This window comes from Polyangium fumosum, assembly GCF_005144585.1.
Lineage (GTDB): Bacteria > Myxococcota_A > Polyangia > Polyangiales > Polyangiaceae > Polyangium > Polyangium fumosum.
Genome location: NZ_SSMQ01000020.1, coordinates 1 through 57,309, shown reverse-complemented (window position 1 = coordinate 57,309; position 57,309 = coordinate 1). Strand labels below are relative to the sequence as shown.

At 68.8% G+C, this 57,309-nt stretch carries 48 protein-coding genes and 2 tRNA genes (1 of these 50 only partly in view); 26 read left to right on the top strand and 24 right to left on the bottom strand.

Annotated elements, in window-relative coordinates:
- Positions 1-1,743 carry the 3' portion of an NAD-dependent DNA ligase LigA gene (gene ligA / locus E8A74_RS20275; protein WP_136930684.1) on the top strand. It extends 222 nt beyond the left edge of the window, so the window shows 1,743 of its 1,965 coding nt (coding positions 223-1,965); its start codon lies off the left edge, out of view; it ends in the stop codon at positions 1,741-1,743.
- Positions 1,744-1,776: 33 nt separating this feature from the next.
- Here ligA and E8A74_RS20270 read toward each other — a convergent pair whose 3' ends face one another.
- On the bottom strand, positions 1,777-2,781 hold the full coding sequence (locus E8A74_RS20270; protein ID WP_136930683.1) for a DUF2804 domain-containing protein: 1,005 nt from the start codon (positions 2,779-2,781) through the stop codon (positions 1,777-1,779).
- Positions 2,782-2,873: 92 nt separating this feature from the next.
- Between E8A74_RS20270 and pruA the strand changes: the two genes are divergently transcribed.
- The gene (pruA, locus tag E8A74_RS20265; RefSeq protein ID WP_136930682.1) at positions 2,874-4,505 is read left to right on the top strand and encodes an L-glutamate gamma-semialdehyde dehydrogenase; all 1,632 of its coding nucleotides are present in this window, start codon (positions 2,874-2,876) and stop codon (positions 4,503-4,505) included.
- Positions 4,506-4,521: 16 nt separating this feature from the next.
- Here the strand turns inward: pruA and E8A74_RS20260 are convergent, their stop codons facing one another.
- A complete protein-coding gene (locus tag E8A74_RS20260) occupies positions 4,522-4,818 on the bottom strand; it encodes a hypothetical protein (protein ID WP_136930681.1) in 297 nt (98 codons plus the stop codon).
- A gap of 61 nt (positions 4,819-4,879) precedes the next feature.
- Here E8A74_RS20260 and E8A74_RS20255 point away from each other — a divergent pair, with 61 nt between their 5' ends.
- Positions 4,880-7,015, top strand: coding sequence for a M3 family metallopeptidase (locus E8A74_RS20255; protein ID WP_136930680.1), 2,136 nt, complete (start codon positions 4,880-4,882; stop codon positions 7,013-7,015).
- Between the two features lie 36 nt (positions 7,016-7,051).
- On the opposite strand, the gene E8A74_RS20250 is transcribed toward E8A74_RS20255, so the two are convergent.
- The 3 genes from E8A74_RS20250 to E8A74_RS20240 form a co-directional block, all read right to left on the bottom strand.
- A complete protein-coding gene (locus E8A74_RS20250; protein WP_136930679.1) occupies positions 7,052-10,414 on the bottom strand; it encodes a tetratricopeptide repeat protein in 3,363 nt (1,120 codons plus the stop codon).
- A gap of 133 nt (positions 10,415-10,547) precedes the next feature.
- Positions 10,548-11,849 (bottom strand): protein kinase domain-containing protein, encoded by a 1,302-nt coding sequence (locus E8A74_RS20245; RefSeq protein WP_136930678.1) that lies wholly within the window; start codon positions 11,847-11,849, stop codon positions 10,548-10,550.
- Positions 11,846-13,069, bottom strand: coding sequence for an FHA domain-containing protein (locus tag E8A74_RS20240; RefSeq protein ID WP_211365406.1), 1,224 nt, complete (start codon positions 13,067-13,069; stop codon positions 11,846-11,848). The genes E8A74_RS20245 and E8A74_RS20240 overlap by 4 nt, the downstream gene beginning before the upstream one ends.
- A gap of 108 nt (positions 13,070-13,177) precedes the next feature.
- Between E8A74_RS20240 and pilB the strand changes: the two genes are divergently transcribed.
- The 7 genes from pilB (at position 13,178) to E8A74_RS20205 (ending at position 21,014) form a co-directional block, all read left to right on the top strand.
- Positions 13,178-14,890 carry a type IV-A pilus assembly ATPase PilB gene (gene pilB, locus E8A74_RS20235; RefSeq protein WP_136930677.1) on the top strand — a complete coding sequence of 571 codons (1,713 nt, stop codon included), beginning with the start codon at positions 13,178-13,180 and terminating at the stop codon, positions 14,888-14,890.
- A 2-nt stretch (positions 14,891-14,892) separates the two neighbouring features.
- Positions 14,893-16,011 (top strand): type IV pilus twitching motility protein PilT, encoded by a 1,119-nt coding sequence (locus tag E8A74_RS20230; RefSeq protein WP_136930676.1) that lies wholly within the window; start codon positions 14,893-14,895, stop codon positions 16,009-16,011.
- Between the two features lie 107 nt (positions 16,012-16,118).
- A complete protein-coding gene (gene lexA, locus E8A74_RS20225; protein ID WP_136930675.1) occupies positions 16,119-16,781 on the top strand; it encodes a transcriptional repressor LexA in 663 nt (220 codons plus the stop codon).
- A 216-nt stretch (positions 16,782-16,997) separates the two neighbouring features.
- Positions 16,998-17,279 (top strand): DUF4398 domain-containing protein, encoded by a 282-nt coding sequence (locus E8A74_RS20220; protein WP_136930674.1) that lies wholly within the window; start codon positions 16,998-17,000, stop codon positions 17,277-17,279.
- A complete protein-coding gene (locus E8A74_RS20215) occupies positions 17,276-18,487 on the top strand; it encodes an OmpA family protein (RefSeq protein ID WP_232379667.1) in 1,212 nt (403 codons plus the stop codon). Before E8A74_RS20220 ends, E8A74_RS20215 begins: the two co-directional genes overlap by 4 nt.
- Before the next feature lie 108 nt (positions 18,488-18,595).
- The gene (locus E8A74_RS20210; protein ID WP_136930673.1) at positions 18,596-20,296 is read left to right on the top strand and encodes an early set domain-containing protein; all 1,701 of its coding nucleotides are present in this window, start codon (positions 18,596-18,598) and stop codon (positions 20,294-20,296) included.
- Positions 20,297-20,462: 166 nt separating this feature from the next.
- Complete coding sequence (locus E8A74_RS20205) at positions 20,463-21,014, top strand: hypothetical protein (RefSeq protein WP_136930672.1); 552 nt, start codon at positions 20,463-20,465, stop codon at positions 21,012-21,014.
- 46 nt (positions 21,015-21,060) lie between these two features.
- Here E8A74_RS20205 and E8A74_RS20200 read toward each other — a convergent pair whose 3' ends face one another.
- Positions 21,061-21,417, bottom strand: coding sequence for a PilZ domain-containing protein (locus E8A74_RS20200; protein WP_136930671.1), 357 nt, complete (start codon positions 21,415-21,417; stop codon positions 21,061-21,063).
- A gap of 243 nt (positions 21,418-21,660) precedes the next feature.
- Between E8A74_RS20200 and E8A74_RS20195 the strand changes: the two genes are divergently transcribed.
- On the top strand, positions 21,661-23,265 hold the full coding sequence (locus tag E8A74_RS20195; RefSeq protein ID WP_136930670.1) for a TIGR02266 family protein: 1,605 nt from the start codon (positions 21,661-21,663) through the stop codon (positions 23,263-23,265).
- A gap of 190 nt (positions 23,266-23,455) precedes the next feature.
- Positions 23,456-24,460 carry a hypothetical protein gene (locus E8A74_RS20190; RefSeq protein WP_136930669.1) on the top strand — a complete coding sequence of 335 codons (1,005 nt, stop codon included), beginning with the start codon at positions 23,456-23,458 and terminating at the stop codon, positions 24,458-24,460.
- 196 nt (positions 24,461-24,656) lie between these two features.
- On the opposite strand, the gene E8A74_RS20185 is transcribed toward E8A74_RS20190, so the two are convergent.
- The 3 genes from E8A74_RS20185 to E8A74_RS20175 form a co-directional block, all read right to left on the bottom strand.
- Positions 24,657-24,728: transfer RNA gene (locus E8A74_RS20185), tRNA-Val, on the bottom strand.
- Positions 24,729-24,846: 118 nt separating this feature from the next.
- On the bottom strand, positions 24,847-26,055 hold the full coding sequence (locus E8A74_RS20180) for a pyridoxal phosphate-dependent aminotransferase (RefSeq protein WP_136930668.1): 1,209 nt from the start codon (positions 26,053-26,055) through the stop codon (positions 24,847-24,849).
- Positions 26,056-26,079: 24 nt separating this feature from the next.
- Positions 26,080-27,186, bottom strand: coding sequence for a GNAT family N-acetyltransferase (locus E8A74_RS20175; RefSeq protein WP_136930667.1), 1,107 nt, complete (start codon positions 27,184-27,186; stop codon positions 26,080-26,082).
- 69 nt (positions 27,187-27,255) lie between these two features.
- On the opposite strand from E8A74_RS20175, the gene pdxR reads away from it, so the two are divergent.
- Positions 27,256-28,746, top strand: a complete 1,491-nt coding sequence (gene pdxR / locus E8A74_RS20170) for a MocR-like pyridoxine biosynthesis transcription factor PdxR (protein WP_136930666.1) — start codon at positions 27,256-27,258, stop codon at positions 28,744-28,746.
- A gap of 9 nt (positions 28,747-28,755) precedes the next feature.
- On the opposite strand, the gene E8A74_RS20165 is transcribed toward pdxR, so the two are convergent.
- The 6 genes from E8A74_RS20165 to yajC all read right to left on the bottom strand — a co-directional run bounded on the left by E8A74_RS20165 (position 28,756) and on the right by yajC (position 36,582).
- Positions 28,756-29,880, bottom strand: coding sequence for an MlaD family protein (locus E8A74_RS20165; RefSeq protein WP_136930665.1), 1,125 nt, complete (start codon positions 29,878-29,880; stop codon positions 28,756-28,758).
- Between the two features lie 90 nt (positions 29,881-29,970).
- Positions 29,971-30,750, bottom strand: coding sequence for an ABC transporter ATP-binding protein (locus E8A74_RS20160; protein ID WP_136930664.1), 780 nt, complete (start codon positions 30,748-30,750; stop codon positions 29,971-29,973).
- A gap of 11 nt (positions 30,751-30,761) precedes the next feature.
- Entirely contained in the window at positions 30,762-32,576 is a 1,815-nt protein-coding gene (gene recJ, locus E8A74_RS20155) for a single-stranded-DNA-specific exonuclease RecJ (protein ID WP_232379665.1), read from the bottom strand.
- A gap of 107 nt (positions 32,577-32,683) precedes the next feature.
- Positions 32,684-33,940 (bottom strand): protein translocase subunit SecF, encoded by a 1,257-nt coding sequence (secF, locus tag E8A74_RS20150; RefSeq protein ID WP_136930663.1) that lies wholly within the window; start codon positions 33,938-33,940, stop codon positions 32,684-32,686.
- 10 nt (positions 33,941-33,950) lie between these two features.
- Positions 33,951-36,098 (bottom strand): protein translocase subunit SecD, encoded by a 2,148-nt coding sequence (gene secD / locus E8A74_RS20145; RefSeq protein ID WP_136930662.1) that lies wholly within the window; start codon positions 36,096-36,098, stop codon positions 33,951-33,953.
- Between the two features lie 55 nt (positions 36,099-36,153).
- Entirely contained in the window at positions 36,154-36,582 is a 429-nt protein-coding gene (gene yajC, locus E8A74_RS20140; protein WP_232379664.1) for a preprotein translocase subunit YajC, read from the bottom strand.
- A gap of 285 nt (positions 36,583-36,867) precedes the next feature.
- Between yajC and E8A74_RS20135 the strand changes: the two genes are divergently transcribed.
- The 3 genes from E8A74_RS20135 to E8A74_RS20125 all read left to right on the top strand — a co-directional run bounded on the left by E8A74_RS20135 (position 36,868) and on the right by E8A74_RS20125 (position 38,935).
- A tRNA-Val gene (locus E8A74_RS20135) sits at positions 36,868-36,939 on the top strand.
- 525 nt (positions 36,940-37,464) lie between these two features.
- On the top strand, positions 37,465-38,187 hold the full coding sequence (gene infC / locus E8A74_RS20130) for a translation initiation factor IF-3 (protein WP_136930661.1): 723 nt from the start codon (positions 37,465-37,467) through the stop codon (positions 38,185-38,187).
- Positions 38,165-38,935 (top strand): hypothetical protein, encoded by a 771-nt coding sequence (locus E8A74_RS20125; RefSeq protein ID WP_136930660.1) that lies wholly within the window; start codon positions 38,165-38,167, stop codon positions 38,933-38,935. Before infC ends, E8A74_RS20125 begins: the two co-directional genes overlap by 23 nt.
- On the opposite strand, the gene E8A74_RS20120 is transcribed toward E8A74_RS20125, so the two are convergent.
- Entirely contained in the window at positions 38,911-40,701 is a 1,791-nt protein-coding gene (locus E8A74_RS20120; RefSeq protein WP_136930659.1) for a serine/threonine protein kinase, read from the bottom strand. The genes E8A74_RS20125 and E8A74_RS20120 overlap by 25 nt on opposite strands.
- Before the next feature lie 157 nt (positions 40,702-40,858).
- Between E8A74_RS20120 and E8A74_RS20115 the strand changes: the two genes are divergently transcribed.
- Entirely contained in the window at positions 40,859-41,485 is a 627-nt protein-coding gene (locus tag E8A74_RS20115; RefSeq protein WP_136930658.1) for a hypothetical protein, read from the top strand.
- 243 nt (positions 41,486-41,728) lie between these two features.
- Positions 41,729-44,137 carry a TolB family protein gene (locus tag E8A74_RS54025; protein WP_211365405.1) on the top strand — a complete coding sequence of 803 codons (2,409 nt, stop codon included), beginning with the start codon at positions 41,729-41,731 and terminating at the stop codon, positions 44,135-44,137.
- Positions 44,138-44,185: 48 nt separating this feature from the next.
- Here the strand turns inward: E8A74_RS54025 and E8A74_RS20105 are convergent, their stop codons facing one another.
- The gene (locus E8A74_RS20105) at positions 44,186-44,497 is read right to left on the bottom strand and encodes a BPTI/Kunitz domain-containing protein (protein ID WP_170229246.1); all 312 of its coding nucleotides are present in this window, start codon (positions 44,495-44,497) and stop codon (positions 44,186-44,188) included.
- Between the two features lie 166 nt (positions 44,498-44,663).
- Positions 44,664-45,539, bottom strand: coding sequence for a hypothetical protein (locus tag E8A74_RS20100; RefSeq protein ID WP_136930656.1), 876 nt, complete (start codon positions 45,537-45,539; stop codon positions 44,664-44,666).
- 780 nt (positions 45,540-46,319) lie between these two features.
- Here E8A74_RS20100 and E8A74_RS54020 point away from each other — a divergent pair.
- From E8A74_RS54020 to E8A74_RS20080, 5 genes are all read left to right on the top strand, one after another.
- Positions 46,320-46,535 carry a hypothetical protein gene (locus tag E8A74_RS54020; RefSeq protein WP_211365404.1) on the top strand — a complete coding sequence of 72 codons (216 nt, stop codon included), beginning with the start codon at positions 46,320-46,322 and terminating at the stop codon, positions 46,533-46,535.
- A 127-nt stretch (positions 46,536-46,662) separates the two neighbouring features.
- Positions 46,663-47,262, top strand: coding sequence for an RNA polymerase sigma factor (locus E8A74_RS54015; RefSeq protein ID WP_269749881.1), 600 nt, complete (start codon positions 46,663-46,665; stop codon positions 47,260-47,262).
- Between the two features lie 32 nt (positions 47,263-47,294).
- Positions 47,295-48,533, top strand: coding sequence for a peptidase associated/transthyretin-like domain-containing protein (locus E8A74_RS20090; protein WP_136930655.1), 1,239 nt, complete (start codon positions 47,295-47,297; stop codon positions 48,531-48,533).
- A 2-nt stretch (positions 48,534-48,535) separates the two neighbouring features.
- The gene (locus tag E8A74_RS20085; RefSeq protein ID WP_136930654.1) at positions 48,536-49,171 is read left to right on the top strand and encodes a hypothetical protein; all 636 of its coding nucleotides are present in this window, start codon (positions 48,536-48,538) and stop codon (positions 49,169-49,171) included.
- The gene (locus E8A74_RS20080; RefSeq protein WP_170229245.1) at positions 49,137-49,724 is read left to right on the top strand and encodes a hypothetical protein; all 588 of its coding nucleotides are present in this window, start codon (positions 49,137-49,139) and stop codon (positions 49,722-49,724) included. Before E8A74_RS20085 ends, E8A74_RS20080 begins: the two co-directional genes overlap by 35 nt.
- A gap of 275 nt (positions 49,725-49,999) precedes the next feature.
- Here E8A74_RS20080 and E8A74_RS20075 read toward each other — a convergent pair whose 3' ends face one another.
- From E8A74_RS20075 to E8A74_RS20055, 5 genes are all read right to left on the bottom strand, one after another.
- A complete protein-coding gene (locus tag E8A74_RS20075; protein ID WP_136930652.1) occupies positions 50,000-50,308 on the bottom strand; it encodes a helix-turn-helix domain-containing protein in 309 nt (102 codons plus the stop codon).
- Positions 50,309-50,539: 231 nt separating this feature from the next.
- Positions 50,540-51,637: a redox-regulated ATPase YchF gene (ychF, locus tag E8A74_RS20070; protein ID WP_136930651.1), complete on the bottom strand. Its 1,098-nt coding sequence runs from the start codon at positions 51,635-51,637 to the stop codon at positions 50,540-50,542.
- Positions 51,638-51,725: 88 nt separating this feature from the next.
- Positions 51,726-52,250 (bottom strand): hypothetical protein, encoded by a 525-nt coding sequence (locus tag E8A74_RS20065; RefSeq protein ID WP_136930650.1) that lies wholly within the window; start codon positions 52,248-52,250, stop codon positions 51,726-51,728.
- A 71-nt stretch (positions 52,251-52,321) separates the two neighbouring features.
- Entirely contained in the window at positions 52,322-53,143 is an 822-nt protein-coding gene (locus tag E8A74_RS20060; protein ID WP_136930649.1) for an ATP-grasp domain-containing protein, read from the bottom strand.
- A 2-nt stretch (positions 53,144-53,145) separates the two neighbouring features.
- The gene (locus E8A74_RS20055) at positions 53,146-54,048 is read right to left on the bottom strand and encodes a hypothetical protein (RefSeq protein ID WP_136930648.1); all 903 of its coding nucleotides are present in this window, start codon (positions 54,046-54,048) and stop codon (positions 53,146-53,148) included.
- 64 nt (positions 54,049-54,112) lie between these two features.
- Between E8A74_RS20055 and E8A74_RS20050 the strand changes: the two genes are divergently transcribed.
- From E8A74_RS20050 to E8A74_RS20040, 3 genes are read left to right on the top strand one after another with little or no spacing between them, the layout of a single operon-like run.
- Entirely contained in the window at positions 54,113-54,811 is a 699-nt protein-coding gene (locus E8A74_RS20050) for a hypothetical protein (protein WP_136930647.1), read from the top strand.
- Positions 54,808-55,353 (top strand): hypothetical protein, encoded by a 546-nt coding sequence (locus E8A74_RS20045; RefSeq protein WP_136930646.1) that lies wholly within the window; start codon positions 54,808-54,810, stop codon positions 55,351-55,353. The genes E8A74_RS20050 and E8A74_RS20045 overlap by 4 nt, the downstream gene beginning before the upstream one ends.
- Positions 55,353-56,231 (top strand): SGNH/GDSL hydrolase family protein, encoded by an 879-nt coding sequence (locus E8A74_RS20040; RefSeq protein WP_136930645.1) that lies wholly within the window; start codon positions 55,353-55,355, stop codon positions 56,229-56,231. The genes E8A74_RS20045 and E8A74_RS20040 overlap by 1 nt, the downstream gene beginning before the upstream one ends.
- Before the next feature lie 366 nt (positions 56,232-56,597).
- On the opposite strand, the gene E8A74_RS20035 is transcribed toward E8A74_RS20040, so the two are convergent.
- Positions 56,598-57,309, bottom strand: a 712-nt coding sequence (locus E8A74_RS20035; protein WP_136930644.1) for a formylglycine-generating enzyme family protein, incomplete at its 5' end; no start/stop codon positions are given.

Genomic DNA, 57,309 nt, shown 5'->3' with positions numbered 1-57,309 from the left:
TGGGAAAAAGCTCGGCACGAGATCCCCATGGGCTCGCTGAACAAGGTCGTGAACGAGGCCGAACTCGAAGCCTGGGCCGCGCGCTGCGACGAGCTCGTCGTGAAGGAAGGCGGCAAGGCGATCTCGGACGATCTCTTCGTCGCGGAGAAGCTCGACGGGATCTCGATCGAGGTGATCTACCGCGACGGCAAGTACGCCGACGCGATCACGCGCGGCGATGGGATCATGGGCGAGCGTATCTCGCCGAACGTGGCCCGCATGCGCGGCGTGCCGCAGAAGCTGAAGGAAAAACTCACGCTCAGCGTGCGCGGCGAGATCATCCTCAAGCTGTCGGACATGAAGAAGTCGTTCCCGGGCGTGGCGAACCCGCGCAACGCCGCCGCCGGGACGTCGAAGCGCTTCGACGGCCAGGGCTGCGAGCACCTGACGGTGCTGTTCTACGACCTCGCCGATCACCTCGACGTCACGACCGAGGAGCAGAAGATCACGTTCCTGCGCAAGCAGGGCTTCGGCACGCCCTGGACCGCGAAGGGCACGCTGAAGGACGTGCTCGGGATCTACCGGAAGTACGCGTCGGAGATCCGCGCGGGGCTCGACTACGAGATCGACGGGCTCGTGGTGCGCGCGAACTCGACGGCCGCGCAGACCTTGCTCGGCGAGGTGAACCGGAGGCCCCGCGGCGCGACCGCGTTCAAGTTCGCGTCGCAAGCGAAGGTGTCGAAGGTGGTGGAGATCCTCTGGGACACGGGCCCGAGCGGGCGCGTGACGCCGGTGGCGATCGTGGAGCCGGTGGAGCTCGCGGGCGCGACGGTGCAGCGCGCGAGCCTGCACAACGTAGGCAACGTGCGCGCGCTCGGGATCGGCGTGGGCGACGAGGTCCTGGTCTCGCGCCGGAACGACGTGATCCCGTACGTCGAAGAGGTGGTCGAGAAGGGCGGCAAGACGGAGCAGCCGCCGACGCGCTGCCGCCGCTGTTCGGCCGAGCTCGTGACGAGCGGCGAGTACCTGCTCTGCCGCAACCAGGCGTGCCCGGCGCTCGTCGAGGGCCGGATCCACAACTGGATCGACGCGATCGGCGCGCTCGAGTGGGGCGACAAGCTGATCGAGCAGCTCGTCGAGGCGAAGCTCGTGAAGGAGCCGGGCGATCTCTACAAGCTGAAGCCGAAGCAGATCGCCGACCTCGAACGGCGCGGCGACAAGATCGCGAAGAAGGTGCTCGACGAGCTCACGAGCCGGCTGCCGCTGACGCTTCCCGTGTTCCTGGCGGCGCTCGGCATCGAGGGATTTGCGATCCAAACCGCGCGGCTGCTCGTGGCGTCGGGCTACACGACGATCGAAAAATTGCTCGCGGCGACGGAGCAGGAGCTCGCGGGGATCTCGGGGCTCGGCCCGATCAAGGCCGGCATGATCGTGCGCGGGCTGCAGGGCCGCAAAGCCGAGATCGAGCGGCTGATCGCGCAGGGCATCGTGCCCGTGACGCAGGAGCAGGAAGGGCCGCTCGCGGGGATGTCGTTCTGCTTCACGGGCGCGCTGAGCCGTCCGCGCGGCGAGATGACGAACCTCGTGGAGGCGAACGGCGGGCGCGTGCTCTCGGGCGTGACGAAGGAGCTCAACTACCTCGTGAGCGCCGAGGCGGACTCGACGTCGAGCAAGGCGCAGAAGGCGAAGAAGTACGGGACCGTGCTCCTCGACGAGGCCGGCTTCTTCAAGCTCATCCAAGACAAGGGCGTGACGGTCTCCTGACCTCGATCACGCCCACGCCCCGCTCCCCTCCCCTCACCAGTACGTGTCCTGATCCTCAGTGACCCCGGCGAGCCGATCGAGGGTGATCGGCTCGCGCCCCGGCACGAGGATCCGCCCCGAAAACTCGCCCGCGAGCTGAAGGAAACGCGAGCGGACGATCCCGAGGTCGTGGCGCTCGGTGTGGAGGCCGCTCGGCGTGAAGGTGAGATCGACGCGCTCGTCGGGCGCGCGGACCTGCCAGCTCGACAGAGGTCGTTCGCGGTCAAACGAAAAACGAACACCCGAGAGGGGCACGACCTCGCCGTCGATCCACGCGACGCACTCGCGATCCCCGACGAACCCCTCGGTGAGGTTCAACGCGATGGGTTTGCCCTCGGCGGTGCGACCGAGACCAAAACCCCATCGCCACGCGGTGTGCCGTTCGAGCAGGCCCGCCGTGAAGTCGTACCCGGCGAGCGCTCCGTCGAGCGAGAACTTGCGGCCCGCCGCGACGAGCGAGCCGTTCACCGAGAGGAGCGCGCGTTTCTCCGTCGTCGAGAAGAGGCCCTCCCGGAGCGCTGCGACCACCCCCAGCGCAGGCGGCGCCTTCGAGGTGCCGAGCCGCGCCTGAAGTTCGAGGCCCTGCATGCGTACGTCAATGGCGTAATCGCTCTGTCCGACCGGTCGCGAGACGGAGAGGTGATTGGCGCCGAGGTGGTAGGAGGCGAGGCAGCCTTCGCCGCCGCTGTCGCCGATGAAGGCGCTGAAAGGCGGGCCCTTCGTGGTCTCGTCGACCAGGGCGCGGCCCTCGCGTCGATCGACGACGAAGGCAAAGGCGTTGGCGGCGTAGCCGAGGCGGATGATCGCGACGGCGCAGATGAGCTCGTCGGAGGCGATCGCCACGTAAAACCAGCGCTTTTCGCGGCGCACGCGGGTGAGCGGGTTCTTCGCCGCGGCCCCGAAGGCGACGGGCGGCAGACCCCCTTCGTACGTGCCGAACCGGGGCCGCTGGGTGGTCGGGTCGAGGATCGCTTCGGGCGGAGTCCGGTGGATCTGCATCCACGGGAGAATAGCGAGCCCTGGGAAGACGGCACGGCCCTGTGCACGGCGCGGGAGCGCCCCCGCGGATCGCGGTGGTAGACTCGCGCGCCATGCAGGCCGCGATCGTGAACACGCCCCATCCCGTCAACGAACCGGTGCGTTCCTACGCGCCCGGGACGACCGAACGCGCGGAGCTCAAGGCCGCACTCGCGCGCATGTCCGGCGAGACGATCGAGATCCCGATGGTGATCGGCGCAAACAACGTGTTCTCGGGCCGCCTCACCGAGGTGCGCGCGCCGCACAAGCGGAGCCTGCTCCTCGCGCGTGCGCACGACGGAAATCGCACGGACATGGCCGACGCGATCGACGCCGCGCTCGCCGCGTCGAAGATGTGGGGCGAGATGCCGTGGACGGCGCGCGCAGCGGTGTTCCTGCGCGCGGCGGAGCTGCTCGCGACGCGGTACCGGCCGTTGCTCAACGCGGCGACGATGCTCGGGCAGAGCAAGACGGCGCATCAGGCCGAGATCGACGCGGCCTGCGAGCTCATCGATTTCTTGCGCTTCAACGTGGCCTACGCGCGGCAGATCGCGACGGAGCAGCCGCAGAGCTCGCCCGGGACGTGGAACGTGATGGAGCCGCGTCCGCTCGAAGGGTTCGTCTTCGCGGCGACGCCGTTCAACTTCACGGCCATCGCGGCGAACCTGCCTGCGGCGCCCGCGATCATGGGCAACACGGTCGTGTGGAAGCCGTCGGCGAACGCGCTGCTCTCCGCGCACTGGATCATGACGCTCTTGCGCGAGGCGGGGCTGCCCGACGGCGTGATCAACCTCGTGATGGGCGATCCGGCGGAGATGGCGACGGCGGCCCTGGAGCACCCGAGCCTCGCAGGTGTGCACTTCACGGGCTCGACGCCGGTGTTCCGCTGGATGTGGCGCAAGGTCGGCGAGAACATCGATCGGTACCGGACGTACCCGCGGCTCGTGGGCGAGACGGGCGGGAAAGATTTTGTCTTCGCCCACGCGAGCGCGGATCCGACGGCGCTCGCGGTCGCGCTCGTGCGCGGCGCGTTCGAGTACCAGGGACAAAAGTGCTCGGCTGCGTCCCGCGCGTACGTGCCGAAGTCGATGTGGCCGGCGCTGAAGGAACGGATCGTGGAGCTCACGCGGATGATCCGCGTCGGCGACGTGGCGGACTTCCGCAACTTCATGGGCGCGGTGATCGACGGTCGCGCCTACGCGCGGATCACGAGCGCCGTGGAAGAGGCGCGTCGCGGCGGGCACGCGCGGCTCATCTGCGGCGGCGAGTGGAGCGACACGGAGGGCTTCTTCATCGAGCCGACGGTGATGGAGACCGACGATCCGAAGCATACGCTGATGGAGACCGAGCTCTTCGGCCCCGTGCTGACGGTGTGGCCTTACGAGAACGGCAAGGAAGACGAGGCGCTCGCGCTCTGCGACGAGACGAGCCCGTACGCGTTGACGGGCGCAGTGTTCGCTCGTGATCGGGCGTTCATCGAGAAGGCCAGCACCGCGCTGCGCCACGCGGCGGGGAACTTCTACGTGAACGACAAACCCACGGGCGCCGTGGTCGGGCAGCAGCCGTTCGGCGGCGGGCGCGCCTCGGGGACGAACGACAAGGCGGGCAGCGTGCTGAACCTGCTGCGCTGGACGTCGCCGCGCGTGATCAAAGAGAGCTTCGAGCCGCCGCGCGCCGTGCCCTACCCGTTCCAGTCCGAGCCTTGACGCGGGCGCCTCTGCGTCACTCCGGCGTGGCCCGACAAGCGCCGCCCTCGAGGGCGACGCACACGCCCTTCTCCTCCTCGTAGTACTCGGCTTGCTCCTCGTAACAGTCGGCCTGGTCGGAGAGGGACGCGGCGTAGGCCGCGTCGTCGGCCGCGAGCTCGAGGCAAGTCGACGTGCAGAGCGACGCACTCGCGCCGGGCTGGCAGAGCGCATTTTTCTGGCAAACCACGGCGCAACTGTCCTCGGGGGAACGATCGCCGCAGGCGCAGATCACGAAGGTCAGGAGAAGGGCGAAGAGCGTCGAAGGGCGCATGCGTCGAGGATAACGCAGGCGGGTTTTGGCAGAGCGCGCCGAGTGGTATACGGGCGCTCCGATGCGCACCCCGAGCTTCGCCCTGGTCTCGCTCGCCCTCGCCCTCCTCGCCTGTGGTGGATCCACCCCCGAGCCCGTGACGCCCCCGACCGCGGACGCGGACACCCCGAAGACGAGCGGCGCCACGACAACGGAAAAGCCTGCGGATCCGCCGCCTGCGCCCGCGGCCAAGCCCGCGTTTGATCCCGTGGCGCTCGGCATGACGCCGGACGGCGCGCGCAAGCTCTGTGATGAGCACCTCGCGAAGGCGAAGGGCCTCGCCGAGGACATCAAGGCGCTGAAGGGCGCACCCGCGGACAAGCTCACGTTCGCGTCGACGGTGGGTCGCTTCGACGACGTCGTCCTCGAGGTCGCGAGCGCCGGAGAGTTCCCGTACCTGATGGGCGTCGCGCACCCGGACGCGGCCGTGCGCGAGGCAGCGAAGGCCTGTGAGCCGAAGACGGACGCCTTCCAGACGTCGCTCTGGCTCGACGCGGACGTGGCCGCGGTGATCCAGGCCTACGCGAAGAAGGGCGAGAAGCTCGAAGGCGAGCGGGCGCGGCTGCTGGCGGATGTGCTGCGCGATTTCCGGCGCAACGGGCTCGAGCTCTCTGCGGACAAGCAGGCGCGGCTGCGCGAGCTCAACGCGGAGATCACGAAGAAGGGCCAGGCGTTCATGTCGAACATCGGCGCTTCGACGGAGTGGATCGAGGTCGACGAGAAGGAGCTCGAAGGGCTGCCCAAGGAGTACGTCGCGAGCCACAAGCCGAACGACAAGAAGAAGGTCCGCATCTCGACGGACTACCCGGACTACTTCCCGTTCATCACGTACGCGAAGAACCGCAAGCTCGCGCTCGAGCTCTACGTGAAGTTCACGAACCGCGGCGGCAAGCAGAACGTGCGGCTCCTGGAGGAGCTGCTCGCGCTGCGGACCGAGAAGGCGAAGCTGCTCGGCTACGAGACCTGGGCGGACTACGCGATCGAGCCGCGCATGGCGAAGAGCCGGAAGAACGTGCGCGAGTTCCTCGACAACCTCTCGGCCGCGCTGAAGGATCCGGTGAAGGTCGAGCTCGAGGAGCTGCGCAAGGAGCACGTGCGGCTCGGCGGAAAGAAGACGGACGTGCTCTATCCGGCGGATCGGTACTACCTCGAGGACAAGGTCCGGAAGGCCAAGTACAACTTCGACTCGCAAGCGCTCGCCGAGTACTTCGAGATCGGCGCGGTGAAGAAGGGTCTGATGGACACCACCGCGAAGATGTACGGGCTCGAGTACCGCGAGGTGCCGGCCGCGGCGTGGCACCCGGACGTGACGGCGTACGAGGTGTGGTCGAAGGGCGAGAAGATCGGGAAGTTCTATCTCGACCTCTACGCGCGCGCCGACAAGTACAAGCACGCGGCGATGTTCGGCGTGCGCACGGCGAAGCGCCTGCCCGACGGGACGTGGCAGCAGCCGATGGCGGCGCTCGTGTGCAACTTCCCGAAGTCGGAGGGCAGCCAGCCGGGCCTGATGTCGCACGAGGAGGTGACGACGTTCTTCCACGAGTTCGGCCACGTGCTGCATCAGCTCCTCACGCGCTCGGAGCTCGCGTCGTACTCGGGCTCGAACGCGGTGCGCGACTTCGTGGAGGCGCCGTCGCAGATGTTCGAGGAGTGGGCGTGGTCGCGCGACGTGCTCGACACGTTCGCGCGGCACTACAAGACGGGCGAGAAGATCCCGGACGCGCTCTTCACGTCGATGACGAAGGCGCGCACGTTCGGGCTCGCGCTCGGGACGCAGCGGCAGCTCTTCCTCGCCTCGCTGGATCAAGAGCTCCACGCTCGCAAGGCGCCGTTCGACACGACGAAGGTGGTGGAGGAGGTGCAGGGCAAGGTGGACGTGTTCCCCTACGTGAAGGGGACGCACTTCCAGTCGAGCTTCGGGCACCTGATCGGCTACGACGCCGGCTACTACGGCTACCAGTGGGCGCTGAGCCTCTCGCGCGACGTGCTGACGCGCTTCCGCAAGGAGGGCCTGCTCAACACGACGACGGCCGACGCCTGGCGGACCGAGGTGCTGGCGAAGGGCGGCGGTGAAGACGAGCGGACGATGATCTCGCGCTTCCTCGGCCGCGCTCCCAGCCACGACGCGTACTTCACGTACCTCAAGGGCAAGGAGTGACGCGAGCAGGGGGCGCACCGCGCGCCCCCGCGTCCCTCAAGGCTGCACCGAGATCCCCATCGACTCGCGCAACGTGCTGTGTGCCTCGGAGACCGTGAATCCGAGCAGATCAGCGATCTTCGTCTCCGCGTCGAGCGCGCCACGCGGCTCGGCGCGGAGGAGCGTCGCGACCACGTCGAGGCTGCCGCAGAGGAGGTAACCCGCGCGCGTCGCGCATCGCTCCACGGCCGCGGCCCAGCGGGGTAGGTCCGGACGAACGTTTGCCGCGGCGAACGCGGAGACGGCTTCCTCCAGCGCCTTGCGTTGTTCGTCGTCGAGGTGCGCTTCGAAGAGCGGCTTGAATGCGAGCACCACGTCGCGGATCTTCGCGGGGATCGGCTCGTCCGGCAGGGCGATCGCGATGGCGCTGACGAAACACGCGCTGAGCTCTTCGAGCGAGGGGTAGAAGAGCAGGAGCCGGTGATGGCCCACGTGGTACGTGAGGTGCCGGCCCACGAGGAACGCGAGCTCCGCGAGCGTGCGGCCGCGCAGCGCGTGCTGGCCCGCGAGGACCGTGGCGTCCGTCGCGGGGATGGCCACGAGGCTCACGCCGGCGTCCTCGCGCACGTACACGTCGGGCGGCGTCACGCCGAGGAAATGGCTGCCCCAGGCGAACGAGCGCACGATCGAGATCGTGCTGCGCTGGAGGTCCTGCTTCTGCGACGCATCCAGCGCCGGGAGCCGCCCATCGCTCTCGAGTTGTTCGAGCCGCGCGGCGATCGCGGCGCCCGCGATCGCTTCGAGCACGCCTTCGGTGAGCGTGTCTCTCCGCTCGTCTCGCAAAAGATCCCAGCCTTCGGTGGGCATCGCGCTCAGGAAACGCGGCACGCCGTTCGGCTTGTGCTCGTCGTAGAGGAACTTCTCGCGCGACTCGACGACGCCGAGGTGCGCGGTGACCACGGAGGCGGTGTACGCCACGTCCGGCTGGCGGAGCTTCTGCGCGACGTCGAAGATGTCGTGGTACGACTGGGCGCGCTGCGGATCGAGCTTCGCCGCGTCGCGCAGGTGTACGAGCGCGCGCTCATGCCGGCCGATCGTGCGTGCGAGATCCGCGACGACGAGGTGGCCGCCGAGATCCTCGGGGCGCTCGTCGACCGAGCGCTCGAAGTAAGCGAGCGCCACGAGCGGATCCTCCAGGTGATCTCGGAAGAGGAGACCGAGGCGCCGCCCGATCTCCCACGCCGCGCGGCGACGCGGCTCGCCTTGGGGGAGCCGATCGAGGCGGGCAAGCGCGCGGCGGTAGATCGCTTCGAGCTGGCTCCACTCCTGCCGCTCCGAGAGGATGCGCGCGAGGGTGTCGAGCGGTTCGATCATGCTGGAGTCGCTGTCGATCGCGAGCTCCAGCATCTCGATCGCGAGCTCCTCGCGTTCGATCTCCTGGCAGTAGGTCGCGAGCTCCAGGTAGCTCGCGGCGCGGTCGCGCGGGACCGGCGTGAGCTCCGCGATGCGGCGGCGGCTCTCGATCACCTTGTCGATCTCGCTCGCGTGCTCGTAGAGGCGGCGCAGCTTCCCGAGGACCAGGAGATCCTCGGGGCGAATGTCGCGGGCCCGCTCGAACGAGGCGCGCGCGCGGCCCGGATCGGAGCCGATGCTCTCCCAGCGATCGCCGAACTCCATGAGGTGCTCGAAGCGCTCCGTCTCGCTCGTGAGGGTCGCGAGCAGTCGCTCCTCGGCGGCGTGTACGGCGCGGAAATCACGCTCCGTCACGTTGAGCACGATGAGGGCTTCGAGCGCAGGGCGGTACTCGGGGCGGAGCGTGAGCGCCTTGTCGAGGTTCGAGATCGCCTCCTTGCGTTTCTCCTGCCCCCACTTCGCGGTCGCGAGGCGAACGTAGAGCTCGGCGCGCTCCTCCGTGTCGCCGGGCGCGAGGTGGCCGAGCGCCTTGCGATACTCGCCGAGCGCGCCCTCGTGATCCTTGGCGGCGAGCATCGCATCGCCCACGTCGCGATGGTGCACCGCGGGCGACGTCTCCACCGCCGGCGGCGTCTCGGGCGCAGGCGACGCGTTCGGCGACGTGGTCGGCACGGGCGGCGGCGAGGACACACGCGGCGACGCGACCGTGGTCGCCGCGGGCTCGGGGATCTCCGGCACGACGGTGATGCGCGGCGCGGGCGCAGGCGAGACTTCTTCGGCTTGCGGGCTCGGCGTCGTCGCTGGCGCGACCGATGGAGGCACCGGCTCCTGGATGATCACGCGAGGGACCGACGCTTCGGGGCGCGTGAACGATCGATCCTCGGGCAACGTCGTCGCCACGTAAGCCGCAGAAGGCTCACTCGCCTGCAGGATCCGCGCAGGCTCGGGTGCGATCGAAGGCGCGGGCTCGGGTTCGGGCTCGGTTGTGCTCTCCTGCGTGATCTCGGGCGCGGGCTCGGGCGCCGTCGAGCTCGGCAGGATGCGCGAGCGCAACGTCGTCACGGGACCGCGCTCGCCGAACGCGGCGTCGTCGAGCACGACGTCCACGCTCTGCGGCATGTTCTCCGGCGAGCCCTCCCGCAGCGGCGGCGGCTCGACGGCCTCCACGCGCACCGAGCGCGCGTGCGGCTTGCCGAGGGATCCGAGCAGCGCCTCGGCCGCCTCCGATTCGAGCGTCACCTCTTCGAGCCGCTCGCCGCGCGCCAGCGCCTCCGCGTCGAGCGTCGAGGGCGCGTCTGCCAGCGCAGGCACGCCCGCGTCCTTCCAGATCGTCGAGCCGACGGGCACCGGGATCAACGCGAACGGCGTCCAGCCGCGCGCGTGCGCGAAACACGGCACCACGCCGACGAGCCCTTCCTTGATGCGCTCGTAGAGCATCCGCGCGAGCAGGCCCGTCTCCGCGTCCGCGTCGTCGAACGCGTTGATGAGCGCGCGCGTGAACGGCGACGGTCGATCCTCGACGCCGGGCGCCGAGGGCCGCGCCGCGATGAGCAACTCGATCCCGCTGCGCTGCGGGTTCACGGCGTCTTTCGCGGCGGCGACGACGGTCGCGCTGCGGAACGGATCGGCGGGCGCAGGCGCGTGGCGGCACTCGAGCACGAAGAGCACGGGACCCGACACGTGATCCTGAAAGACGGCGACCACGTCCGCGAGCGCGTCGCCGGTCTGCGGGTTCTCGGGATCGAGGCATAGGAAGAACTCGCCGTCGACCGAGACCGCGACGGGGCTCGACACGTAGAAGAGGAGCTCGTCCTCCGGCCCCGGCTTGCGCTGCTCGAAGAGCGTGTCGAGCTGCTCGGCGAGATCCACGTGGGGATCGATGTCCACGACCTCGAACGCCGTGTCGTCCAGGGGGAGACGCGAGCGCAGGATGTCGCCGTCGAGCGCGCCCGGCGGAGCGCGCATGTCGGAGAGGAGCGAGGGCGTCGCGACGATCGCCAAGCGCATCAGGCTGCTCCCGGGCCGCGGGCCTTCATCGAAGCAGGGAATCTACCAGGCCTCGGGCGTGGTGAGCGCAGCGAACGACAGGCCTTGGTGGTCCACCGGTTCCAGTGTCCTGGGCTGCAAGGGCGCGGGAGGCTCACGAGACCTTCGCCCGCGCCGTGGGCAGACGCCCGACCAGCTCGGCGCCGTTCGCCGGGCGCCGATCGTCCGGGCCGATGCACACGTCGGCGATCGCGCGCCACCGCGCGGCCTCTTCCATGGCGATCCCCCGCTCCCCGAGCCTGTGAAGCACGTCTTCGAGCACGCGGCCGTAGCCGTACACGTCGTCGCGCGGGTCGCTCGACCGGCCGGCGATGCGTTCGGGCGAGACGTATCCGGCGCTGCCCCCTTCCCCGCGGGCGCCGAGCGGCCGCGCGATGCCGAAGTCGCCGAGCAAGGGCTCACCGGTGTCCCGGAGGAGCACGTTCGCCGGCTTGACATCCGCGTGGACGAACCCTCCTGCGTGGAGCCGCGCGAGCGCCCGAGCGAGCGGGAGCGCCCAGCGATCGATAGGGACGAGCGCCGCGAGATCGCCCCGGGCGAGCACGTCGCGCACCGATCCCCGCGGGATCCACTCGAGCGCGAGCCATCCTTCGTCTGGGTCCGCGTCGAGCACGCGGATCACGCCGGGCCCACGCATCCGATCGGCGAGCCGCGCCTCCCGTTCGAGGTGCTCTCGGTCGCGACCACGTCGATGGTAGACCTTGAACGCGAGGCGCCGGCCGAGCAGCTCGTCCTCGGCCTCGTAGACGGTCCCGGCGCCGCCGCGCGCGACTTCACGCAAGAGCCGGAACGGCGCGCGCGCGCCGGCGTCCGTCACCACCGTGGCCTCGTCGAGCCGCCGCGCGGGTCCAGGCGCTGCACCGAGCGCCGCGCGCCATCGCGTGTGCCGCTCCCGCGCGCCCGGCGTGTCGATGTTCCGCGCGAGCACCCGCTCGATCGTCCCGAGCGCGCGCGGAAGCTGGCCGAGCGAGGCGTTGAGATCCGCCGCGAGCAAGAGCGCTGGCGTGCTCGACGCGTTCGCCAGCGCATCGAGCGCGCCCTTCTCGTCGCCGCGCGCCGCGAGGATGTCCGCGCATGCGAGCCGCACGGCCTCCGGCACCGCGTAGTCCTCCGCGGCTTCGAGCACACGCGCCGCGGCTTCGGCCTCGCGCACCGTCCCGCGCGCCTTGCGCAGGAGCAGGATCGCTTGCTCCTCGCTCGGACCATCCGGCGCGCCCACACGCGCGAGCTGCGCGAGCTCGGCAGACGCTTCGTCGACGTCGGCGCGCGCAGGCTCGCGGCGCGGCTCTGCACGCGCAGCCGTCGCGCGATCGTCCGCTCCGCGAAGGGCCTCCTCGCTCGTGGCCTCGTCGCTCTCGCCGAAGAGCCGCCCCCTGATCTTCCGCCACAAACTCACGCGCCGCTCCCGCTTCCTTCGCGGCTCGCCGTGGCCACGCGCAACACCACGGGCCCGCCGCGACGCGCGCGGATCTCGTCGCCGACGCAAAGCTCCACCTCGGCGGCGAGTTCGAACTCGCCCAGGATCGGCCGCGGCGCACCACTCGGCGTCCGCAGCACCACGAATCCGTTGTCGCCGTGTGCAACCCGATCGACGTGCAGCGCGCCCACCACGAGCGGGCCGAGCGGCGCGAGGAAACGTGTCCCCGCGATCGTCACGACCACGCCATCCGGCACGAGCTCCCGCTCGAGCGACGCCGTCGGCCGCTCGATCCCGCACGGCACCTCGCCGCCGAGCTCCAGGCGAATCCCCTCACCCACCGGGATCACGCCCTGGATCCGCGCGCCCGCGAGCATCGTCCCGTTCCGCGTGTCGAGATCCTCCACGAAGATCGCATTCCCCTCCCGGCGGATGCGCAGGTGCGTGCGGCTCACGGCCCGCGCGCCCACGAGGATCGTCGCTTCCCCGCGGCCGATCGTCACCTCCTCACCGAGCGCCGCATGGAAGCGCTTCCCGCCGATCTCCAGATCAACGAGCGGCCCTGTCGCGAGGCGCGCTCGGATCGCACGGGCGGCGTCGGCCACGACGTCGTCGTCTCGCTCCGCGAGCGCGGCCCGCGCGACGTCCAATGCGGCGCGACGCTCCGCGGTCCGGTCGAGATCGGCCACGCGCCTGCGCACGTCCGTCACCTCGCGGACCTTGCGCGACTCTGCATGCGAGGCCTTCAGGCGCTCTTCGAGCTTCTCGATCGCGCCCATCTCCGTGAGCACCCGGATCTCCGCCTCGGCGTCGCCAAGCTCCGCGTAGAGCTCGGCCGCGCGTTCGAGCTGCCCTGCGCCTTCGAGCTCGCGGGCGACGCGCCCGAGCTCGCTCTTCAACGAAGCCCCGCCGCGGGCGCGGATCACGTCGAGCGTCAGCAACGCCTTGCGACCGAGCGCGCGTTTCTGGATCTCCTCGCTCTTCGCGGTGCGCGCGGCGACGTCGCAGAACGCGATCCGTTGCTCGGCCGAGCCTTCGGCGTCGGCGCGGAGCAAGAGCACGCGCGCCGCTTCGTCCGGCATCTCGGCCTCGACGTACAGCGTGGCCGCGGAAGCAAGATCACCGGCGAGCTCCCGGGCGCGCGCGTCTTTTGCTCGTCGGCCCTCGCCCCAGCGCAGGAAGCGATCGAAGAGACCCACTGCGCGGCATGGTAGCGCGGCTCGGAAGGCTTGCGCGAGGGCTCTCGCGAGGCCCGCCGTGCCCGGCTGTTGACTCTCCCCTTCCCTCCGCGGACCATCGGAGGCTCGATGTCCAACTTTACGACCGGTCAGACCCGCCTGGGCGAGCTGCTCGTCCGCGAGAAGCTCATCAGCTTGCAGCAGCTCCGCCAAGCGCAGGAAGAGCAACGCAAGAGCGGAACCAACCTGGGCCAGGTGCTGACGAAGCTCGGCTACCTGTCCGACGACGACATCGCGAGTTTCCTCGCCACCCAGTACGGCGTCCCCGTCGCCAACCTCGACGGCACCGAGTTCGATCCCGACGTCTTGAAGCTCGTCCCGCGCGACGTCTGCGAGAAGCAGAAGATCATCCCGCTGTTCCGGTCGGGCACCTCGCTCGTCGTGGCGATGGCGGATCCCACGAACCTCCACGCGATCGACGACATCAAGTTCCTCACGGGCTCCATCGTCGAGCCGCGCGTCGCCTCCGAGGGAGCGATCCTCCAGGCCATCGAGCGCGCCTACTCCGCCGGCCCCTCCTACGACGAGATGCTCGCCGAGTTCGGCGACGAGCAGGTCGACTTCACGGTCGACACCGAGGACGTGAACGTCCTCGAGCTCGAGAAGGCGGCCGAGGGCGCGCCGGTCGTCAGGCTCGTGAACGCGATCCTCCTCAACGCCATCAAGAAGGGCGCGAGCGACATCCACATCGAGCCGTACGAGAAGAAGCTCCGGGTCCGCTACCGCATCGACGGCGTGCTCGTGGAGGAGATGCAGCCTCCGATGAAGCTCAAGAACGCGATCGCGAGCCGGCTCAAGATCATGAGCTCGCTCGACATCGCGGAGCGCCGCTTGCCGCAGGACGGGCGCATCAAGCTCAAGCTCGGCAAGGGCAAGGAGATGGACTTCCGCGTCTCCGTCTGCCCGACGATCTGGGGTGAGAAGATCGTCATGCGCCTCCTCGACAAATCGAACCTCCAGCTCGACATGACGAAGCTCGGGTTCGACAGGAAGCCGCTCGAGGACTTCCAGTGGGCGATCAACCAGCCCTGGGGCATGGTCCTCGTCACGGGCCCGACGGGCTCCGGCAAGACGACGACGCTCTACTCCGCGCTGAGCGAGCTCAACCAGATCGAGACGAACATCAGCACCGCCGAGGATCCCGTCGAGTACAACCTCCACGGCATCAACCAGGTGCAGATGCAGGACTCCATCGGCCTGAACTTCGCGGCCTCGCTCCGCTCCTTTTTGCGCCAGGACCCGGACATCATCATGGTCGGCGAGATCCGCGACTTCGAGACCGCCGAGATCGCGGTCAAGGCTGCGCTCACGGGCCACATGGTGCTCTCCACGCTGCACACGAACGACGCGCCGTCGACGATCTCGCGTCTGCTCAACATGGGCATCGAGCCCTTCCTCATCACCGCGAGCGTGAACCTCGTCCTCGCGCAACGCCTCGCGCGAAAGAACTGCGCCGACTGCCGGCAGCCCTTCAAGCAGGACCCGCGCACGCTCGCCGACTTCGGCTTCACGCCCGATCAGCTCAAGAACGCCAAGCTCATGAAGGGCGCGGGCTGCAAGACGTGCAACGGCTCGGGCTACAAGGGCCGCGTCGCGCTCTACGAGGTCATGCGCTTCACGGACAATCTGAAGGAGCTCGTCCTCCAGGGCGCCTCGACCGCCGAGCTCAAGACGGCTGCGATCAAGAACGGGATGATGACCCTGCGCATGGCGGGCATCGAGAAGGTGATGCAGGGCATGACCACGACCGAGGAGATCGGCCGCGTCACGATGGGAGACTAGCGATGACCGCGGAGACGCCGGGGCGCGAGCCCCTCCGTTACACGATCCAGCAGCTCCTCAAGGTCATGGTCGACAAGGGGGCGAGCGACATGCACATCACGCGGAACTCGCCTCCGCTCCTGCGCATCGACGGCTCGGTCGTCCCGCTCAAGCTCCCGCCGCTGAACGACGAAGACACGAAGGAGCTCTGCTACTCGGTCCTCAGCGAAGATCAGAAGCTCGTCTTCGAAAAGAAGAACGAGCTCGACCTCTCGTTCGGCCTGTCGAGCATCTCCCGCTTCCGCGCGAACATCTTCATGCAGCGCGGCGCCGTCGCGGGCGCGTTCCGCCAGATCCCCTTCAAGATCCTGAGCTTCGACGATCTCGGCTTGCCGCCCGTGGCCGCCGAGATCGCCAACAAACCGCGCGGCCTCGTGCTCGTCACCGGACCGACAGGCTCCGGCAAGAGCACCACGCTCGCGAGCATCATCGACAAGGTGAACTCCGAGCAGCGCCTGCACATCATCACGGTCGAAGACCCGATCGAGTACATCCACAACCACAAGCTCTCGGTCGTGAACCAGCGCGAGGTCGGCGCCGACACGGCGTCGTTCAAGGACGCGCTCAAGTACATCCTCCGCCAGGATCCGGACGTCGTGCTCGTCGGCGAGATGCGTGATCTCGAGACCATCGAGGCGGCGCTCACGATCGCCGAGACGGGCCACCTCGTCTTCGCCACGCTGCACACGAACAGCGCGGTCTCCTCGATCAACCGCATCATCGACGTCTTCCCCGCGCATCAGCAGTCGCAGGTCCGCGCGCAGCTCAGCTTCACGCTCGCGGCCGTCATGACGCAGCAGCTCGTCCCCAAGATCGGCGGAGGCCGCACGCTCGCGCTCGAGGTCATGGTGCCGAACGCGGCCATCCGGAACCTCATCCGCGAGGACAAGCTCCACCAGATCTACTCGCAGATGCAGGTCGGCCAGGCGGGCAGCGGCATGCAGACGATGAACCAGTGCCTCCACGGGCTCTACCAGCGCCGCCTGATCTCGCTCGAAGACGCGCTCGCGCACGCCGGTGACATGGAGGAGCTGCGCGCCATGATCGAAGGGCGCGCCGTCCGCCGCGGCCCCGCGACCTAGCGAGCCCGGCGGATCCAGCCTCACGCGCGCGCCGCCGAATCTCTCCCGTAAGAAACAAAGCAGGAATTTTGACACCCCACCGCCCGTTCAGTAGGGTAGGCGCTGCGATGCAAGGGCTCACCGAGCGCCAACAGCAGGTTCTGCATTACATCCGCCAATCCATCCACGAGCGGGGCTACCCGCCCACGTTGCGGGAGATCGGCGCACACATGGGGATTCGCTCCACGAACGGGGTGAACGACCATCTGCGCGCGCTCGAGCGGAAGGGGTACTTGACGCGGGAGGACATGAAGAGCCGCGCCTTGCGGCCGAAGGACATGTCCGCCGCCAACGTACGGGCGGACGAGCCGCTCTCAATGCCCGAGGCGCCCGAGGACGACCTGCTCGAGGTCCCGGTGGTCGGCCGGATCGCCGCGGGCCTGCCGCTGCTCGCCGAGGAGCACGTCATCGACACGGTCCGCATCGATCGGATGCTCGTCCGTGGCGGCCGCGAGATCTTCGGCTTGAAGGTCACGGGCGACTCGATGATCGAGGCCGGCATCCTGAACGGCGACTACATCTTCGTGCGACGCCAGCCTACCGCGCAGCGTGGCGAGATCGTGGTGGCGCTCATCGGGGACGAGGCGACGGTCAAGTACTACTTCCCCGAGAAGGACTACGTCCGGTTCCAGCCGGCGAACGCGAAGATGGCCCCGATCCTCGTGCGGGCCTCGGACTTCAAGCCGACGATGTTGCTCGGCGTCGTGGTCTCCGTCTTCCGCCGACTTTGACCGCGTCCCGCGCGCTCGCACACTGGCATTGACGCGCGGCGCGCACGCTTGATAGCGTCCGGGGCACGGATGGGAGCGACGGATCGGTTCCGTCGTCGCTCCAGAAAGAACGCGATCGTGAAGGCGCACGTGCGGCGGTTCCGAATCGGGGTTTGGGGCGGAGGGCGCCAGGAGGCGACCCGGAGCCCCAAGCGTGGAGCTTGGGTGCTGGCAGCGATGGGGATCTTCTCCCTCATCGGCGCGACCGGCTGTGGCGGCTCGATCTACGCGATCACGTCGAGCAGCGCTTCCTCGAAGCTCGAGACGGCGGAGGCGCTCGGCGCCGAGCGCTACGCGCCCTACGAGTTCTGGACGGCGAAGGAGCACCTTCACAAGGCCATGGAAGAGGCTTCGACGGCCGACTACGGCGACGCGATCAAGTTCGCGAGCACGGCCGAAGAGTACGCCGAGAAGGCCATCGTTCTCGCGAAGCAGGCGCACGAGGGATCGGGCCGATGAAGAGCACGCGCGGCGCTACCAAGATGCAGAAGCCGGCGCGTCGTCCGGCGGATCGTTCGTACGGGCGCTGGGCGCTCCCGGCGCTCGTCGTCATGGCGATCGGTCAGGCCTCGTGCTCGCAGGTCTCCGTCATGCGCGGCGACATCGAGGGCCTCACGAAGGTCGCGGGGCAGGCCGAGCGCAACGGCGCGATCCGCTGCGCGCCGCGCGAGCTCGCGACGGCGAAGAGCCACCTTACGTTCGCGGAGACGGAGCTCGATCAAGGCTTCCTCTTCAAGGCGAAGGCGCACCTCGACATCGCGCGCGCGAACGCGCACGCGGCTTATGATCTCTCGCCGCCGCAGAAGTGCGCCGAGCGTGGCTTCGTCGAGGAAGAGGCGCCGCCTCCGCCGCCTCCGCCCCCGCCGCCTCCCGGCGACTGCGACGGCGACGGGTATCTCGATCCGCAGGACACGAAGTGCCCGTGCGAGGCCGAGACGTGGAACGGCTTCCAGGACGAGGACGGCTGCCCCGACGATCCGGACACGGACGGCGACGGCTTGCCGAACTCGAAGGATAGCTGCGTCCTCGTGCCGGAGGACAAGGACGGCTACCTGGACGACGACGGTTGCCCGGAGATCGACAACGATCTCGACGGAATCCTCGACGACGCGGACAAGGATCCCTCGACGGGCAAGAGCTGCGCGAACGAGCCCGAGGATCCGGACGGGTACGAGGACGTCGACGGCTGCCCTGAGCCGGACAACGACAAGGACACGGTCCCGGACCTCGAGGATCAGTGCCCGAACGAGCCCGGCGTGGTGGGCGGCGACAAGCCTGGGTGCCCGAAGAAGCCTTCTCTCGTCATCGTGACGGAGAAGGAGATCAAGATCACCCAGCAGATCCACTTCGAGTTCGACAAGGACAAGATCAAGCCCGACAGCTACGCGATCCTCGACGCGGTGGCACAAGTTCTTCAGGACAACCCGAAGATCAAGATCGAGATCCAGGGCCACACGGACAACAAGGGTGCGGCCGCGTATAACAAGAAGCTCTCGGATCGCCGCGCTGCGGCCGTTTTGAAGTACCTCGTCGCGAAGGGCGTCGAGCCGAGCCGGCTCACATCGCACGGCTACGGTATGGAGATCCCCCTCGTTCCGAACACGACCGATCAAAATCGCGCGCTCAATCGACGCGTGCAATTTGTCCGGACCGAAGGTCAGAAGTAAAACCTCGGTACCGACCAGCCCTCCCCCATCGCTCCTCCCGGAGGACAGACCGCCGTGTATCTTCGTCCGTTTGGGTCGTTCGCTGCCTTTGCGCTTTCCGCCGTCATCATGGGTGGCCTCTGTAGCTACTCGGATACGGCCTTCGCGGCAGGCGAGAAGGACAAAGAGGCCCTCAAGCTCCACGACCAGGCGATGGACGAGGATTACCTCGCCGTCGAGTTCGACAAGGCCGAGAAAAAGCTCAAGGACGCGCTGAAGAAGTGCGGCGACGATGGTTGCAGCCCAAAGGTTCTGGGCAAGCTCCACGTCGCGCTCGGCACCGTCTACGGCGGCTCGAGCAAGCTCGACAAGGCCAAGGAAGAGTTCATCGAGGCCCTCAAGGCCGATCCTTCCGCCTCGCTGATCGAGTCGCTCACCACGCCCGAGCTCACGAAGGCCTTCGAGGAGGCCAAGAAGCAGGCGAAGCCGAGCAAGCCTCCCCCGTCGAAGCCCCCGCCGAGCAGCGAGGAGGGCGACGAAAGCGACAAGCCCGGCGGCGACCTCGAGCACACGCCGATCCCGGAGCAGGCGGTCAACACGCCGGTGCCCGTGTTCATCGAGATCGGCGAGGACGTCACGGTCGCGAAGGCGACGCTCCGGTACAAGCCCTTCGGCGCCTCGAAGTGGACCTCGCTCGAGATGCAGCGCGTCGGCAAGGGCTGGGGCGCGGAGATCCCGTGCGCGGACGTCACCACGACGGGCGACATCAAGTACTACATCGTGGTCACGGACGACAGCGGCGAGCAGCTCAAGGCGGGCTCGCAGAAGGATCCGTACCGCGTCCCGATCAAGCGTGATCTCGAAGGCGACGAGCCCTCGCTGCCGGGCAAGAAGCCCCCGAAGAAGTGCTCGGCGAAGGAAGACTGCCCGCCGGGCCTGCCGGGTTGCGAGAAAAAAGACGACCAAGAGAAGCGCGGCGAGAAGGGCTGGGGCGCGACCTGCGAGGCCGATCAAGAGTGCCAGGCCGGGCTCATCTGCCAGAACGGCCAGTGCGAAGAGGGCAAGCGCGAGGGTGGTGACACCGGCCCCGAGCCTGCCGGCAAGGGCAAGAAGAACATCATCGGGCTCGGCGGCCAGCTCGACCTGATGCTGATCAACAGCGCCGAGAACGTCTGCTCCGGCGACAACGACACGTACTACTGCTTCTACCCCGGCGGCACCGATCGCTTCTTCGGCGATCCCATCTCCGCGCAGGGCACGAACGGCATCCAGGGCGGCTTCGCGCCGGCCGGCGGCCGCGTCTTCGCCTCGTACGATCGCGAGCTCGCCAAGATCGGCTCGGGCACGTTCGGCGCGGGCCTGCGCTTCGGCATCGCGTTCGGCGGGCACCCCTCGTCGGATCAGGCGCCGCCGAACGCGCTGCACCCCGAGATGGTCAACTTCCCGCCCATCCACGGCGAGCTGCGCGCCTGGTACTCGTTCATGGGCAGCCAGTTCGAGCAGGGTCAGATCCGTCCGTTCGGCTTCCTCGGCGTGGGCATCGCGAAGGTCTCGGCGGCCGTGCCCGTCACCGTCTGCGACAAGCTGCTGAAGAGCGGCGAGGACCCGATCGATCCGTCCGACGACTCCTGCCCCGGCAGCACGCCGGCGGTCAGCCGCGACCTCGACGCCTACCAGATCTCGGGCCTCAACTTCGTCTCTCTCGGCGCCGGCGCGACCTACGCCTTCACGCCGAACTTCGGCGTGACCGCCGAGATCAAGGCGATGTTCATGCTGACCACGTTCGCCGTGGTCCTCGCGCCGTCCGTCGGCCCCGTCTTCGCGTTCTAGTCGTTCGTGCTTGGGGGCGTCGCTGCGCTCGCGTAGCTCTCGCCCCCAACGCCCCGAATGTTCGTGTCGTTCGACACGCAACCGAACTCCTCCACAAAAATTCGTCCGTGCACCAACGAACTTCGGTGCGCTGCGCCTTCCGCCGGCGAGCGCTAGAAGATCGTAGGTGAGCTACGAGAGTTTCCAGATCGAGGTGATCGAGCTCGGCAGCCGCGGCGTTCCGCTCACGGTGGCCAACGTAGTTGCGCACCTGCGGACGCCGCCCGCGCGCGTGCAGCAGGGTCTCGACAGGATGGCTCGTGAGGGGCTGCTCGATCTCGAGGTCGACGAGAACGAAGGCTTTGTCGTCTACCGCGTCCGCGGGCTCTCCACGTCGTTGCCGCTCGCGCGCCGACGCGCCGCGAGGCCGAAGCCGATCGACAGCATCACGCCTGTGACGTACACGCGGCCGAGCCTGCGCATGACCCCGCAGAAGAGCGTGACGCTCGCGGTCGTGCTCGGCGCGCTCGTCCCGGGGCTCGGGCTCGCCTACGCCGCTCCGCTGCGCGTGGTGCTGCCCGCGTCGCTGCTCGTGATCGTGTTCGGGAAGTTGCTCGCCCCGCTCTTGATCTTCGCGCCTCTGTTCTGGGTGTTCGCGATCGGCGTGTCCGCGCTCTTCGGCGGCCTCTACGCCGTCCGTTACAACCAGGAAGGGCACCGCGCGCCGCTGCTCTCCTGAAATCGAAACGATCTCGCGACGCTCGACGGGAAGCGTGCGCGCGTGGCTACGAGAGGATCTGGAACAACGACAGCAGCGTGGCTGCGTCGTGGTGCTCGAAGCGGATGCCAACGCGGGTGCGCCGTCCGCCGGGCGTGCCGCGGCGGATCCAGGCGACGGTGCCGTTCAAGCGGAGCGGATCCCACAACGACGGCGTCGTCACCTCCAGCGTGACGGAACTATCGGGGGTCAGCTCGTTTCCTGCCTCTGCAGAGATGTCACGTTCGAGGACCTCGATCCCGGCGCCGCCGAGGCCGAGGTCGCGGATGGTGACACCGCGGGCGCGGCCCTCCTGGTCGAGGAGGGTGGCCTCGAGCTCCATGCGCTTTCGTCCGTGCGCGCGGAAGTGGTCCCGAACGGACATGCAGAAATGATATCTCTATCGTAGAGGCGACACATGCGCGGGCCGCTCGATCCGCTGGATCGGCGAGCGAGCCCAAGCGTGCGGACGCCTCGGTGCAATCGAGGCACGGAAAACTTTTTCCGGCCGGAGGCCGTTACAACGTAGTTGGGTTTGTGTGCGACCTCAAGGTAACATCCGCGCCGCTGCTCGCGCCGGGGCGACCCGGAGCGACCCTTCGTTGATCGAGATGGGAGCTCTACCCTGATGGCTGAGGACACTCGTAAGGACCCGCGGGCGAAGGTGCTCTCGATGACCGTGCGCTACAAGAGCGCCACCGTCGACGAGTTCATCGAGAACCATTCACATGACGTGAGCAAGGGCGGCATCTTCATCAAGACGCCGTCGCCCTTCCCCCCGGGGACGCTGCTCAAGTTCGAGATCCGCATCCAGGAGGAGAAGTCCGTGCTGAGCGGCGTGGGCCGCGTCGTCTGGAAGCGCGATTCGGATCAGTCGACCGATGGGTCGCCCGCCGGCATGGGCGTGAAGTTCATCAAGATCGACGACGACTCGAAGGCGATGATCCAGCGCCTCGTCGACAACCAGAAGGGTGGCCCGAACGCCTACGACGCGGGCAAACCCGAAGGCACGAGCGACGACGGGGACGGAGCCGCGACGCCTGCGCCCGCAGCGGCCGCGTCGAAGACCGGTCCGCGCGCGTCGACGATGCTCGGGCTCGGCGCCGTCGGCGCCGCGGCGAAGGCCGCAGGCAAGCCGACGACGGGCGAGGAGAAGAAGAGCGAGTCGAGCGGCGGCGGAGGATTCTTCCCGTCCACCAATCCCGAGCAGGACATGCCGCCGCCGGAGGAGCGCACCGTGATGCGCCAGGCCGCGGAGCTCCTGAAGCAAGCGCTCGCGGGCACGGGCAGTTCGCTCGACGACGTGAGCGGCGGCAAGATCGAGCTCGCCAAGGAAGCCCCGAAGGCCGAGGAAAAGAAGGCCGAGCCCAAGGCCGAGGAGAAAAAGGCCGAGGAGCCCAAGGCCGAAGCGAAGGCCGAAGAGCCCAAGGCCGAAGCGAAGGCCGAGGAGCCCAAGGCCGAGGAGCCCAAGGCCGAAGCGAAGGCCGAGGAGCCCAAGGCTGAAGAGAAGGCCGAGGAGCCCAAGGCCGAAGCGAAGGCCGAGGAGCCCGAGGCCGAGGCCGAGGAGAAGAAGGCCGACTCCGAGAAGCCGGTCTCGAAGAAGTCCGAGACGAAGGCCGCATCGAGCACGAAGAAGAGCGAAGGCGACGATCGCCGCGAGGCGAAGACCGTCGACGTCCGCGGCACGAAGGCGAAGGCCGGGGAAGGCAAGAGCGGCGGCACCAAGCCCAAGGCGGCCGCGGCGAAGGCGGCACCTCCGCCCCCCGAGCCCGTCGAGGAGAGCAGCGGCGGCGGCGGCCGGATCCTCACGATCCTGCTCATCGCGGCGGCGATCGGCGGTGGCCTCTTCCTCGCGCTCGGCCAGAGCAAGAACGAGACGCCGCCCCCGCCCACCCCGCAGGTCCAGCCGACGGTCAAGCCCGAGGTCAAGGCCACGCCGACGACCGCGCCGACCCCGGAGGTCGTGCCCGCGGCCTCGGCGTCGGCAGCGCCGGAGCCTTCGTCCTCGGCGAACGCAGCGCCCTCCACGACGGCGAGCGCAGCGGCGCCTCCCGCGTCGGCGGCGCCCGCCGCGGAGCCCCCGAAGACGGAGACGAAGACCGAGCCCAAGGCCGAGCCCAAGGCGGAACCCAAGGCCGAGCCCAAGCCCACGGCAGCACCGGCCGAGACCGAGAAGCCGAAGCCGCCGCCGCCGGCGCCCAAGCCTCCCTCGGGCGGCGACGACTACGAGTGATCCCCGTGGGGCGGCTGCGAACCGGCCGCCCGCGGTTCACGCGCTCCCTCCCCTTCCCCTTCCGATTCCTCCTCGCGCCCCCGTGCCCGCTCGCGCTTCGCAGCGCGGGCGGACGCATCGTGTCCATCCGTTAGCGCCGCATCGAGCTGCTTGGTGCGCGCCGCATCTCGCCCGTATCATGCGGACCTGAATGAGCGGCGCTGGGTCGTCGGGTTCCAGGCAGGGCGCAGAGCGCGGCGTGATCGCCGAGGCAGCCACGTTGTATGCGCCGGCATTGCCCGGACAGGCGCCGCGCGCGCGGCCTGCACCACCGAGGCGCAGCCGAGGTGTACAAGCGGTCATCCTCGCAGGCGTGGGGCTCGTGTGCGTCGTGGGGATCGTCGTGCTCGCGGTCATGTTGCGCGGCACGGGGCCGATCGACGCGCTGGAGCAGAGTTCGTCCGTGGCGGAGGTGCATGACGCAGGTTCGGCGCAGGACGCAGCGCCCGTGATCGCAGCGTCGACGCCGGTCGCGACGAAGGAGCCAACGCCGGCGACAAACAATCACGCATCGGCGGAGGAGCTCAGCGCAGCGCGGGAGAAGGGCCCGGCTGCGCTCGCGACGCTCGCAGAGCGGTATGCCGAGGATCCTGCGGTGCTCAAGGCGCTGGTCAGTGCGTACACGCGCGAGAAGGCGAACTACGCCAAGGCGATGACGACCGTGCGCAAGCTCCTCGCCGTCGCGCCGGACATGGCGCGCGATCCAGACGTCAAGCAGGCACTCTTGATCGTGGCGAACGGGCCGGTGGACGTCGCGGCGACGGCGCTCGACATCATGGGGACGGAGATGGGCGCGCGTGGCCCCGAGCTGCTCTACGAGCTCCTCAGCGCGTCGGGTCTCGGCAAGTTTCCGAAGGAACGCGCGACGAGGTTGCTCGCGGATCCCAAGGTCAAAGAGATCGCCGGGCCCGGGCTGCTCATCGCAAACGATCTTCGCGCAGCGACGGGTTGTGATCGCAAGAAGCTCTTCACGCGCGCAGCCAAGGAAGGCGACGAGCGTGCACTCGGGCACCTGAAGCCGCTCCTGGCGACGAAGGGCTGCAGTTGGCACCGCCAGACCGACTGCTTCGCATGCCTCGGCGATCGCAAGGAGCTTCGCGCGACGATCGATGCGATCACGAAGCGCGTGGAGCAGGCGAGCGCTTCGGGCAACTGAGCGGAGGCTCGCTTTGCAGCGTGAGCGCCGGGGTTTTACCCCGGACCCCACGAGGGGCTGTCCGCCCCTCGACCCGGACCAGGGCCAGCCCTGGACCTTTGGTGCATCGACCGCGATGCGGTCGATGCAAGGGAGCGTTGGTTCGTGCCTCGCGAGGGCTCCAGGAGGAGCAAGGTCAACGAGGTCGGGTGCGGGGTGGGCGCAACAGGATTTGAACCTGTGACTTCATCCGTGTGAAGGATGCACTCTACCGCTGAGTTATGCGCCCATTCGAGAGTTTGGCGGGGCGTGGGTCACGCCTTGCGCCGCGGCTCGACGACGGCGACATGACTAGCGCAAGCCATGTCGTCCGACAAGTGTTTTGATGATCGGGACGTTCGGAAGTTTCAACCCCCGCCCCGCGCAGCCGTGACAGCCGCGCGAATGGCCTCGATCCCCCCGTCGATGTCGCTCTCCGAGCAGGCGTACGAGAACCGCACGTACCCCGGGGCGCCGAAGGGCGTACCCGCCACGCTCGCGACGTGCGCCTCTTCGAGCAGCCACATCGCGACGTCGAGGTCGGTCTGGATCGTGCCGCTCTTGTACGGGATGCCGTAAAGGCCCCGGACGTCGGCGAACGTGTAAAAGGCCCCTTCGGGCATCCGACAGCGCACGCCGGGGATGCTGCGCAAGCCCTCGACCATCCGATCACGGCGCTTCGCGAAGGCATCCCGCATGTCGCGCACCGCATCCTGCGGGCCCGAGAGCGCCGCCGTGGCCGCGACCTGCGCGACAGCGGCCGCGTTCGTCGTGCTCTGGCTCTGCACGACGTCGAGCACCTTCGAGAGCTCGGGCGGCGTGATGCTCCAGCCGATGCGCCATCCCGTCATCGCGTACGTCTTGCTCACGCCGGAGATAACGATCGTACGGCTCCGTAGATCCTCCGCGATCGCAGGCACCGACACGTGGCGGAAGCCGTCGTAGGTGAGGTCGGCGTAGATCTCGTCGACGACGAGCCATAGGTCGTGGCGGCGTACGACGTCGAGCAGGGCGCGCAGATCCGACTCCGCGTACGCCGAGCCCGTGGGGTTCGAGGGCGTGCAGAGGATGATGGCCTTCGTGCGCTCGGTGATCGCGCGCTCGAGCGACGCGGCATCCATGCGGAAGCCCTGGTCCTCGCGCGTCTCGACGATCACGGGCGTGGCGCCGACGATGCGGACCTGCTCGGGGTAGCTCACCCAGTACGGCGCGGGGATCACGACCTCGTCGCCGGGCTCGTAGAGGCCGAGGGCCACGTTGAAGAGCGCGTGCTTCGCGCCGCACGACACCGTGATCTCGTTCGGCGCGGGGCGGTAGCCGCGGTCGCGCTCGGTGGCCGCGCAGATGGCGGCCTTGAGCTCGGGCGTGCCGGTGACGGCCGTGTAGTGCGAGACGCCCTTGTCGATGGCGGCCTGCGCGGCGTCGAGCACGTGGCGCGGCGGTTCGAAGTCCGGCTCCCCGACGCTGAAGGGGTAGACCTTGTGACCCTGGCTGCGCAAGCGAGCGGCCTGAGCGGCCATCGCGAGTGTGGCGCTCGGGGCCACGGCGGAGAGACGATCAGCGAGCTTTCGAGGCATCTCTGGGGACCCTTCTCACCTGAACTACGTGCCTTTCCTTGCCGACGCAAGCGGACAGACGGGCTCTCCCCTCGCTCCCGTTCGCACGAGGATCATCTCGTGGATCTCCGGCCCCTCCGTCCGCTGCACGGACCGCGTCCGGAAGCCAAACGGCTCATAGAACCCCATGGCATCCCGCGTGCGCAAGAGCACCGTCTCCGCGCTGCGCACCGCTGGGTGATCCAGGAGCAGCCGCATCAGCGCGCGGCCGAGCCCGCGACCTCGCCACGCATCGTGGACGATCACGTCGTACATCCAGGCGTGCCGCGCGCCGTCCGCGATCGCCCGCGCCGTTCCCACGAGCGCCCCTGAGCGATCCCGCGCGCCGACCCAGGCCGACGACCCCAGCAAGCTCCTGCGAATGTGCTCGGCCGTCGTGCCCTTGCACCAGTACGTACCGTTCAGGAGGGCCGTCGCCGCGTCGGCGTCCGCTTCCCCCATCGCACACACGAGCGTCGCGTCCGCGGGACCTTCGAGGAACGACGGCAGCGCCGCAGACGGGTTCGACGCGCGCACGAGCTCGATCGCCGCGGCGTCCCCCGGCGCGCCCCGCGCCCAGAGCAGATCGAGGAGACGACCGACCTCCGCGGGCGTGCGGTTCTGCCCGAGCTTCGCTTTCCCATCGAGTCGTTCGAGCGAGACGCCAAGCACGAGCACGCCCACGACGGCCTTCTTGTAGAGCGGATGCTCGGCGTCGATCGGCACGTACCCACCCTCGGGCTGGTACTTCTTCATGAGCGCCGCGAGCATCTCGGCCTTCCGGTGCGGCGCCTCGATGCGCTCGATCGTGCCGTGCACCTGCGCGCTGCGGTAGAGCGTGGTGGCCGGGCACGCGCGATCCGGATCGACGAAGTAGCTCGGGATCGAGGCGACGACCTCCTCGGCCGAGATCACGGCGCGCCTGCCGACGACGTCCATCTTCTCGCCCACGGGCGCGCCGTGAAAGAGCAGGTGATCGCCCACGACGACGCCATGCACCACGCGCAGCACGGGCTCGCCCTCGGGCGTCGTCGCGGCGAGGTGCACCACGGGCGCGCGCGCGAGCAGCGCAGCCGCGCTCGCGCGATCCATCCGGAAGATCTCCCTACGCATCGCCGGAAGGTGATCCGGAGCTGGTACCCCGAGAAGGACCAGTTCCGAGAAATCGGGTAGACCAGCCGGGTGCGCGAACATCCCTTCGAGCTCGCCCTGGATCCCTCCCCCGACGTCCCGATCTTCGTGCAGATCACGCGCGCCCTGATCGAGGACATCCGCCGCGGGAGGCTCCGGCCCGGCGCTGCGCTCCCGGGGAGCCGCGCGCTCGCGCGCTCCCTCGGCGTCCATCGCAACACCGTGGTCGCGGCGTACCGCGAGCTCGCCGCGCAAGGCTGGGTCGAGACCCGCAGCGCGACGATGACGTACGTCTCCACCACGATGCCCGACGTCCCACGGCGTCGCGCCTCGCCCACCACGCTCGGCACGATCGCAGCGCGCGCGGGCTTTGATCTCCCGGCGCGTGTCTCTGCCGGTGGCTGGGGGACCGAGGCACCGCCCGGCGCGATCGTGTTCTCCGGGGGCATGCCGGATCTACGGCTCTTGCCCACGGAGATCCTCGCGCGCGCGTACCGGCGTGTGCTGCGTGGCTCAGCGCGACGTCTCTTCGAGTACGGCGACGCGCGCGGGGACGATCGGCTCCGCGCGGCGCTCGCGGACATGCTCGCATCCGTGCGAGGGCTCGGCGCGTCGGCAGGGGACGTGCTCGTCACGCGTGGCAGCCAGATGGCGCTCGATCTCTGCGCGCGCGCGCTGCTCGGGCCCGGGGACGTGGTCGCGGTGGAGGCGCTCGGATATCGCCCCGCGTGGGAAGCGCTCGCGCAGACGGGCGCGCGCCTCGTCCCGCTCCCCGTCGACGCGGAGGGGCTCTCGATCGACGCGCTCGCGGCGCTCGTCGCGCGCGAGCCCGTGCGCGCCGTCTACGTCACGCCGCATCACCAGTACCCATCGACGGCCTTGCTCTCGCCGGCGCGCCGCATCCGCCTGCTCGATCTCGCGCGCGCGCACCGCATGGCGATCCTCGAAGACGACTACGATCACGAGTTCCACTACGACGGCCGCCCGGTCTTGCCGCTCGCGAGCGCCGATCGCGCGGGCGTCGTCGTCTACATCGGCACGCTCTCGAAAATTCTCGCGCCGGGCCTGCGCATCGGCTTCGTCGTCGCGCCCGCGCCGCTCGTGGAGCGCCTCGCTGCGATCCGCACGTTCGTCGATCGGCAGGGAGATCTCGCGCTCGAACGCGCCGTGGCCGAGCTGCTCGAAGACGGCGAGGTGCAACGCCACACGCGCCGCATGCGCCGCATCTACCAGGCGCGGCGCGACGTCCTCACGGAGGCGCTGCGGAGCAGCCTCGGCGACGCGGTCGAGCTCGCCCCGCCGCCAGGCGGCATGGCCATGTGGGTCCGTGTCGCGCCGGGGATCGACGTCGACGCCTGGGCCGAGCGCGCCCTCGCTCGTGGCGTCGTCATCCACCCTGCGCGTCGCTTCGCCTTCGACGGCCGCTCGCGCCCCTTCTTCCGGGCTGGATTCGCTGCGCTCGACGAGCGCGAGATCCACGAGGGCATCACGCGCCTCCGCGCGGCGCTGCCCACGAAGGGCGCCACGCGGGCTGCTTCATGAAGTGCTTCGTTACTTGATCTGCGCCGCCGACTCGTCTTTGCCCGGCGCCACGTCGACACCCGGCTTCTTCTCGTCGTGCTTGATCGAGTAACGCACGAGCGCGCGAAGGATGTCGTTGCGGCTCACGTTGCCGACGATCGCTTTGACGTCCTCGTAAATCGAGGGATCCACGAGCAGCGCGCCCACGGTCCCCTTGCCCTTGCGCATGTCGGCGACGATCGCCCGCAGATCCGCGGTCATCGCCGTGACGTTCGCCAGGGCCTCGGCGCCGTTGCCCTTGCCGCCGTAGAGCACGTCGTGCGCGAAGCTGTCGCTCTCGCGGATGCCCTTGAGCGTGGACGCGACCTCGCCCGCCGCCGCGCCGAACTGCGCGATCTCCTTCTGCGGGCCGTCGCCGTAGATGATGTCGTGCGCGAAGCCGGGCCCCGCCTTCACGCGCGTCACCACGCCGCGCACCTCGGCCAGCGTGAGCGCGAGCTCCGCGCTCGCCCGATCGATGTTCTGCAGCGTGCGCGAGATGCGCTCGGCTTCCTCTTTGTCCGTCAGGAACTTCCTCGGGTAGCCATCGCCCTCGGCCACGTCCTTGAGCAGCTTGTTCATCGACGACACGCTGCCGCGCAGATCCTGGTGCAAGCGTTCGTCCGCGAGGCTCTCGCTCATCTTCGAGATGTTGCCGAGCGCCGCGTCGGCCTTCGACGTCATGCCCTGCGCGATGCCCATCAGATCCGTGGGCTCCTCGCTCAGGATCTCGCCGCCGGGCGGGACAGCCTCCGGCGATTTGCCCTTCGAGATCTCGATCATCTTGTCGCCGAGCAGGCCCTTCGCAGCGACACGCGCGATGCTGTCCTTGCGGATGCGCTCGGCCTCGGCCTTCACGACGTCGAGCTCGACGTACACGAGGGCCTCCGCCTGGCCCGGCCGGTAGCCGACCTTCTTGACGTTGCCGATGTCGATGCCGCCCATGCGCACCGGCGCGCCGGGCTTGAGGCCCTGCACGTCCGAGAACGTCGTCGTGAACTTCACCGACGAGCTGAAGAAGCGCCGCTCATCGCCGATCAAGAAGATCACCAGCGCGGAGAAGAGCAGCCCCGCCAGCACGAAGAGCCCGACCTTGACGTCGCGCGACCTGTTCATCTGCACCCTGTTCGGCGGTGGGGGCTACGCTTGGCATCGCCAAGCTGCACACCCACACCCCCCGCATATTGCGCGAAGAAGCCCCGCTCGTCACGCACGGAGGAGCGTCTCGACGTCCTCGTTGACCGGGGCGATGCCGTTGATGAAGTTCTTCACGCGCGGATCGCTGGACTGCTGGAACTCGTCGACCCGCCCCGAGAGGATGATCTCGCCCGCCTGCACCATGGCCATGCGGTCGGAAATCGTGAACGCGCTCTTCATGTCGTGCGTGACCACGATGCTCGTCACGTCGAGCGCCTTCTTGAGCCCACGGATCAGGTGGTTGATGCGCTCGGTGTTGATCGGATCGAGCCCGGTCGTCGGTTCGTCGTAGAGCAAAACCTCGGGCTGCACCGCGATCGCCCGCGCGAGCCCGACGCGCTTCTTCATGCCACCCGAGAGATCCGAGGGGCGCATCGCCTCGATGCCCGGCAGCCCCACGAGCGAGAGCGCCCAGTCGACGCGCTCGGCGATCTGCGTCTCGGTCATCTCGTCGCGGTAGTGCTCGTGCAGCCCATACGCGACGTTCTCGCCCACCGAGATCGAGTCGAAGAGCGCGGCGCCCTGGAAGAGCATCGCGATCCGACGGCGAATGAGGCGCGCCTTCGCCTCCTTCATCTGCGTGATGTCCTCGCCGTGGAACGTGATCGCGCCGCCATCGGCTTCGAGCAGGCGGATCAAGAGCTTCAGCATCACGCTCTTGCCCACGCCCGAGCCGCCGATGACGGTGAGCGTCTCGCCGGGAAACACCTCGAGGTTCAAGCCCCGGTAGATGACCTTCGGGCCGAACGCCTTGCGCACATCGCGGAACCGGATGATCGGCTCGCTCACGGTCATCCTTCTTAGCTCGTTCGCTCCACGCGATCGATGCGGATCTCGACCGCGCTGCCACCCCGGAACGTGTCGCGCCGGAGCCGGCCCACGATGTCCACGCGCCCGCCCGACAGGCCACTCGAAAGGGCCCCGAGCTCGTACCCGAACGCGCCGATCACGTGCCGCCTGAGCGAGATCTCCAGCTTGAGGTGGCCCTTGATCACGCGCGACACGCGCACGGGCGCCCCACGCACGAGCACCCGCGGCGCCCGGTTGCCCTGCCCGCAAGGCTCCAGCCGCTCGAAATCTCGCGCCACCACGGCTGGCTCGTCGCGGTCGTCGAGGCGCACGTCCGCTTCCCCTTCGAGCGGGCCCAGGTTCAGCGCGCCAAGCGCGACCGCCGCGTCGCACCAGAGCACGCGCAGCGCCTCGACCCGATCCGCCCGCACCTCGACGCCCGCCGCAGCCTGATGCCCGCCGAACCCGACGAGCCCAGCACGCGAGAGCACGAGCGCGTCGTGGAGCGGAAACCCCGCCGGCCCGCGCACCGATCCGCGCCCCGCCGCGCCGTCGAGTGCCACGACGATCGTAGGCTTTCCGAACTTCGACGCCACACGCCCCGCCACGATCCCCACGATCCCCGGGTGCCACCCCTGGCGCGCGAGCAAAATGGCCGGCTCCTTCGCCCAGCCGTTCGCCTCGATCTCGCGCAGGGCCTGCCCGATCATCTCCTCCTGGATCGCGCGCCGCTGCGCCGTGAGCTGCTCGATCATCGCCGCGATCCCGGCCGCGCGCGTGCTGTCGCGTTCGAGCAGGAGCGCGAGCGAGAGATCCGGATCGTCGAGCCTGCCCGGCGCGTTGAGGCGCGGCGCGACGCGGAACGCGATGTCGTCCGCGCTCACGCCTTGGCCGAGATCCAGCCGCGCGAGCTCGGCCAAGGCCCGCAGGCCCGGCCGCGCGCCTTGGCCGAGCACCGCGAGCCCGGCCCGCACGAGCGCGCGGTTGTCGCCGACGAGCGGCGCCACGTCGGCCACGGTCCCGATCGCCACGAGATCGAGCCACTGCCGCATGTCGAGGTTCGCGCCGAGCGCCCGCCGCACCGCCGCGCCGAGCGAGAGCGCGAGCCCGCACGACGCGAGCCCCTTGAATGGAAAGCCGCACTCGGGCCGATGCGGGTTCAAGAACGCGAGCGCAGGCAAGGGCTCCGCGGGCACGAGGTGATGATCGATCACGAGCGTCTCGATGCCGTAGCTCCGCGCCGTTGCGAGCCGCTCGTGATCACTCGATCCGCAGTCGCACGTGACGAGCAGCGTCGCGCCCGTCTGCCGCACGCGCTCGAGCGCCTTCGCGTTGAAGCCGTAGCTCCCGTCCTTGCGCGTCGCGAGCAGCGGCACGACGTCACCGCCGAGCGCGCGGAGCACCTCGGTCACGATCGCGCACGACGTGATCCCGTCGCAGTCGTAGTCGCCGAAGACGGCGACTTTCTCGCGGGCGCGGATCGCTCGCGCGAGGCGATCGGCGCTGAGCTCGCGATCCGCCATCGCGTCGGGCGGCGTGAGGTGGGCGAGGCGCGGATCGAGGAAAAGACGCGTCTCGGGGTCGGCGCGGCGCCCCGCGCGGAACAAGGCGTCGGCGACCGTGATCGAGAGCCCGAGCGCCCGCGAGAGCTCCAGCGCCTCGACAGAGGCCTCGCCCGGATCACGGATCGCGTCTTCGCGCGCCAAGTTTGCCGCGGCGACCGGAAGGAGGAGGCCACGCGCCTGGGAATCCGTCGCCTGTGTCCACGCGGCGTCGCTCAGCATCCGTGAGATCCACGCGTAGCGCAGCCCCCGTCCAGAGTCCATGCCGGTCGGAAAACCTCTGCGTTTGGCGCGGCTGGTTCCTGGAAAAACGAAACGCCCCGCGGTGAAGCACACCGCGGGGCGTCTTGCTTGGCGGGGAAGAGCGAGGTCTAGACCACTGCGTCGGCGCGCTTGACGGCCTTCGTGCGGGTGACCTTCTTCTGCGCCGTCGCCTGGCCGCCGAAGAACCTGCGGTCGATCCACTCGGTGAACGGCGCGGCGACGTAGATCGACGAGTACGTGCCGACCAGGATGCCGATGAGCAGGGCGAAGGCGAAATCCTTGATGACGCCGGTGCCCCACACGAGGAAGCACACCATCGAGAGCGACGTCACGCCGGAGGTGATGATCGTCCGGCCGAGCATCTCGGAGATCGACAGGTTGATGATCGACGAGAACGACATGTTCCGGTGCTTCGTCAGGTTCTCGCGGATACGGTCGTAGACGACGACCGTGTCCGTGATCGAGTACCCGACGATGGTCAGCATCGCGGCGACCGTGGAGAGCGTGATCTCGCGGTGCGTGATGATCATGGCCCCGAGCGCGATGCCGACGTCGTGGACGAGCGCGAGGATGCCGCCGGGCGCGAACCGGAGATCGAACCGGAACGCGATGTAGGCCATGATGAACACGATCGCGATCGCGATGCTCTTGATGGCCGCGTCGCGGAGCTGCGCGCCCGCCTTGGGGCCGATCCACTCGACGCGCAGCGCGCGCTCGGGCACGCGGTCGGCGCCGAGCTTGTTGCGCAGGCCGTCGAGGAGCTGATCGCCGCGCGACTTGAGCTGCGCCTCGACCTTGTGGTCACGCGCGCTCACCACGACGGGGTTGTTCTCGCCCGTGCGCAGCTCCACGCCCGGGATGCCCGTGAGCTGGGCGCGGATGGCCGCGAGGTCGGGCTCGACCTCGTAGCGCATCGTGACCTTGTCGCCGCCGGGGCTGAACTTGACCTCGCTGGCGCGCACGTTCGCAGGGCAGCGCGCCTCGAAGTCCGCGCTCGGCGCCGTGCCCTCGGGCAGGGAGCAGAGCTTCTGCCGGATCGCCTCTTTCTGGTCCTCGCCGAGGGCGCTGACCTCTTGCACGCGGATCAGGTAGCGGTGCGTGTCCTCGGCCCCGCTGTCCTTCACGCGGATGACGTCCGGCGCCTCGAAGCCGAGTGACTCGACGGCCGCGCGAACGTCGCCCGCCTCCGTCGCCTTGAGGAAGGCGACCTCGAGCTCCGTGCCGCCCTTGAAATCCGTGCCGAGGTGGGGGCCCGGCTTGAAGAACGTGACGATCGAGGCGAGCAGGAGCAGCGCGCTGAGGCCGATGAAGAGCCAGCGCTTGCCCATGAAATCGAACTGTCGCCCAGGCTTGATGAATTCCATGTGCTGCGCCTCAGCCGAGGTAGAGCTTCTTGACCTTGCGAGCCCGCACTGCCCAATCGAACATGAGCCGGGTGCAAACGACGCCGGTGAACAGGCTGACCGCGATGCCCACGATGAGCGTCACAGCAAAGCCCTTGATGGGACCCGAGCCGTACTGCGCCAGGATGAGGCCCGAGATCAGCGTGGTCACGTGGCCGTCGAGGATGGCGCTGAAGGCCTTGTCGTAGCCCACGTCCACCGCCGCCCGCGGGCTCTTGCCCTGCCGCAGCTCCTCGCGGATGCGCTCGTTGATGAGCACGTTCGCGTCGACCGCGATGCCGACGGTGAGCACGAGGCCCGCGATCCCGGGCAGCGTCATCGACGCGCCGAACATCGCGAGGATCGCCACCTGGAGCACCATGTTGAAGAGCACGGCGAGGTTCGCGATCGCGCCCGCGCGGCTGTAGTAAATCTGCATGAACAGGAGCACGAGGACGACGCCGGCGAGGCCGCCCTTCGCGCCCTGCACGATCGCGTCCTGACCGAGCGAGGGGCCGATGCGCTGCTCGTTCGAGGGCGAGATCGGCGCGGGCAGCGCGCCCGAGCGCAGCACGAGCTCGAGGTTGCGCGCGTCGGTCACCTGCTGATCGACGTTCGCCGATCCCATCGTGATCGTCGCGACGCCGCCCGGGATCTTCGTCTGGATGACCGGCGCGCTCTCGACCTTCTGGTCGAGGATGATCGCGAAGCGACGCTTCACGTTCTTCTCGGTGATGTCCTCGAAGCGATCACCACCGACGCTCGTCATCTTCATCTGCACGAGCCAGCCGCCGAGGCCGCGATCACTCGGATCGGGCATCGCCTGCGCGTCGCTCACCATGTCGCCGGTGATCTCGGCCTTGCTGAAGAGGTAGTAGGTCCTCCAGCCGACGTCCTCGACGAGGTCCTTCTCCTCGTTGTAGGCCTGGTACTTGCCGAAGCCGATCTCGTGATCGTCCGGCACCGAGAGCGTCGCGGCCCACTCCCGCAGGCGCTCGAGCGCCTGGCGCATGTCCTCGCCCTCCATGTGCTCGAGGACCGCGTAGTAGTTGACCTTCTGCTTGCCGGGGCCGACCGAGACCTGCTCCTGCTGGAAGCGCAGGCCCTTCACTTCCTTGTTCTTCGGGTTGCGGACCTCGGCCTCGAAGTAGTTCACCTCGTCGTCGAGCAGCTTGAACTCGAGGCGCGCCGTACGGCTGACGATGTCGCGGATCTCGGCGAACGTCTGATCGTTGTCGCCCGGGATCTCGATGATGATGTCCTCGTCGCGCGTGGTGACGCCGGCCTCCTTGAGGCCCATGCTGTCGACGCGGCGGAGCACCGTCTCCTTCGCCTGGGCCACGGCCTTGTCGCGAATCTGGCTCTCGACGTCGCCCTTGATCCGCAACGTGACCCGCTTCCGATCCGACGAGAACTGCCGCTGCATCTCCTGGAACGGACGCATGAACTCGTCGTTCACCTTGTCCGCGTCCGCCGCATCCTCGAAGTGGATGAAGAGCGTGCCGACGTGGTCGCGCGACTTCTCGACGCGCGCTTTGCCGGTGAGCTTCTTCAGGTCCTCGATCGACGCCTGCTGCTCCGCCCCGACGATCCCGTAGGAGCGCGCGAGCGTCTGGCGCAGCTCGTCGTAGTACCGATCGCGCTTGTCCTTGATCGCCTCGTCGACGTCGACCGTGTAGACGAGCCGCAGACCGCCCTTCAGATCGAGGCCGCGCACGAGGCGGAACTCGATGTTCGAGAGCAGCCACTCGCGCACGCCGCGGTTGCCCACGCGCGCGTCCTCTTCGACCTTCGCGCGCTCCTCGGGCCCGAGCCCCGACCGATCGATGCGGCCGTACCGCTCGTCCGAGTACGTCGGGTAGATGGCGAGCCACGATCCGAGCGCGAGGAACAGGACGAACCCTGCCTTGACGCGCCACGAGAGATCGATCGTGTTCAGCGCGCAGAACAGGGCCCACGGGACGCAGAGCCCGAAGGTCGCGGTCGCCCAGAACACGTGGTAGTGCGCGGCGATCGCGGTGCAGAACGAGGCGATCGCCGACATGATGAAGACGCCGCGCTTCGACCTCTGCCACGCGCCGAGCCCGAGGGACAGCGCGCCGAGGCCAGCGAATGCGTACTGGAGGATGTTGTAGATCATGGGAGGGTCGACTCGGGGGGGCGGTCGCGAGCCCTTCTTAGCCGAAGCGCGCGCGCTACGCTTTCTTTTCCTGCGCCTTGTCCTTCGCCTCGGCCGCGGGCTTCGGCTCGCCGTCGACGCCCTGGATGGCCCCCTTCAGGACCTGCACGTTCACGCCGGGCGCGATCTCCAGCTTGACCGTCCTGTCGCCGACCTCGATGAGCTTCCCGATGAGCCCTGCCTGGGTGACGACCTTGTCCCCGGGCTTCAAGGCGGCCTCGAGATCCTTCTGCTTCTTCGACTGGCTCCGCGTCATCAGAAACACGAAGAGCAGCGGCAGCAGGAAGAAGAGGATCGTCATCCCGCCGAAGGGCTGCCCTCCGCCGCCGCCGCCCTCGGGGGACTGCGCGGGAGCGCCCTGGGAAGGCTGGGCAGGGGCGGGCGCGGGCGGGGCGCCTTGGCCCGGAGAGACGGTGGTCGGCTGAGACAAAAACAGCGTGGTCACGAGGCGGTAACCTCCACGGGGACGAAGCTTGGCTCCCCGAATGCGAGCCCCCGATCATTCGGAAAGCGGCCGTCCATACCCACGATCGCGGTTTCATGCAAGGAACGGCCGGAGACCCTGGAACAAATGGTCTCCCCCTTCCCGTGCCTCCCGGCCCCGACCGTCCCGGGTCCCCTCCTCAGCACCCCCGGTTTCGTTTTTTTTCTTGACCAACTCGAAGGGGCTTGGTACCGATGCGCCTCCCTCGACGCACCGCACATCGGCGGGCGGCGGAGGAAGCAGTACAGGCGCGTAGCTCAGTGGTAGAGCACTACCTTGACACGGTAGGGGTCGCCGGTTCGAACCCGGCCGCGCCTACAAAGTTTCGTTACGAGGACCTTTCTGCAGGTTCCCGCCTCATGGCGGATGCCGCCTGCCCGTCCTCGTGAGGACCTTTGGGGTCAGCAAGGACGTCGATGACGTCCGGATCGTCCGAACGGCTGCACACGTGGTGTGCGTGATGCACGCCGGGCGAGCGGCGCGCATTGTGCACGGGGTCTCCGTCGTGCACGCGACGCCCGCGGTTCCCGCGCGTGGAGAACACGTAGCCCGCGGAACGCACCCGGAGAACACCACGCGCGGCGTGAGGCATCGGACCGCCGCGCCCCAGCGTCTCCGGGCCATCGTCCTCGGGAAGCCCGCGCGAGCGGCCTCCCGACCGGCCTCCGCCGGCGGAGAACGAGCGCCGGGCGTGACTTCGGGCGCGGAGGCAGCTTGCGCCCGTTGATAACGCGGACCATCCGGGCGAGATTGTGGAGGCCCTGCTCCCGTCATCCCGACGGGCGAACGGGGCCGACCGCGGATTGTCAGTAGATCACAAGCAAGGAGACAGCGAGACCACACATGAGCATGCGACGCTTCGACCCTCGGCAGGCCCAGCGAGGACCGCAGATCCGAATCAACCAGCGAATCCGGGTTCCGGAGATCCGGGTCATCGGGGAAGAGGGCGAGATGCTCGGCATCATGCCGACCCACGAGGCCCTGCGGCGCGCCCAGGAGCGAGGCCTCGATCTGGTGGAGGTCAATCCCAAGGCCGACCCGCCCGTCTGCAAGATCCTCGACTTCGGCAAGTACAAGTACGACGAGAAGAAGAAGGCACGCGAGGCGAAGCGCAAGCAGAGCGTGGTCGAGATCAAGGAGATCAAGCTCCGCCCGAAGACGGACGATCACGACCTCGCGTTCAAGTCGCGCGCGGCGCTCCGCTTCATCGAGGCCGGTCACAAGGTCAAGTTCACCGTGCGCTTCCGCGGCCGCGAGATCACGCACCCGGAGAAGGCGCAGGAACAGCTCGACTGGATCGTGCAGCAGTGCGAGGAGCTCGCGAACGTCGAGGTGCGACCCGCGATGGAGCAACGCACGATGACGCTGCTCATCGCGCCCAAGCCCGCCGTCATGCAGAAGGTCGCGCAGGCCCGCGCCGCCGCCGAGAAGGCGCGGCAGAAGGCCATCCAGGAGGGCCGCACCGCGCCGGCCTTCAACGAGCAGGACGAGGCGCTCCGCAAGCTCGAGGAGCAGCTCGACGAAGAAGAGGACGATGACGAGGATGACGACGAGGAAGAGAGCTGAACAGCTCTCCTCTTCGCACGTCCGCGGCGAGCAGCGAACGAACCTCGTTCGCTTGCTCGCCGCGCTCCTGATCGTCCTTCCGCTCGTAACCCTCCCTTTCGCCACACGCGCGCTCATCGATCGCGGCGCCTCTTCCCTCGGCGCGCAGCTCGCCGATGCTCTCGATCGCGCGTTCGCCTGGCGACACGCCGACGAACACGACGACCGCGCGCACGACCCCGCCTCCCTCGATCTCGGCCTCGACCTCCCGCACGTACCCGGGCTCGACGTATTGCAAACGCCCGCCGCGCCGCCGCGCGAGACACATGATCCGGCACGGAGAGGTTCGTCCGCGCGATCCCCTGCGCTGCGCGGCGGCATTCATGTGCGCGCCGAGATCGTTGCGCGGGCGGTGCAGAGCGGCGTCGTCCCCTCGGGCGTGCCCGTCCCCGCGCGTGGACCGAGGCCCGCGGGGCTCGCGCTTCAGGGCGTCGGTGGCTTCGGCGCGGGGCTACGTGACGGCGATGTGCTCACGCGCATCGGCGGCGCGCCGGCGACCTCGGTCGGCGTTGTCGTCGGCGTGGTCGCGGGCGCGCTCCGGCACGACGCGAAAGTGATCACGGGTGAGGTCTGGCGCGGCGATCAGCGGATGAGCGTGGCCGTCGAGGTCCCGCCGATCCGCCTGCAAGGCGCCCAGACTCCGGGCCACACGCGGCCGAAGACCCGCGGCCCGGCCAAGCGCGCTCAGGGCCCGAACAACCCGCCGTAGTACGCGCTGGCCGCGAGCAGCAGGATCGCGGCGGCGACGTAGAGCCACATCACGTTGCTGCCACCGGCGGCCTCGGCGGGCTTCGCGAGGCTCTTTTTCTTCGCGACCGCGGCCGTGCTCTCCTGGCTGAGCTTCGCGTCCGCGCGCTTCTTCCCCTTCGCGACCGCCTTCACGGCCTTGCCGCTTTTGCCCGCGGCGTCCTTGACCTTCGTGGGCGACGGCATCCTCGTCGCGACCGGCGCGCTCTCGACCTCGCCTTCCTCTGCCTTTGCTTGCGGCGTCGCCTTGACCGTCTCGGCCGGCTCGCTGACGACCGCGCCCTCGTCCGCCTTCGCTTGTGGCGTCGCCTTGACCGTCTCGGCCGGTAGGCTCTCGATCGGCGCGCTCTCGTCGGCCTTTGCCTGCGGCGTCGCCTTGACCGTCTCGGCCGGCAGGCTCTCGGTGGGAAGGCTCTCGGCCGCCTTGCTCTCGGCGACGTTGTTCTCCGCGACGTTGCCCTCGGCTGGCTTGCTCTCGGCGACGTTGCCCCCGGCTGGCTTGCTCGGGACTGGCTTGCTCTCCGGGCCGCGCTCGCTCCTCACGGGCGCGGGCTCGGACCGCCCCGAGCGCGCCTCACTGCTCAGCGGCGCGAGATCCATTTCCTCGGCCCATTTGCCGATGTCCTCGAAGTGCGACACCCGCCCGCGCGGCCGCTCCTCGGGCGGCGGCGGCGCGGCAATCTCGGGCTTCGACTTCTCCCGCGGCGCGCCGGGCCGCGGCTCGTCTTGCAGCGAGTTGAACTCGAGCAGCGCGGCCTCGATCAGCTTGTGCAGCGTCGTGTCTTTTTCCTGCGCCGTGGTTTTCCGCAGCGCCACGACCCCGCTCACGAGCTCGGCGACGTCGTGCGCGCCGACGGGCTTGCCCAACTTGAACAAAAAGCCGTTCAGGGCGCGGCCGAGATCACGCGCGCTCTGGTAGCGCTTCTCCGGCTCACGGGCGAGCGCGCGGTTGATGATCGTCTCGAGCTCCGGCGGCACGTCCTTGTTGAGCGGCGCGAGCGGCGGCACGACGGCCTCGCGGACCAGCAACACGGTCTGCAGATCGTTTTCGCCCTGAAACAACCGCTTTTGCGCGAGGATCTCCCACAGGATGATCCCCACCGCGAACACGTCCGTGCGCACGTCGACTTCGAGCCCTTGGGTCACCTCGGGCGAGAGGTAGCCGAACTTTCCTTTCACGATGCCGGGCTCGCTCTTCTCGAGCTGGCTCGTCGCTTTCGCGAGCCCGAAATCGACGATCTTGATCTCGCCGTATTTCGTGAGGAGCACGTTCGCGGGCGAGACGTCGCGGTGCACGATGCGGAGCGGCTGGCCCTCGGGGTTTTTCGCCTCGTGCGCGTAGGCGAGGCCGTCGCAGATCTTCTCGGCGATGTAGACGGCGACCTCCACCGGGAAGGGCCGCTTCATCTTGCGGATGTATTCGATGACGGCCTTCAGGTCCGAGCCGTCGACGTACTCCATCACGATGAAGTACGCGTTATCGCCGACGCCGATGTCGAATACCTGGGCGACATTCGAATGCGTGAGGTTCGCCGAGAGGCGCGCCTCGTCGAGGAACATCGCGATGAAGCGCTTCTTCTCGGAGAGGTGGGGCAAGACGCGCTTGATCGCCACCCGCTTCTTGAATCCCTCGATCCCCGCGCTCTCCGCGAGGAACACCTCGGCCATGCCGCCGGACGCGAGCCGATCGAGGACGCGGTACCGCTGCTGCTGATGCCCCTGCTTCATGCCAGAACGAGGACTACCCTCTCCTCGGCCGCCGGTCGAGCCCGCGCGCCGGGATCCCGCATCCTACCACGACAGGGGCCCCCGACGGATCCAGGAAGGACATCCCCGCGCACTTCTCCCTTGCCTCGGGCAAGCGCGCGTTCGTAGGCTGGCCCCCATGCTTCGACCTCGATCGAATTGGGGAATTGTTCTGGTTTCGGCCTTCCTCGTGGCCGCGCTGCCGATGGCGTGCGGGAGCGAGGTCGAGGGCGGAAACGGCGGCGCGGGCGGCGGCGGGGGGAGCGGCGGCGCGGGCGGCGCTCCCAATTTCGGCGCATGCGCCGGGCCCGGCCAGTGTACGCTCGTCAAGAATAGCTGCTGCGGCACGTGCAGCGAGCCCACGCTCGCGGACGTCGAGCCGGTGCACGTCGATCGCGTCGACGAATACAACACATTCGTTTGCCCCGAGCCCTCGGCCTGCCCCGCCTGCGCGGGCGCGCCGAACCCCGGCCTCTTTGCATATTGCGAGGCTGGGAGCTGCGCCGAGGCCGACGTCGCGGCGCATGCATTCAGCGCATGCACGACCGCCGCCGATTGCACATTGCGGTTCGGCATGAACTGCTGCGAGCCTTGCGCCGGGGGTGTGCCCGACCTCGTCGCGGTCGCGTCGAGCTCCCTCCAGGCGATGTACGATCTCGTCTGCGCGCCTCAGATGGGCTGCCCGGAATGCGCTCCGATTCATCCATCGGAATGGAAGGCCGATTGCGTGGCGGGGCATTGCGCGGTTGTCCCTGCCATGCCTTGAGGCCCGGGCCGAGACGCACCCATTCCCTTGCGCGGAGCGACGCGCGCGCTCGCCGGGCGTGAGGCCGAGGAACGCCTCGCCGACGCCTCGAGAACTGGCCCCCTGACACGAGGATCATGGTCGAGAAGGCAAGGAATGAAGGATTGGTGGCTCATACAGCCGCGCTTTGGCAACGGCTGTGCCGCGCGCGCCCTCGACCTTCACCCTTGCGACCGCGCTCCCCTCCCCTGTAGCATTGCCTTTATGTTGCAACGATCTCGCCTTGGATTTGTACTCGTATCGGCCCTCGGCACCGCGGTCCTCGCGGCTGCGTGCGGGGGCGGAGGCTCCACCGGGTTGCCCGGGACCACGTCGAGCGGCACGGGCGGCGCGGGCGGCTCGAACAGCGGGGGGAACGGCGGCATCGGCGGGGACGGCGGCGATATCTTCGTCGGCTCCTCGTCGGGCGTAGGCGGCAGCGGCGGCACCCAGACGCAGGGCTTCGACGTCCTGCCGAGCGCGCCGCAGGAAATCACGGTCGTTGCGGGTCAAAATACCCCGACGGTCACGTACACCTCGTACCTCGACGGAAACCCCATCAGCGCGGGCTGGAGCGTCGATCGCGGCGAGATCGGCAGCGTCCCTTCGGGACCGGCGAGCACGGCGACGTTCACGCCGAAAGGCACGGCCGGCGGCGTCGTCCGCGTCCGCGCCGGCCTCAACGGGCAGGTCGTCGAGCGGAATCTCCTGGTCAAGCTCACATCACAGCAAAATGGGGCGGACCCGAACAACCCCGCGCAGCAAGGGCAGATCGCCACGACGATCCCGCAGCTCACGGAGGGCGGCGGCGTCGGGGGGGTCGGCGGCGAGGGCCTCGGCGTCGGCGTCGACAATCCTGTCGTGATCGCCGCGCTCGACATGCCAAGCGGCAATGGGCAGGCCGAGGGGCTGAAATTCCTCTATCCGTATGATCGCACCGTTTGGCCGCGCGGCATGACGGCGCCGCTGCTCCAGTGGGAATCGACGCTCGGTGACGTCGACGCCATCAAGATCGATCTCGCCACCACGAGCGGCTCGTTCTCGTGGAAAGGCACGTTCGGCAAGCCGCAGATCCTCGCGCAGACGGGGCGCCCGTTCCTTCGCCACCCGATCCCGCAGGACGTCTGGGCCATGGCCACGAATACGGCGGGCGGAAAGACGCTCGACGGCACGCCCGATCAGCTCATCGTGCGCCTCACGGTGGCGAAGGGCGAGGTCGCGTATGGCCCGATCACGGAGACGTGGACCGTGGCGCCGGGGCGGCTCTCGGGCGCCATTTATTACATCTCGTATGGGACGAAACTCGCGAAAAACCTGAGCGGCGCCGTCGGCGGCGACGGCATGTTCGGCGGCGCGGTGCTCTCGATCAAGGTCGGCGACACGGCGCCCAAGCTCACGGCGGGCAAGAGCGGCTCGGAGGCGGAGTGCCGCGTCTGCCATTCCGTCGCGGCGGACGGGTCGCGCCTCGTGGCCACGGCCAACGGCGGCGGTACGCGGTGGGCCTACGATATCGCGCCGAACATGGTGACGGAGAAATCGCTCCCGAATGGAAGCTCGTTCCCGGGCATCACGCCGGACGGCGCGCTTGCGCTCACGACCGGGGCGACGCTCGTCTCGCTCGCGAGCGGTGCGATCGTGCCGAGCACGGGGCTCACAGGGACCGCCACGGACGTCGGGACGCCCTCGTTCTCGCCGGACGGCAAGCGCGTCGTGTTCAATCCGATGACGAGCGCGTCCATCCCGACCCCGCGGCAGAAGCTCGTCTTGATGGATTTCGATCCGGCGACGAACGCCTTCTCGAACCCATTGGTCGTCGTGGATAACGCCGGACAACCCGCGGAGACGCGGCCCGGCTGGGCGGCGTTTTTCCCGGACGGCAAGGCTGTCGTATATCACCAGCAGATCGCGGCGGGCGTCGACGGCAACACCCTCGGGGATCTGCGCACGAGGAAGGGCGCCAAGGCGTACATCGCGATGGTCCGCGAAGACGGCGCCGCGCCCGTGCCGCTCGACCAGCTCAATGGCAAGGACGCGGGCAACGTGTACCTGCCGAAGCTCGCGCAACCCGTGGCGATGGCCTGCACGGGTGACGGCGCGCAGGTCGGCGGCATGAATGCGGACCACGGCGACGATGTGAACTTGAACTACGAGCCGACGGTGAACCCGATCGGGTCGGGTGGGTATGCCTGGGTCGTCTTCACGAGCCGCCGCATGTACGGCAACGTCGCCACGATCCCGCCGTTCTGCAGCGATCCGCGCGGCGTGAACCTCTTCACGAACATCACGCCGAAGAAGCTCTGGGTCGCGGCCGTGGATCTCAACGCGCCGGCGGGCGTGGACGGGAGCCACCCGGCGTTTTACCTCCCCGCGCAGGAGTTGCTCGCCGGCAATGCGCGTGGCTTCTGGGTGCAGGAGCCCTGCCGCGCCGACGGCGCCGGCTGCGAGTCCGGGGATCAATGCTGCAACGGCTATTGCTCGCCCGATCCGATGGGCAGCGGCGCCCTCGTCTGCGGCGACACGCCTCCGAACGGCATGTGCTCGAACGAAGGCGACAAGTGCACGACGGCGGCCGATTGCTGCGACCCCGAGCTCATCTGCCTGAACGGGTTCTGCACGCTGGACGGGCCGAAGTAAGGCCCACGCGAAGGCGCGGGGGTCCGAAAGACCCCCCGCGCCTCGGGATTACCGCCGGAAGGGGCCGCGGAAGCAGAGCCGCTGGCAGGCGCGCAGGGACTGGAAGTTGTTCATGTTCCCCTGGCAGCCGCCGTAAGTGAAACGCACGCACCGGCCGACGGCCGGGTTGAAGGCATACCGGCGGAAAGCCCCGCGGCACGGGCCGGTCACGATGGGCTGATTGCAGATCCGCCGCGCCGGTTGCGCGGATAGCGGCTCCTCCACGAGATCAGTGTTTTCCTCCACGTCCTCCGCCGCCGACGCGGGCAGCACGAACAAGAGCGAAATCGCTGCCAAGACACACGCGAGTCCACGCTTCATGGTACACCTCTCCATTTCGAGCGGAGCCATGCCGGCGAGCCCGCTCGGTCGAAACATAATGCGCACGTCCACGGTGTCCCCTGGCTGGGGCGTCCTCGTGCGCTTGGATAGGTGGAAGCAGAGGCGGAACAGGCGGAGGCCGAAGCAGAAGCCTCCGCGGGAGTGGTCAGTTCTTGATCTTTGCCTTGAGCGCCGCGGCTTGCGCGAGCAGCGCGCGCGCCTGCGCCTCCAGGTCCTCGGCGGCCTGCGCTTGCGCCGCTTGCTCCGCGGCAGCCTTGGCCTCGGCCTCGGCCTCTTCTTCCAGCTTCTTCAGGAGGGCCTGACGCTCTTCGAGCTGGGCCAGGAGCTCGGCGATCGACGTCTTGACCTCGTCGATCGTCTCCTCCTCCTCTCGCGGGGGATCGCTATAGAAGAAGCTGTCGGCGAAGTCCGGCGGCAGCGTGGTGTCCTGAAAGGGCAGCTTTGCGAGCCCGCCGTGGGACTCCTTGCGGGCTGCATTGACCTTGTCGATGAACTGCTTGCGCATGCCGATGTCGCGGAAATCGCGGTTCTTGCCCTGCGCCTTCTTGCGCAGCTCCTCGGCGTTTCGCCCCGCAGCGATGAGCGTGTCGGCCTCGGGCGCGAAGGAGATGAGCGCCGGCACGCCGCACTTCATGAGGGTATCGCTCCAATCGGCCATGGCTGCGAGCTGCCCGCCGAGCACGGGCCGCCGGAATTTCCCGAGCGGCTTGTTCTTGAAGAGGGCCGTCCGTAGTTGCTTGCGTGTATTGCCATGCGTGTGATCGTCGACGGTGCGCGAGACGCGACCGGCGAACGTGTCGAGCCCCCCGTCTGCCCTGTCGACCGCGGCTTGCGCGAGCGACAAGAGGTCGAGGAGCGCGATTTCTTCGAGAAGAATGATCTTCCACTCCTCGCGGAGCGCCTGGAAGATCGGCAGATGGGGTGCCGCCAACGGCTCTTGGAGGGCTTGCGCCAGGGTGTATTGAAGCTCTCGCAGGAGGGTGAATAGGGCGATACGATAACTGAGAACGCGAACACTCATCTCGGCCACCGTACTCAGCCGCTCCGGATGATGCAACAGGGTTTTGCATGACCGACGCGCGTGGCGGCTGTGCCGGGACGAGCTGCGGCCGTCGTGCTCTCGTCATGGGCGCGCGCCGAACCGGCCACGCGTTTGGCGGTCGCGGATCCAGGGGACCGTGAACGGGGACGGGCTGCGGGGGACGGGGGTTGTTTGGCTGCGGAACGACGAAGGGCGCGGCAGGCCGGGGGCGGTTTCGGCGCGGAACAGGGGGGGGAGGCGAGCGAGGCCTATTCGAGGGAGGAAGGAGGGGCGGCTGCGGAGGGAGCCGGGCGTGGTTTCGCGAAACAAGCAGAGGTAGGGATTTGCGTCCGGGAATTGTTTCGCCCGGGAGGCCGGCCGGCGCGGCGTACTCGGGACGGGGCGTGAGGGCGAACGGGAGACGGTCCGAACGTCGAGCCATGGTTCGCAGGCGGAACTGGGGGCGGCCGCGTCGCCCCCAGGCAGGTGAGGCGCGATCGGGGTGGGTGGCCGCCGGAAAGGAAGGATGTTCCGCGGCAGAACAGGGGGCGGCTGCGGACGCAGAGGTCGTTCGGCGCGGCGAGGGATGGACGCGCGGGGCGTCGATGCCCGTTCCGCAAGGACGTGAGCGATTGCGCATGATGCCGCGCGTGGTCCGTTACTGCATCTGTCAGGGTCGAGATGTCTCTTGCGCCTGTTCGCGGGCTGCATGCACAAGGACCGCCAGGCACCGGCCGATTCCTTCGATCCAAACGCGTCGCCCGATCATGTAGGGGGAACATGGCGCGCGCTACGATCCCCTCTCCGCTCACGACCGAGCTGGTCGCGCTTCGTTCCCAGGTGGCAGGTCTTCTGCAACGTCGGTCGGACGCCCTCGCGACCGACAGGATGCAGGAGCTCATGCTGCGGGCCTTCGCGGCCCTCTCCGACTACACGCCCCACCCCGACGGGGTGCGTCCCTTTTTGTTCGGCATCGCCAAGAACCCTCCGCAGTGAGGAGAAGCGCCGGGCACGGCGCGAGCGCGAGCACTTCTGTCCGGACCTCGGGGATGCCGAGCGCACGGCGACGCCTGACGCGTCCCCGGAAGAGGGAACCTTTCGTTTCGAGGCCCGCCGCGCGCTCCTGTGGGCGTTGATGACACTTTCGCCGGAGCAGCTCGCCGTGCTCATCCTCGTCGACCTCGCCGAGTGCTCGTGCTCGGAGGCGGCCGAGCTGCTCGACATCCCGCTCGGTACCGTCAAATCGAGGCTCCTCGCGGCGCGCACGAACATGCAGCGCGCCCTCGGTCCGAAGGAGCAGTACCTCGGCGCCGTGCCGCTCGCCTTCTTCCGCCGCCGTGCCCTCGTGCGCAGGCTGGTCGACTACGTGTACCCGTTCGGGCACTTGCTCCTCGCGTCGCTGTTCTTCGCCCTGTACCGGCCCCTGCCGCCGGAAGCGCCTGCCGTCGCGACCGGCGCTACGCACGTCATCGGGGCGTCGGCGGCAGGCGTGGCAAAGGCGGCGGAGGTGTCGGGCTCGGCGACAGCCCCCACGCCGTCGCCGCTTTCGTCGCCGCCGCTTTCGTCGCCGCCGCTTTCGTCGCCGCCGCTTTCGTCGCCGCCGCTTTCGTCGCCGCCGCTGACGACGCCTGCGCAGAGGACTGCGCCATCGCCCGATCCGTTCGTCGTGAAGCCCTCGTCGCGACGGCATTCTCCGGTCGGTGGGAAGGGTTGGTCCTGGTAGACGCTGCCATGGGGTCGCGTTATTTCGCGGGGATGCGCCGTCTCGGACTCGTCTCGGTTCTCCTTTGCGGATTCGTGTCGCCCGCATGGGCAGAGTCCCCGATCGACACCACGGAGGAGGGCGAAGAGAGCGCGGACGACATGCGCTTCCGTGCGCTCGCATCTCTCGGGGATCACGAGCGCACGGCGGGCCATCTCCGCGCGGCGGCGAGGGCCTACATGGCCGCGCTCGACGTGCGCTCCGATCCGCTCGTCGACGGGCGGCTCGGAGTGCTGTTCGTGCAGCTCGGTCGCCCCGAGCTCGCCCCCGAGCTTCTGCTGGACGCGATTCACCGCGCGTCGACGACGCCGAAGGAGCGTGAAGGATTCTTCAAGGCGCACGAAGTGGCGCGCGCGCAAGGATCCTGGATCGAGCTCATCGTGTCGCACGCGGGCGCGCAGGTGACGCTCGACGGGGAGCCGAAGGATACGGGCGGGCACACGGCATCGTGGTTCTTCGTCCGCGCGGGCGAGCACGTGGTTCGCGCGAAGCTCGATGGATACAAGGAAGCCGTGGAGACGTTCACGGCGCTGAAGGGCGAGGACCGGCCGGTGCGGATCACGCTCAAGCCGCTGCCCGCGCCCCCTCCGTCCGAGCCAGCAGTGTATGCGCCGAAGAAGAAGCCGCCGAAGATCGTCGCCCCCGCGGTGGTGGCGGGCGAGACGAAGTTGTCGAAGCAGGAGGACCCGTACGCGGACGACGACAATCCGGCGACGAACCGAGGCGACGGAGAAAAAAAAGGCATGCGGGGCTCGATCGGCGCGGGGCCGGTCGTGGTGTTTGGCGTGGCGTCATGGAAGCCGGCAGTGGGGTTGGTCGTGGGGGCGAGTTTGCGGCCGAGCGAGTACGTGTCGCTCGGGCTCGAGGGGCGCGGCGCGTGGCTGACGTCAGGCATCGCGGACAGACCGATCAACGCGATGACGGCGGGCGCGCTCGCGAGCGTCTGCGGACACTACAAATGGTTTTTCGGGTGCGCCCTCGGGCACCTGGGGGTGCTCAATGTCGACATCACGGGCCAGGGCTACAACCGCGCGAATCATTCGTTTGTCAAGCCCGGCGTGGGGGGCCGCGTCGGCGCCAAGGTTCGCGTGACGGAGTCCTTCGCGCTCCAGGCGGCAGTTGATGTTCTCGCACTGTCGAGCGGCGTGAAAGTGGTTGTTGGACCAACAGTCCTCGCGGATCAGCCGCCGGTTATGTTCGGCGCACAGCTCGGTGGAGGTTGGGAGTTTTGAACATGCACAAGATGTATTTTTTGGTGTTCGTTTTGTCCTTCGGTGTGATCGGCGCCTCCTGTACGGCGCCTCCGTCCTTCGTTCCTGTCGAGTGTGATCCCGACTCGTTTTTCCCGGCGCCCGAGTGCATCCCGGACGCCGGCACCGACGCAGGCGACGCGGAGGCCGGCGCCGACGAGCCCGACGGGGCCCAAGCCGCCATCTGCCCCGGCCGTTGCGTCCCCGAGCCGAGCGGCGCGTCGGCCGGCGACTGGCCACGCACGCCGATGTTGCTCTGGTTCGGGCCGCGTGAGCTCGCGCCCGCGAACTGCGACGAGGCACGCAAGCTGGGCGGCTACGGCGACAACGTGGAGTTTATCGAAAAGTACCGCCGCTATGCGTTCCTCGAAGCGCCGCCCGCGGCGTGCGCGTGCACGTGCCCGGACGCGGGAGGGGTCATGCACCAAGCTCCCCGAGACGATCGAAGTCCGCGCCGGCACGTGCGCGGAGGACGGGGCCTCCGCGCTCCCTTTTGGCGGACCCGCCGGCTGGGACGGCTCGTGCACGAGCATGAACGCCCTGCCGGCGGGAGCGGACTGCGGCGGCGAGCCTTGCGCGCAGTCGGTGGGGGCCTCGCCGCTCCCCGGCCCGACGAGTGAGTCCTGCCCATCCCTCACGAAGCCGGCCAGCTTCACGACCACGACCGACTGGAAGTGGATCGGCCTCGCCTGCGAAGCGAAGGAGCGCGAGGGCACGTGCGAGACGTCCACGCACCGATGCATGTACGATCTGCCGTCCCCGTTTCTCCAGTGCGTCGCGCTCCGCGGGAAGCACGAGAAGTGCCCTGGGAACTACGATCGCTACAACCCCATCCATCTCTACGGGGAGTTGCCGGTCGACACGCGCGGCTGCACGGCATGCACGTGCGGCGGGGAGCCTGTGGGGAGCGGGTGCAAAGGCAAGTTGCACTTGTACGGCGACGCGGCGTGCACGGTCGAGGCACACAAGAACGCGATCTCGTCGTTCGTGGATCAGTGCGTGAACGTTTCGCCACCTGGCGGAGCACTCGGGAGCAAGGCGATCTCCGACCTCTCCTACGTGCCCGGCCTCTCCCTCGCAACGGGCGGAGAGCCGACGGGCGCGGCCTCGGAAGACCCTGCAGAGGTCGTGACGTTCTGCTGCCTCGCGCCGTTCGACCTGCCGCCCGCGTAGGACCTACGCCCGCTTTTTTTCGCGTTCATCGATCCGGATCGCCTCCCCGGTCACGTAGTGCAGGTGAAGGGCGAGACGCGGGCCTCCGGCGGGCGCGCGTGCTGCACGACCGAGGACTCGACGACCGGCAGAAGTGGGCGATGAGGGCGCGTGTATCTGGGCAAGCACCTCTCGCCTCCATCGCCCTCTTCTGCCGGTCGTGGGTCCTCGATCTCAGGCAGCGGTGACGTTCTGGCGGCCCACGAGGAAGGCGGCACCGGAACGTGACTGGCAGATCACGTCGTGCGCTTCTGCCTCATGCGCACTTCCAGTTCCTTGCGAAGCGTCCGGCGTTCCTTCGGGTCCAGCTTGCGAGCGAGGTCCGCGATCCGATCCAGCTCGCCGTCCTCCGGAAAGGTGACGACGCACAGCGACGGCACGCCGAGCGCATGCGCGATCCGCCCGACGGTCTGGATGGTGATCGCCGCCAGGCCGTGCTCGATGCTCGACAGATGGCCTTTTGATGTCGCCGAAGCCTCGGCGAGGTCCTGCAAGGACATGCCGCGCTCCTTTCGTAGCGCACGAATGCGCGCGCCGACCTTCATGCAAAAGACATCGGGTTCCGTTCTTCGGGGCACTGTCGTTCTCCCTGCTCACGCGTAAGGGTGCTGAGCCTCCTACCATGGACGCTGCGGAAAGACAAACCCCGGGACAAACGTTGGCGAACCGCCGCGCATGTGGGAACCGGTTTTTTTGAACCCGTCACACCATGGCGCGAACGAGGTGGGGGACAGCCACGCGCGCGGGCCGCGCGGCGGCTTTGGGTGCGGCTCGGGTCAGACGTTGAAATGGAAATGCATCACGTCGCCGTCCTTGACGACGTATGCCTTCCCTTCCTTGCGCATCTTGCCGGCCTGCGCCGCGCCGCCCTCGCCGCCGAACTTGACGAAATCGTCGTAGGCGATGGTCTCGGCGCAGATGAAGCCCTTCTCGAAATCCGTATGGATCTCGCCCGCGGACTGCGGCGCGGTCGCGCCGATCGGGATCGTCCAGGCGCGCGCCTCCTTCGGGCCGACCGTGAAATACGTCTGGAGCCCGAGCAGCGCATACGCCTCGCGGATGAGGCGATTCAGGCCGGGCTCCGTGAGCCCCAGGGTCTCCAGGAACTCCGCGCGCTCGGCGGCGCCGAGCTGGGCGACCTCCGCCTCGATCTGCGCCGAGATCACCACGGACTTCGCGCCGTCCTTCGCCGCGCGCTCGGCCACCTTCGCCGACAGGGCGTTGCCCGCCGCGGCCGCGGCCTCGTCGACGTTGCACACGTACAGCGCGGGCTTCGCGGTCAGGAGCTGCAGCATGCGCCACGCCTTCTGATCGTCGGGCTCGACCTTCGCCGTGAACGCAGGCCGGCCCGCGTGGAGCTGCTCCAGCGCGAGCTTGAGGAGACGCAGCGTGCTCGCGCCCTCCTTGTCTCCGCCGCGGATCCGCTTCTCCAGGTTGGGGATGCGTTTCTCCAGGCTGTCGATGTCCGCCAGCATCAGCTCGGTCTCGATGATGTCGAGATCGGCGAGCGGGTCGACGCGCCCCTCGACGTGCGTGACGTCGTCGTTCTGGAAGCACCGGGCGACGAAGGCGACGGCGTCGCAGTCGCGGATGTTGGCCAGGAACTGGTTGCCCAAGCCCTCGCCCTTGGACGCGCCGCGCACGAGGCCCGCCACGTCGACGAAGTTGATGCGGGCCGGGATGATCTCCTTCGAGCTGGCGAGCGCCGCCAGCTTGTCGAGCCGCGGCTCGGGCACGGCCACGTCACCGACGTTCGGCTCGATGGTGCAGAACGGGTAGTTGGCAGCCTGCGCGGCCGCCGTCTGGGTCAGGGCGTTGAAGAGGGTGGACTTGCCGACGTTCGGCAGACCGACGATCGCGACTTTCAGGGCCATGGCGCAGTTCGGGGGGTAAAGAGGGCCGCGCGACCTAGCACGTCCGAGGCAGACGCACCACCCCCCGAGCCGGCGAGCGAGCGGCTTTTCAGGCCGCGTCGTGCCGATGCAGCCGGTCGCTCCAGAAGCCGAAGACGGGCTTGCGCGCGATGCGCCCGTGGTGGTCGAGGCAGATCCGCTCGATGTCGTCGGCCTGGGTCGCGTTCTCGACCTCGACCGAGAGCAGCACCTTGCCCGCCTTGACCTCCCGCTCGACGTCCTTGAGCACCGGATCGGGCTCCCCCGCGCCGACGAGCCCGCCGCCGAGCGCCCCGGCCGCGCCGCCGCCGAGAATGCCGAACAGCGCCGCGGCGAGCGGCCCCGCCGCGATGAAGCCGAGCGGCCCGAGCACGAGCCCGGTGAGGAGGCCGCCGGCTGCCGAGCCGACGAGCGCGCCTGTGGTGACGCCTTCCCGCGCGCTCGTCTCGGCGAGCGGCACGTCGTGCCGATTCACCTTGTCGTGGTGCAAGAGCACCGTGCACGCCTCGGAAAGCCCGGGCAATGCGCGCACGACCTGCATGCACGTCTCGGCGTCTTTCTCGTTATCGAACAAGGCGAAAAGCACGTGTTGCATGGCATCCTCCCTAAACAGGAGCATAGCCCGTTATGCAGTAAGGGCAAGCGGACGTTGCGCGATTGTATGTCTCAGCCGATCCGTCCGGCCGCACGCGCCGCGGCTTCGACGGCGTCCATCGCGTTGCGGAATATCTCTCGCGCGAGAGTGGCGCTCTCGCTGGAGAGGCCGACGCGTGGGAATGGATTCAGCTCAATGAAATGGGGGCCACCGCGATCGAGCACGTAATCGACGCCGGCGACCGTGAGCCCGAAGAGCCGGGCCGCCCGGCGCGCGTGCGCGACGATGGCCTCGTCCGGCGCCCACGCCTCGAACGAAGCGCCGGGCGCGTTCTTGATCCAGGTGCTCTCATTCTGGATTCGCACGCCGAACGCGTGATCCCCGAGCAGGAGCACGCGCACCGATTCCCCGTCGAAAAACGGCTCCGCCGTCGCAATTCCGTCCCACGGCGGGATGTCCCGCGCCGACCGGATGAGGTGCTTTCCTTCCCCTCGATGCTCCTCGCCAATCTTGAGCACGTAGGGAAAGGGCAGGAGCGGCTCGCGGGTGAACCGCGATTGCACGACGGGGTGATCGACGAGCCCCGCGGCGACGCAGCGGGCGAGCGCCGCGTGACGCTGGGAAGCGTCCTGCAAAGCCGCGGGATCGGGCCAGCAGGGAATGTTGTTTTCAGCGAGGATACGCAGGTTGTGCTGCTCGACGTCCTTGTCGCGGACGTCGGCGAAATAAATAACGCCGCGGAAATCGTCGGTGGCGCTCCTCCGGCGGTGGAGGCGCCCGGCGATCACGTCGAAGGTGATCGCGGAGAGCACGGGGGCCCAGGCGGGCCGCTCTTTCAAGAGCGGGAGCGTGGCGGCAGGCTCGCCGGTGAGGAAGAGGAAACGCGGCTGCACGATCAGAGGCAGGACCCTATGCGGGTGATGGACCGCTCGTCTTTGACCTTTTCGACCCTGCGCTGACCGGCCACGGCGTAGGTGATCGTCGAAGACCACGTCGTGCGGAGCTCCTCGACGAACCCGTCCGCCCCATAACGACCTTCATCGGTGCCGACGTCGTCCCACCCTTCGAGCGTGGCCCCGGCCCACGTTTGCTGCGGCGCGCGCGACGTCCAGTCGATCTTCACCTCGATTCCCGCGGCCTTTCGCGCTGGGGTGACGCCACGCCATTGGAGGGTCCGCGCAGGCCGCCTGTCCGCGACCAACGACGTCCGCTCCCCTTGGATGAAGATCGGGCGCGTTTGTTTCGGTTCGTCCTTCTCCCACGCCCATCCCTCGCCGGCTCGCGGGAGGTCCGGGACGACGAGGTGCAGGAGCGCGTCCGGGGCGTCGGTTTCGAAGACCTGCTCCAGCATGAGCTCGGTGACCATCGGCTCCGCGACGAGCACCACGTCCCGGATCCCCGCGCTTTCCGATTCACGCGCCGTGCCCCGCATCGAGACGATCTTCGCGAGCTCCGACGGGTACGACGCCGGGGACGCCGCGTGGGGCGCCGGATCCATCTCCCGAGGGAACACCTGGAACTCGATGTCGCCGCCCGCGGCGCGGCGCACGCGAAGCTCGTAACGGATGTGGCGCGCCCCCGATTCGATGCTCGCCTTCACGTCGAACCGCGCGCATATCGGCGCGTCCTCGAGCGTGGCGCCAGGGACGCCTCGCTCGATGCGGCTCAGACGATCGGGCCGATTCGACAACGTCGTCGGCGCGGAAGGGGCCGGGGCGGCGTGCTGCGAAGAAGCCCCACACCCGAGCACGCACATCACGAGGGCGCAGCCGCTCGATGGCATCCAGGACGATCGCACGGCGCGACGATACCGGTGTCCTCTGCGTCGTCAAGGTGGTAAGCACGCAACCAGGGAGGCCCTCGTGACAAACGACCCGTTGTGGACCGGCGCGCTGCTCCTGTTCCCGCGGCGCATCGCCGAAAACCTCGCGCGCGTGGAAGAATCCGGCCTCGTGCCGCGCGCACCGAACCTCGTGCAAATCTCGCTCGGCGTGATTCGCATGTGGGTGCGCCTCGCGACGCGGCCCGAGACCATCGGCACGTGCACCGAGCATCACGTCCGCCCCACGCTCCGCGCGCGCCTGCTCGCCTACCGCCCGCTCCGCTTCCCGTTCCTCCTGCGGGAGCGCGCGATCGCCCCGCTCGATTTCTCCGGCCTCGCGAGCTCGCGCGAGCGCATCTTGCGCCACCTGCTCGGCGCGCACCACGACGCGAATCAGTTCGCCTACGACCTCGAGCTGCTCGGCATCCACCCCGGCGCCCTCGAAGAGCTCGGCGAGCGCGTGCGGCGCGTGGTGAACGGCGAGGATCCGCGCGCCGAATGGCTACGGGATCTCGTGGTGTTCGAGGGCTACCACGAGAACCTGCTCGCGGCCGTGGAGCACGCGCTCGCGCACGGCGTGCGCCTCGCGCCGCACGAGGCCGACGATCCGGACACCTCGTTCACCGGCTACCTGCGCTGGTGCGCGCGAATGCCCGCCACCTGGGACGAGGCGATCCCGGCGCTCCTGCGCGGCGAAATCGATCTCGGCGCCTACGAATACGAAGCGGGGATGGCATGACGACAAAAGACTTCCTCACGCTCTCGCACGCCGAGCTTCGTTCCCTGCTGGAGCGGGGCCACCCGATCGATCCGAGCGCGCTCGACGACAGCGAGTACCGCGGCGTTTCGCTCGGGCTGCCCGCGCCGATCGTCGCGCTCACGTGGCTGACCTTCCGCAAGACCTTCCACCGCGATCCGAGGACGGGCGCGCTGCGCGGCTGGAACGTCCGCATGCAGCAGGCGGGGCTCGACGGCCCGCGCGAGCCCATGCGCGACGCGAAGGGCAAACCGCGATGTTTCGGGTTTTACGAGGTAGGCGACGGGCGCGCCTACGACATACCCGTGGCCGCGCGGCACGGCCTGGTGATCGATTACAACCGGGCCCACGAAAACCCTCGTTTCGATCCGATTCGCCTGGGGCGCGATCCGCTCGTCTCGCTCGACGAGGGGCGCGTGGAGCGCCTGCTCGGCTGGACGTACCTCGATCTCGGCCTCGCCCGGGTGAATACGCCGAGTTATTTCCTGCTCGAACGAGAAGGGCCGCTGTCGTACATCCCGTGATGGCGAAGCGGGGAGCCTCTTCGGTGCGCAGGCGCGAAGCACCATGGCTCATGCTCGGGCTCTTGCTCGGGCTCGCCGCGGCGGCGTTTTTCCTGCTCCGACAGCCGCCGGCCCCCACCCCCCTCACGCCCGCCCCGCCGCCGCCCGCTCCGGCCCCTGTCGCGGCGCCCCCGCCCCTTTCCTACCCCACCCCCTTCTCCGTGCCGACGGCCGCGCTCCCGCCCCGGGAGGCACTCCGGCCGGGCACGCTGCGCCTTCTCGTCGTCGGCGACTCGGTGTCGAACTTCCTCGGCATGGCACTCCGCTATCGGCAAGAGGAGGCAGGGACGTTCGTCGCCCTTCGTGGGGTCGGCGATTGTTCCATCTTCGAGGCCAAGACACGCATCGAGAAGGGCAAGACCGTGCGGGGGACGAGCTGCTCGGAGCACTGGGTCCGGGACGCCGCCGAGCTGCACCCCGACATGACGCTCGTCGTCATGGGCGGCGCCTTCTTCAACGAGAAAGCCTGCGAGCCGGCCTGGCAAGCCTCCTACGAGAAGCGCATCTTCGAGCTCGCCGACGGAATGGGCACGAACGCAGGCCGCATCGTGCTGACGCGGGTCCCTTATCCCATCAAGGACTGGCGGCACGGAGACGTCCCAGCCCGGGTCGATTGCTTCAACGAGATGCTCGAGCGGGCCGCCCGGAAGCGCAGATGGCCCGTGCTCGATTTGATGGGGCACGTCTGCCCGACCCCCGCGTGCCGCATCGACAGCGACGGCCAGCCCATCCGGCCCGATGGTCTGCATTTCGACGGCGTGGGCGCCGAGGAGACCGCGCGATGGGTCCTCGGCGAGCTCAGGCGTTTCGCGCGCGAGGAGCGCGATGGGGGGCTTTGAGAGGATGGTTCCCTGCGAGGCGCGGAGCTGGGGCTTTGCCCCAGACCCCACCGGGGCTGTCCGCCCCTGGACCCGGACCAGCGAGGCGCTGGACCCGGGGTCGATGAACTGCGCGGTGCGCAGTTCATCGAACAGCCGCCAGTCAAGACCCTCAACGACCTTGCCAACCAAGGCAGCAGCGCTGCGGGTTCAACTGGCAACGCACACGTCGCCAGCTTAAGACGCACCTCCATGGTCTTGCCACGGGCCCGTTGGAAGAACTGCGCGGAGCGCAGTTCTTCCACCTTCGGTCCAGGCCGTGCCTGGTCCGGGTCGAGGGGCGGACAGCCCCCGCGGGGTCCGGGGCAGCGCCCCGGCGCTACGCCCTCAAGGCGCGCTCATCGCGCAGCGGACCCCGAGGTAGCCGCAGCGGTACGTCGTCTTGAAGACGGCCGTCTTCCCGGCTTTGACCTCGTCCCCGCTGTCGCGCCAGCTCCCGCCACGCCCGAAGCGGGCCGAGCTCACGACGTCGTTGCCCGTCGTGGTCCATTGAAAGATGTTGCCCGCGAGATCCAGCACCCCTTGCGGGTTCGCGCCGGCCGGGAAGCTGCCGATCGGGCAGGGTTCGTTTCGCTTCGTCTTTCCGGACCAGCAGAGCTGCTCCGCGGGCGGCTCGTTCCCCCAGGGGTACGTCCATGCTTCCGGGCCGCCGCGCGCCGCCCACTCCCATTCCTCGCCGCTGGGAAGGCGCTTGTTTTGCGCTTTGCAGTAGTCGGTCGCCTGCGTGAAGTCGATGCAGATCATCGGCAGGTTCCCTTTCCCCTCCGCGCCGTACGTCGAGGGATCGCAGACCTTGACGGCGCCGTCGTTGCATTTCTTCGATTGCACGCACGCCGCATATTGATCCGTCGTGGCCAGGTTCACGTCGAGGCAATAGTCCTTCACGGTCACCTGGGCCTTGATCGCGGCGAGCTTGAAGGAGCCGCCCTTGATGCGGACCATTCCGGCCGGGCATCCGCCGGTGTCCGGCACGCTCGGCGGCGCCGGCGTGGCCGCGGCGGTTGGCTGCGGCGCCGCGCTCGCGACGGGGGCCGCCGAC

What these genes read in the sequence shown, in the direction of transcription:
- E8A74_RS20270 (WP_136930683.1), bottom strand. Translation starts at nt 2,781, where the DNA reads ATGCAGATCCACCGGACTCCGCCCGAAGCGATCCTCGACCCGACCACC.
- pruA (WP_136930682.1), top strand. Translation starts at nt 2,874, where the DNA reads ATGCAGGCCGCGATCGTGAACACGCCCCATCCCGTCAACGAACCGGTG.
- E8A74_RS20260 (WP_136930681.1), bottom strand. Translation starts at nt 4,818, where the DNA reads ATGCGCCCTTCGACGCTCTTCGCCCTTCTCCTGACCTTCGTGATCTGC.
- E8A74_RS20255 (WP_136930680.1), top strand. Translation starts at nt 4,880, where the DNA reads ATGCGCACCCCGAGCTTCGCCCTGGTCTCGCTCGCCCTCGCCCTCCTC.
- E8A74_RS20250 (WP_136930679.1), bottom strand. Translation starts at nt 10,414, where the DNA reads ATGCGCTTGGCGATCGTCGCGACGCCCTCGCTCCTCTCCGACATGCGC.
- pilB (WP_136930677.1), top strand. Translation starts at nt 13,178, where the DNA reads ATGTCCAACTTTACGACCGGTCAGACCCGCCTGGGCGAGCTGCTCGTC.
- E8A74_RS20230 (WP_136930676.1), top strand. Translation starts at nt 14,893, where the DNA reads ATGACCGCGGAGACGCCGGGGCGCGAGCCCCTCCGTTACACGATCCAG.
- lexA (WP_136930675.1), top strand. Translation starts at nt 16,119, where the DNA reads ATGCAAGGGCTCACCGAGCGCCAACAGCAGGTTCTGCATTACATCCGC.
- E8A74_RS20220 (WP_136930674.1), top strand. Translation starts at nt 16,998, where the DNA reads ATGGGGATCTTCTCCCTCATCGGCGCGACCGGCTGTGGCGGCTCGATC.
- E8A74_RS20215 (WP_232379667.1), top strand. Translation starts at nt 17,276, where the DNA reads ATGAAGAGCACGCGCGGCGCTACCAAGATGCAGAAGCCGGCGCGTCGT.
- E8A74_RS20210 (WP_136930673.1), top strand. Translation starts at nt 18,596, where the DNA reads ATGGGTGGCCTCTGTAGCTACTCGGATACGGCCTTCGCGGCAGGCGAG.
- E8A74_RS20200 (WP_136930671.1), bottom strand. Translation starts at nt 21,417, where the DNA reads ATGTCCGTTCGGGACCACTTCCGCGCGCACGGACGAAAGCGCATGGAG.
- E8A74_RS20195 (WP_136930670.1), top strand. Translation starts at nt 21,661, where the DNA reads ATGGCTGAGGACACTCGTAAGGACCCGCGGGCGAAGGTGCTCTCGATG.
- E8A74_RS20190 (WP_136930669.1), top strand. Translation starts at nt 23,456, where the DNA reads ATGAGCGGCGCTGGGTCGTCGGGTTCCAGGCAGGGCGCAGAGCGCGGC.
- E8A74_RS20180 (WP_136930668.1), bottom strand. Translation starts at nt 26,055, where the DNA reads ATGCCTCGAAAGCTCGCTGATCGTCTCTCCGCCGTGGCCCCGAGCGCC.
- E8A74_RS20175 (WP_136930667.1), bottom strand. Translation starts at nt 27,186, where the DNA reads ATGCGTAGGGAGATCTTCCGGATGGATCGCGCGAGCGCGGCTGCGCTG.
- E8A74_RS20165 (WP_136930665.1), bottom strand. Translation starts at nt 29,880, where the DNA reads ATGAACAGGTCGCGCGACGTCAAGGTCGGGCTCTTCGTGCTGGCGGGG.
- recJ (WP_232379665.1), bottom strand. Translation starts at nt 32,576, where the DNA reads ATGGACTCTGGACGGGGGCTGCGCTACGCGTGGATCTCACGGATGCTG.
- secF (WP_136930663.1), bottom strand. Translation starts at nt 33,940, where the DNA reads ATGGAATTCATCAAGCCTGGGCGACAGTTCGATTTCATGGGCAAGCGC.
- secD (WP_136930662.1), bottom strand. Translation starts at nt 36,098, where the DNA reads ATGATCTACAACATCCTCCAGTACGCATTCGCTGGCCTCGGCGCGCTG.
- infC (WP_136930661.1), top strand. Translation starts at nt 37,465, where the DNA reads ATGAGCATGCGACGCTTCGACCCTCGGCAGGCCCAGCGAGGACCGCAG.
- E8A74_RS20125 (WP_136930660.1), top strand. Translation starts at nt 38,165, where the DNA reads ATGACGACGAGGAAGAGAGCTGAACAGCTCTCCTCTTCGCACGTCCGC.
- E8A74_RS20120 (WP_136930659.1), bottom strand. Translation starts at nt 40,701, where the DNA reads ATGAAGCAGGGGCATCAGCAGCAGCGGTACCGCGTCCTCGATCGGCTC.
- E8A74_RS20115 (WP_136930658.1), top strand. Translation starts at nt 40,859, where the DNA reads ATGCTTCGACCTCGATCGAATTGGGGAATTGTTCTGGTTTCGGCCTTC.
- E8A74_RS54025 (WP_211365405.1), top strand. Translation starts at nt 41,729, where the DNA reads ATGTTGCAACGATCTCGCCTTGGATTTGTACTCGTATCGGCCCTCGGC.
- E8A74_RS20105 (WP_170229246.1), bottom strand. Translation starts at nt 44,497, where the DNA reads ATGAAGCGTGGACTCGCGTGTGTCTTGGCAGCGATTTCGCTCTTGTTC.
- E8A74_RS20100 (WP_136930656.1), bottom strand. Translation starts at nt 45,539, where the DNA reads ATGAGTGTTCGCGTTCTCAGTTATCGTATCGCCCTATTCACCCTCCTG.
- E8A74_RS54020 (WP_211365404.1), top strand. Translation starts at nt 46,320, where the DNA reads ATGGCGCGCGCTACGATCCCCTCTCCGCTCACGACCGAGCTGGTCGCG.
- E8A74_RS20090 (WP_136930655.1), top strand. Translation starts at nt 47,295, where the DNA reads ATGCGCCGTCTCGGACTCGTCTCGGTTCTCCTTTGCGGATTCGTGTCG.
- E8A74_RS20085 (WP_136930654.1), top strand. Translation starts at nt 48,536, where the DNA reads ATGCACAAGATGTATTTTTTGGTGTTCGTTTTGTCCTTCGGTGTGATC.
- E8A74_RS20075 (WP_136930652.1), bottom strand. Translation starts at nt 50,308, where the DNA reads ATGAAGGTCGGCGCGCGCATTCGTGCGCTACGAAAGGAGCGCGGCATG.
- ychF (WP_136930651.1), bottom strand. Translation starts at nt 51,637, where the DNA reads ATGGCCCTGAAAGTCGCGATCGTCGGTCTGCCGAACGTCGGCAAGTCC.
- E8A74_RS20065 (WP_136930650.1), bottom strand. Translation starts at nt 52,250, where the DNA reads ATGCAACACGTGCTTTTCGCCTTGTTCGATAACGAGAAAGACGCCGAG.
- E8A74_RS20045 (WP_136930646.1), top strand. Translation starts at nt 54,808, where the DNA reads ATGACGACAAAAGACTTCCTCACGCTCTCGCACGCCGAGCTTCGTTCC.
- E8A74_RS20040 (WP_136930645.1), top strand. Translation starts at nt 55,353, where the DNA reads ATGGCGAAGCGGGGAGCCTCTTCGGTGCGCAGGCGCGAAGCACCATGG.